A 45,227-nucleotide genomic window follows, 5' to 3' on the forward strand; every position below is an offset into this window, starting at 1 on the left:
CGGGCCACCTCGTCGCTGACCGTCGACAACCCGCCGGGCAGTCTGTGCGGCGACTTCGAGGTGGATGTGCGGGATTGCCCCAACATCGTGCCCACGCTCGCCGCCCTCGGGGCGTACGTGCAGGGCAGCCTGCGGGTGACCGGCGGACGCCTCACCCGCTTCCACAAGGCGTCACGCATCGAGGCCATGGCCGCCGAACTGACCCGCGCGGGCGTGGACATCGAGGTCCTGTACGACGACGGGATCTGCGACGGCTTCGAGGTCCGCGGCGCGCGGACGTACCCCGGCGGAGTGACGCTGTCCAGTTGGGGCGACCACCGCATCTTCATGTCGCTGTTCGTGGCAGGCCTGCGGATGCAGTCCGCCAACCGGTTCTCGGGCTTCGAAGACGTCCGGCTGTCCTTTCCCACTTTCCTGGAGGAGTTCGCCAGGGCAGGGGTACGGACCACGGCCGTTGAGGAGGAGAACGCGCCCGCTGTGGCCGTCGGCTGACCCTGCCTGCGACAACCCCGGCGGTCCGCTGTGCCGCAGTGGCGCGCGCCGCCGGACCCGAGAGGTGAGCGGGACACGCAGCTGACCACGGCAGAGGTGTCGGCGCGCGGGCTGGATCTCACGCCCGCGCGCCCCGTCGCGGCGCGTGGCCCCCGGATACCCCGGAGCCCCCGATGAACGACACCCCCCGCACGACCGTCCGCTTCCCCCGTTCAGGAAGTTCCCTCGATGCCCCCTGCACCTGCCCCCCGGCTGCGCGCCGATGTCTCCGGGTTGCCTCGCTACGTCCCCGGCCGGGCCGCGCCCAGCGACCTGGTGGACAAGTTGTCATCGAACGAGAATCCCTACCCCCCGCTGCCGTCGGTCGTCGCCTCGATGCGCGAGGAGCTGGGGCGCGTCAACCGCTATCCCGATTCCAAGAGCAGTGAACTGGTCACGGAGCTGTCCGCAGCCCTCGCGGTGCCCCCGGAGCACCTCGTGCCCGGCACCGGATCCCTCGGGGTCACCAAGGACCTGTTGTGCGCCGCGGCCGGCGAAGGGGACGAAGTGCTGTTCGCCTGGCGCTCGTTCGAGGCATACCCGCTACTCATCTGGGCCACCGGGGCAACTCCTGTGCAGATTCCGCTGCGTGACGAGCGGCACGATCTGGAGGCCATGGCCGATGCGGTGACAAACCGCACTCGCGTGATCATCGTGTGCAACCCCAACAACCCGACCGGCACGGCCGTGCACCGCGGTGAGCTTGAGCGCTTCCTCGACCGGGTGCCGGGCCATGTGCTGGTAGTGCTCGACGAGGCGTACCGCGAGTTCGTGGACGACACCGACGTACCCGACGGCATCGAGCTCTACCGCGACCGTCCCAACATCGCCGTTTTGCGCACGTTCTCCAAGGCGTACGGGCTGGCGCGACTGCGCGTCGGCTACGCGGTCGCGCATCCGCCGGTCGCGGCCGCGCTGCGGGCCTGCGCCGTGCCGTTCGGCGTCAGCGGACTCGCCCAGGCCGCCGCGCGGGCCTCGCTGAACGCGGGACCCGAACTGCTGGAGCGGGTACAGACCCTGGTGGCCGAGCGCGCCCGGGTCACCCGTGCTCTGCGGGCCGCGGGCTGGAGCGTTCCTGACAGCCAGGCCAACTTCGTCTGGCTGCGCCTCGGCTCGCATACACCGGCGTTCGCCGACGCGTGCGAGGCGGCGGGTGTCATGGTGCGCCCCTTCGGCGACGAGGGGGTGCGGATCACCATCGGTACTCCCGAGGAGAACGACCATCTGCTGAAGATCGCGGGCGACTGGCGGGTGTGAGGCCCCCCGCCGCGGACCCCGCGTCCCAGAAGTGGAGCGGTATGAGGCGGGTCAGACCGAGTCCATACGGTCGAGGCTGGATCGGGCAGAGGCCGCGACGCGCGGCGCGGTCAGGGCGAACTGCTCGTACAGCGTCCGGAAGGGGGCCGAGCCGCGACGCGCGGCGCGGTCAGGCCGAACTGCTCGTACAGCGTCCGGAAGGGGGCCGACGCACCGAAGTTCTCCAGGCTCACCGCCTCGCCGCAGCGGCCCACGAGGCGTACCAGCCGGGCGCACCGGGTTGAGATGGTGAAGCACGACTGCCGGCGGCAGGTTCGTGTCCTGTCGGCACAGCGTCTTGACCTTGGTCCTTGACGGTTCGGAGAGCCTTCTTGGAGGGGTAGTGGTAGACGTAGTGCTTCTGGGTCCCGCGTTTGCGGTGACGCTGGAGGCGCCACCCCAGGACACCAGCGGCCTCCCGGCATTGCGGCATCCTCCCTGCCGACTTGCCGGCCCCGCAGGGTAGGCCGCCGGCGAGGTGCTTGCCGGCCCCGCAGGGTAGGCCGCCGGCGAGGTGTCCGTTGACACGGACCCTTTTCCGGCAGCCCCCCACCGAACCGGGCATGCGACTTATCACCGCACCCGGCTCTCCAGCGTCGATTCCATCGAATCCTGCCGAACGGGGAATCCGCTGTGGATTCCGCCGCGGCAGTCACAGCAGACGATGAGGGTCTTGCGACGGCGTGATGCCCTGGACACTCGCCCGATCGCAACGTCGAACATCACCTCCTCCGATCCCTCAATCGCTGCGATCACTCACATCACGCGACCTCACGTCGCCCGACTGCCCTCAGCTTCTACCCGGCCGCTGCGACGGCCCGGCGGTAGAGGTCTCACACCTCCACTCGGTCACATGGCGCCTCATGGGGCACCCAGCCGTTGTTGCGCGGCAGGTCCGACAGCAGGCCCAGCACCAACCGCCCAGCCCGGCGTCGTGGTTCGACCCGGGCGAACCGTCCCGCGATACGGCCCATGGCCACCTCGAACGCCTCCCGCCAACGAGCAGGATCTATGCGGTGATTTACGGCCACCGTCTCATCGTTACTCCACACAAGTCACGGTGATCAACAGTGGCCGTACCCGTTCCCGGACCAGGTCCCACGAGCAAGATCACGATCTGGCTGGAGTATTGGCGCGCTTCAATAGTTGACCGATAACCACTGGTCAATTGATCACACAAGCATGTAGCTTAAACATACTTGATCAGTTCCAGCCTGCCCTCGAGCGAGCGTCAAGGGGGACGCCGTCGTCGGCCAGATACGTGCCGCTTTGCAGTCGCGCCACCGATTCTTCGCAGCGTTGCCATTTTCGTCTGCGAACGATTTGGCGTGTTTACACAGGGGAGATTGCATTGACGTCATACCCATATGCGCTTTCCATCGTTCCGCTGGGCTTCGACATTCATGGCGAGCCAGTAGTGACAGTCGATCCGTCCGGCGGAGTTACGGATTGGTCCATAACAGGGCATAGCTTGACTGGAGGAGGCCGGAAGCGAGGTCGCCGCCCTGCTGAGGTCCGGAGCCGCGCCCCGGGCTCCTGAAACTGCCCGAGAAGGCCACCGCCTCCCACGACGCCCTGGCCGATGCCCCCTGCGACGAATGGCGGGAGATCGTCGTGGACACCCCCCTCCAGGACCTCCGCCTCCTTGCCCGGTTCGAGGCCACCTCCGCCCCCCGCGCTGCGCGGTGACGCCGGCCCCCTGACCAGCGCCCTTGGCCTGGTCCCCTGGCGCCGCGTCACGTCCGGCCCCTTTTCCCCCCACACCTTCCCCGGCGGCCACACCGACGTCCTGCGCTCCCCGGCCTGAACGGCCTGGCTGGGCGAGACGCTGGGCCGCCTGCCGTGACCGCCGCCTGTCAGGTGACCTGCCGGCGCTCACCGCTCAGCGCCAGGCGGTGCCGCGTGAATGAAGTCCTTGGACGTTTTTTCTCATGCCGTTTCGGAGAAGCAAGAGAGAGGCAAGACGTGGAAGAAGCACCGGCCGCAAAGCTCACCTCCCGGGAGTTAGATGTACTCCGCCTGCTGGCCCGGGGGTTAAGTAACCGGCTCATCGCCCGAAGGCTCGACATATCCGAGAAGACTGTCAAGAACCATCTCAGCAGCATATATCTCAAGATCGGCGCCACCGACCGCACTCAGGCCGCCCTCTACGCCCGACACGTCGGCCTGACCGACCTCGAGGAAGCGGCTCCGTCCGCTCCGGCGTCCGCTCCGGCGTCCGCTCCCGTCCCCGAGAAAGATGCGCCGCCCGTCGGCCCCGCCCTCACCGCACGCGAGCGGGGCGTACTCCGCCTGCTGGCCGGGGGGTTAAGTAACCGGCTCATCGCCCGAAGGCTCGACATATCCGAGAAGACTGTCAAGAACCATCTCAGCAGCATATATCTCAAGATCGGCGCCGCCCACCGCACTCAGGCCGCCCTCTACGCCCGATACCTCGACCTCGCTTCCTGAGCGGGCCCGCAGCGGGACCTTTCTCCGAGGGCATCCCTCCCACATGGAGCCAGAGCGCTGCCGTATGGAGGGGGATCCCACTTCCGCTCGGCGCGCTCCGCCAGCGCCGAGACCCAGCTGTGCGGCGTGCCCGAGTGGACACCGGGCTCCTCAGCGACCTCCGGGATCGGCCTCTCGGCCTCGATCACGATGCGTACGGCACCCTCACGAAACTCAGGTGTACATGTGCGTTGCTTGGACCCCATGAACCCCAACTCTGCCTGCAATCACGGGCTCCACGCTACGAGGGGAGGGACAATCTCAGCGTTCCCTTCTCCGTGGAGAACCTCTGCAGCCAGATCGCCGAGTGCGGACAGCGCCGGATCCGGCTTGCCTCATGACGTTCCCCGCCAGGCTCCTCGTTCTCCACCGTCACCGTCACCGTCACCGTCGACTACGTCTTCTACGCGGCCCATATCAGACCACGGCCCAAGCCTCGACTAACGCGCCGATCGACGGGAGGGTACTGCCGCACCGTCATCCCTCCTCGACGAGGAACCTCCGCACCAGCTTCCCCGCCTCGTCCTGGCACTCCTCGAAGTAAGCGTGCCGGGCACCCGGGAAGAGGTGGGTACGGGCACCGGGGATACGGGAGGCGAGTAGCGGGAGGTTGTCCGGCGGGGTCAGCCGGTCCTGGTCGCCGTGGAGGATCAGGGTGGGTGCCGCAACGCGCGGCAGTTCGCTCCAGGCGTCGTGCTCGTTGCTGGCGATGAGGTGGCCGCGGCGCGCGTGGGCGGGCATCCGCGGGTCGCCGAGGGTGCGGTAAGGGCCGGGGTGCGCGGCCCGCCAGGCGGGCGAGTACATCAGGTCGGCCAGCACCCGGCGTACAGCCTCCGCGTCCGGCTGTGCGAGGGACCGTCGTACCGACGCGTCGCGTTCCACGGCGTGCGGACCGCCCGGGGAGGTGCAGCCCAGGACCAGCCGGCGGACCCGCTCCGGGTGGCGGATCGCGAGCGACTGCGCGACCCGGCCGCCCATCGAGGTGCCGTACACGTCGGCGCGCGCGATACCGAGCGCGTCCAGGACCGCGACGACGTCGTCCGCGAACTGCCGGATGGAGTACGGCCCCTCGGGCTTGTCGCTGTCGCCCGTGCCGCGCAGGTCCAGGGTGACGGTGGAGCGCACGGTGTGGAAGTCCTCGCGCACGCCGTCCCACCAGTGGTGGTCGTTCGCCTGCCCAGCGAGCAGCACCAGCGGCGGCCCCTCCCCATGGTGCTGGTATGCCAAGGCGGTGCCGTCTTGGGCGCGGGCGAAGGCCGGGGCCGGCCGGTCGTGTTCGGTCATCGACGTCCTTCGAACGGGCACGCGGGGCGCGCGGGCGGCGCCGGGTGTCATGAGTCCTCCTGACAGTAGCCTGAGGAGGAACACGCCATGAGCGGCCTCGACAGACCGAAGCTGCTCAGCGCAGTACGGCCGCCAGCAGGTCGCCCCCCAGTGCCGTCAGATCGGGAAGATTAAGGGCGTAATGGACATAACGACCCTGCCGCCGGGCCGTGAGCAGGCCCGCGCGGCGCAGGACGGCGAGGTGGCGGGAAACTTCCGGGGGTGAAAGTTCCCAGGCGTGGGCCAGCTCACCGGTGGTGTGCGGGCCGCGGGCCAGGGTGCGCAGCAGCCGCAGCCGTACCGGATGCGCGAGTGCCTCCAGCCGTAACGTGACCGTTTCCAGCGATACCGGCTCCGATGGACTCGCCTCGGCCACGGGGTACTGCACCACCGGCTGCCACCCGGGCGCGTGGACCACCACCAGGTGCGGGCGGCCGAAGACGCTGGGGAGGAAGGTGACCCCGGTACCGTGGGCGGCGGTCGCATTGTCCTGCAGCTGGTCCACGATGATGCAGTTGCTGTCCGGCTCCAGGGTGACGGCGCTGGAGACCGATGCGAGTGCCGCCCCGATGCCCTGGCGCTTCAGCAGGTCGTTCTTCAGGCGCAGGTCGGTGGCGAGTTGCACGGCGACGCCCGTCCAGGCGGCGTCGAAGAAGGCCTCGGCGCACTGTTCGAGGGTGTGACGCACCCGTGCCCGCACGACGGCCGGGTCCGCGAGCAGCCGTTCCGCGAAGGCCTCTTGGAGCGCGCCGCGGGCCTGGGCCAGGTCCAGGGCCCGCTCACGCGCCGTCGCGTCGGCGAGCGGCGACGGCGCGGCGAAGTGGCCCCGGTTGCTGCCGCACGTGGTGATGAGCGCGGCGGTCACATAGGTTTCATCGTCGATCCGGTCCACATCGTCCAGTTCCTCGGTGAGGGTCGGCCGGGGACGAGCGGGGACCAGGAAGTCGGCTCGTGAGGAACGCCAGAGGAACTCCGCCTCCCTGAGCCGCTCGGCCAGCTCCGGCCGCAGCCCAGCCCAGACGTCCCCGGCCCAGCCGGCGAGCTGCGGGTGATGCGCGGGTTCGGCCAGCACGTGCAGCATCGCGGTCAGCTCGGCCAGCGGGGAGGCAGCGAACCGGAGCCGCCCGGACGGCAGGCCGCCGATGTCGATCCTCAACGTCATCCCCTCATCATCGCTGGCCGGATGACCGACGACCACGTCGATTGACGATGTCCGTCAACCGGCATAGCCGGCCCGGCGGCCGAACGCACCATTGATGTCATGGCAACCACCACCAAGATCCAGCCGCGCGCCCTCGTCCGTGCCTCCGGAGGCCCCCGCTATGCCGTCGCTCTGGCCGTGGACGCGCTCGGCACCGGCTTGCTGCGGCCCTTTCTGCTGCTCTACGGGATAACGGTGCTCAGGCTGTCCGCGGCGGCCACCGGCATCGCCATGACGGCCGGCATCGTCGTGGGTCTGGTGTGCACGCCCGCGGTGGGTAGATGGCTGGACCGGGGCGCACGCAGCACGGTCGTGGCGGCGTCGATGTTGGTGCGGGTAGTGGGCGTGGTGCTGCTGCTGGTCGCCCCGGCGGGGCACGTCTGGCTGTTCGCGACGGCTGCGCTCTTCCTCGGCATCGGCAACCAGGCCTGGCCGGCCGCCCACGCGGCTCTCGTCGCCACGGTCGCCCACGGCCGGGAACGCGACGCCGCCCTCGCGGCAGGCCGCGCCCTGCGCAACGCCGGCCTTGGCGTCGGCGCGCTCATCGCCACCGCATGCCTGGCGGGCGGCACCACCGCGTTGCAGGCGCTGGCAGCCGTCACCGGGCTCGCCTATTTCGCTGCGGCAGTCTTGGCATGGTCGGTTCACGTGCACACGGATCCGGGCGCTGCTTCGGCCAAGGACAGGGCCGACGGGCCCGCACCTCGGATGCGCGTGCTGCTGGCCGCCAACGTGGTCTTCGTCTTCTGCCTCAACGTCCCCGAAATCGCGCTGCCTCTGGTCCTGGTGACACAGTTACACGCATCCCCCGTGTGGTCGGCAGCCATCTTTGTGGCGAACACTGTGCTGGTGGTCACCCTGCAGGTTCCGGTCACTGTCCTGATGTCCCGCTTCTCCCGGCGGACCGCGCTGGCTCTTGCCGGCGTGGTGCTCGCCGCGTCCTACCTCGGCTTCCTCGCGGCCACCTCACTGGGACACGGCTGGGGTGCCCCGGCCATCGCCGCGGTGTCCGTGGTCTGCACCATCGGCGAGATCATCTATACCGGCAGCGTAACCGCGCTCGTCACCGCCCTCGCCCCGGCCCATGTCCTGGGACGCGCCCTCGCCCGCTTCCAGCTCTCCTGGGGCTTCGGCCTCGCCGTCTCCCCGGCGGTCATCACCACTCTCGCCTCCCACGGCTCGGCTGCCCTATGGGGCAGCCTCGCCGCTGCGACGCTTCTGTCCGCCTTCGCCGTTGCCACCGAGAAGGATCAAGGAAAGCGGCTCAGCGGTTGCTGACGCCGGGCGCTTGACCGGGCAACGGCGCCGGCGAAGTCCAGATCCTCGATGTTGACTCCGAGGATTTCCTCCGCCCGACCGGCTGCCTCATACAGCATCCGCCACAGCGTCTTCTCCCGCAGGTGCGCCTCGCGCCGCGCGATCAGCCGGTCGATCGCCATCTTCGAGCGGGCCGGGGTCTCGGAGTCCGGCACAGCCAGCCGCTTCGCCCAGGCCGGGACCGTCGGCCCCGCGTAACCGCGCTCCCGGCACCAGCCGAGCCAGGACAGCACCCCCGCCCGGCGGGAGTTCCACGTGTTCACCGCCGCGGGCGGAGGTGCCGGTGCCGATCCCCGGACTGCGGGGATACCAGGGCGTCCCGGGGCAGCCCCCGGCCGGGACGGCAAGGACGGAAGCGCCGGTGCGCCGGGTACGGCCGGGGCGGACGGCCAATCCGGGGCGCCGGGCCGAAACGGCCAGCCGGGGGCGTCGGGCACACCGGGCCAGACGGGGCGCCGAGAGCAAAGGGGGAGAAGGGAGACCCCGGTGACCCGGGCCAGCAGGGCGAGCGGGGTGAGAAGGGCGACCCTGGCGAGCGTGGCCCGTCCGGTCCGCCCGGGGCGTCCTGCCCGGACGGGTATTGGTTGGAGGCGCCGAGCTGGGATCCGGATGCGCTGGTGTGCCGGCGAGATGGTGCGCCGGAGCCGGAGCCGTCGCCGTCCCCGCAGCCGCGGGCCACACTGGCGCCTGAGCGCCGCCGCCTCTGTGCGCCCCTTCCCTTTGGGTTGGAGGGGGCGGTCTTCGTCATGTCAAGGAAGCGCGACGGCCCCCACCGAAATGGGGGCCGATCACCCGTACCTGCGGAGCCGACCGCGGGTACCGTTCTGGTGTCTAGTCAGAACGGGAGCCCGTATGCCCGACAAGGACCGCGCGCACATCGGCGCGCGCATCGCCGAAGAACGCATCCGCGCCCACCTCACACAACGCGGCCTGGCCGACCGAGCCCACGTCTCCCTGAGCATCTTGTCGAAGGTCGAGAGCGGCAACCGGCCCGCCTCTCCTGCCCTCGTCGCCGCGTGCGCCCGCGCCTTGGGGATCGAGAGCAGCACGCTCATCGGCCAGCCCTATACCGAAGAACTACGCGTCGAGCGGTTCGAGGCACCCCTGGCCGCCATCCGCGCGAGCCTGGAGAACTGGGATATCGCCCTCGACGAGGCGGTGCCACCGCGATCTCTGGCTGAGATCAAGGCCGACGTCAATCACCTAGGCAGTCTGCGGCGCAGTGCCGCATATCTCGGTGTCGCGACGAAAGCCCCCGTCCTCATCGACGAGCTCGTGGAGGCATCGCATCGTTACGACGGGCCGGACCAGGAACGCGCGCACCGATACCTGGCCTACACCTACCGGTGTGTTCACGACGTGTCGCACAAGCTCGGCCACATAGACCTGGGGAACACCATCCTCGCTCGCATGTCCTACAGCGCCGAGCGCAGCGACGACCCGTACATGGTCATGCTTACCGCCTACCTCCGGGCACAGAGCTGCTTCAATACAGGGCGGCACGAGGTCGGTCTACGGCTGATGCGTCGGTCTTTGGACGAGGTTGAGGAGGCGGCATCCGCTGGCGAGGTGTCCGCGCTCTGTTTTCAGGGGAACCTTCGCCTGCGGTCCACCATGCTTGCGGCCCGCAGTCAGGACAGCGACCAGGCGGCCGCAGAGTGGGCAGAAGCGAAGGAGACCGCCGACCGGTTGGGGCGCGACACGCAGAACTACGTCCTGTCGTTTGGGCCCACCAACACCGCTATCCATCAGGTAGCCATGCATGTTGAACTCGGCAACTACGGGGCGGCTGTGCGGTCTGCCGGAGGCGTGCGCTTCTCACGGGAGTTCAACGAGACCTATCCCGATCGCGTCGGGCATCACTTCATTGACCTGAGCCGGGCTCAGTTCTGGACCGGTGACCGGTCCGGCGCTGAGGCGTCGCTGCACAAGGCGAGGAAGGCCGCCCCTCAGCAGGCACGATTCCATCCGCATGCTCGCGAGACGGTGCTGGCTCTGCGGCGTGCCGAGCGGCAGACGAGCGAGACGCTTTCCAACCTTGCGCACTGGATGGGGTTGTAGCGGCGCCAGTCAAGGAGGCGGGCTTTCACACTTTGTGAAACCGAGGTTCCGTCCTGATGGCCACTCTGTGACGGTCAACACACCGTCCGTACATGGAGCCGACCATGACGACCAGAGCCCTCCCGTGGACCCCACCGCCTGCCGTAGATGTCGAGGTGTTACCGGTGGGTAAATGGTGGGACGCCGTATCCGTGCCCCTCGTCATCGGGGACCGAGCCCTCGCCACGCTTGGTCGGGCATCCGGCGCCGTCATCCAGGACGAAACCCACAGCAAGATGTACTGGCTGATCGGCGTCGACGCCGCCCGCAGCTGGCACCTGCGCCAGGTCCGCGTCCTCACCGAGTTGGCCGACGAGACCACTCTCCTCGGGGTACCGCCCGCTCACTGGGGAGCCGAGCACCGGACCTACTGGCGGATCCCTCTCGGCCCCGACCGGTACCTGACCGACGCATGGCGACTGCACGACGCGCTGGATCAGGCGATCCTCGAACTCCTCGGCCCGGCACCGGACGGCCGTCAACTCTGCTACCGCTGCCAGCTGCCCACGGACGAGCCGATCCCGCTCGCGATGGAACACACCGGCAGCGTCGCGGGCGCGACCATCTACGTCTGCCCGAAGCACACCTCCGGCCACCCCCGCGCCCTCACCGCGGCGTCCCGGACCAAGCAGCAGGGGCGGACCTGATGGCGGGCCAGCAGACGACCCCCGCGGTCGACACCGAGGACGAGTGGCGCGCGGCCGTCGACCACGCCGCTGGCTGCCGCGACTGCAAGACGCCCGGCGCCGGGTGCGAGACCGGCGAGGCCCTGCTCGACACGTACAACACGGCCACGCGACGACAGCGACCAGGCAGCGCGACGTGAGCCGTCGACAGGCTCCCGCTGTGAGGGTCGCGCTGTAGGCCTTCCGCGCCACCCGCGCTGGACTTGTCCTCGCCGCGGTGGCCGCGCTGCTGGCGCTCACCTTCGTCTTGCGCATCGCGGGCGCCCCGACCCGATAGATCCCGGCACCGATCTATGAGGAGGATCGTGTCTCAGTCCAAGCCCAAGCCAAAGCCCGCGCCGCATTGCTCGTGCGGACGCCCCGGCTGCGGCATCTGCGCCAGGGGCTTCTAGACCGGGTGGGCCGCTGGGCTCCGGACCCCCGCCGGAGCGCCGACCCCAGCGGCCCGCCCTCCGCAGAAAAGCCTCGCCCCGGTCACGCGCTTGGACGGCCGACGACCGGGACGAGAACCGTGCACCACCCAACAGAGAGGCAGGCACATGACAGAACGTACGGCATTACTGGATGACACACAGCGACAAGGCGTCATCCAGACCGTCATAGACGCCAACCCTGACATGGCCGCCGAGATGGCGGGCCGCATCGTCGACGAGGCGGCCAAGTTCGTTCTCACCGCTGCGGAGTTCCCGCAGGCGGCACTGACACCGTCCAGGGTCGTCGATGAGGGATGGCACGCGCTCATCCTCCACACCCGCCTGTACAAGGCACTGTGCGCGCGGAGGGGCGGCTACGTCGAGCACACCCCGGGGTACGATCCGGAGAACTACGATCCGGCGATCCTCACGCGCACCCAGGCGATGATCCGCGAGGCGGGATTCACCCCCGACGAAGAGCTGTGGACGGCCCCGGATAAGCCCCTCGTCGCCGTGGCCGCGAAGTGCCAGCACTCGGACGATGGGGGCCCGATCGTCGTCCAGCCCAAACCCAAGCCCAAGGGCTGACGACCGGCGTAGGCTGCGGACCAGACGGAGGAGGGCACTGATGGAGTGGATCGACCCCAGGTACGCGGAGTTGGTGGCGGCCATGCGCCGGGCCCAGGCGGACGCCTCCGAGCAGGATCCGCCAGAGACCCGGCCGGTTCGGGGGTTCCTCGTTGCCGACGCTGACGCTGGCCCGCTGCCGCGCTGAGCAGCCTCGTCCGCGTGTCTCCATGGCGCGTGGGCGGGGCTCGGCACCAGGAGTTCCCTCGCTGTTCCGGTGCATGTAACACGTACCCGCTGGTAGACGCTGATCCCACTGGCATCTAGTTGGGCAGTGCACGGACCGGCAAGGCTCAAGGGTCACAGTCGTGGAACAGGCGGTACGACGGCACATCGAGGGCGCGTGCCAGACGGGCGATCTGGTCGATCGACGTCGGGTGCCGGCCGTTCTCGATCCGGCGGATGGTCTCGTTGTCGATCCCGGCCCGCGTGCCCAGCTGCATCTGTGTGAGTCCTCGCTCGCGGCGCAGGTCGCGCAGCCGGTGCCCAACAGCCCAGCGGTGTTGCTGATCCAAGGTGGAAGATCGTCGGGCACTCTCCTGCGCTCGGGTGCTCGTGCGTGGAAGTCCTTACCACCTGTGGCAAATCGCAGACCGAGCCCCGCGCACCCGCTCTCGGGGGCGCAGGGAGCTCACAGAAGCGGCGCGAGGGCGGCGTTCAGAAGGCCGCCCCCCTGCGCCGTTAGACGCAGCGGCCTTTGGCCAATGCGTCCCGCCCCGGGGTGAACGAGCCCCGGGGCGGTTACGTTTACGACGTACAGGCGCCCCCGCCGATAAACCTTGGGTTCTAGTGGTCGTCGCAACCGAATAAACGAGGGGCCCAGCGTAGATTAGGTTCTGATCCCCTGCATCAAAGGGTAACTCTGCGGTAAGTTGGGTAGATCAGTGTGCCACTCGGGGGCTGGCCGGTTGCACCCCCCGAGTGGGAACACCTCTCCCTAGGGCTACCCCGCTGAACCCGGAAGAGAAATCATGCGCTTTACGTATGCTCGGGTTGTGCCGGTCACTGTGTCTCTCGGGGCAGGTTTGTTACTCGGCCTAGTGGGCCCCGTTGCCGGGAAATGGGATAATCCCATTTGCGTCGCCGTGGGTATTGTTTTTTCTAGTGGTTGGCCGTGGGCCTGTTATGCATTCCTGGTGGGCTATTTTCGTCGATCGAAAATCGAGTCAGCGTTGCTGTCGTTTTTGGGGTTGGCTATCGGCGTAGTCACGTACTATCTCTTCAAGGACATGAACCCCACCGTTCCGGCCGGAACGGAGCTTACCGACTCTGTTCCTGCCGGACTGGAACCTGACACCTCCGGTGACGGGCAAATTCGAGTCTGGGGAATAGCGGCATTCGTTTTTGGTGCGCCTGTGGGACTCCTGGGGAACGTAGCGCGGACGCCCGGAATTGGTGGCCTGCTGTTCCGCCTGCTTGTTCCATTGATCGCCTTCTTCGAAGCCACTCAGCGATTGAGTACAGAGACGGACTCGCAGGGTCCAGTTTTCGCCATAACCTGGAACGTTGTTCGCGGCGCAGCATGCGTCATCGCCGTGGCTCTCATAGGACACACCGTGTGGAGCTGGCGCGTTCGGCGTAGTCGAGCCGACGAGCGAGCGGAAGTTGCCGCGCCTGTACGGCGTCTCTGACCCTCGTTCTGACGCTATTCACAGACGCTCGCGCCCTGTGCCCGGGCCGAAGACTGCCGTACAGGACCCCATCCGTCTCGACGACCTGCGGCACTTGCGGCTGGCCGCGGGGATTCGTCCCTCGACCGTCTCCGCCCCAACGCCCTCGTACGCGCGCACCCTGTACCGGCAGAGGGCTATTGTTCGTCGCGCACGAGAGGTAACCCACCCCAGCTCCCATCCCGTCTGCCGTCGACCCAGACATGCTCCCTCCAGGCGCTGGCAGTGCCGGATCTTCCTACAGCCCGGTGACGGGCTGGCCAGTGAGGGCTTGGGCGATCTGCCAGAGCTGGCCGCCGCGGGACGCCTTGACGAGCACAACGTCATCGGGGCGGAGGATGGATTCGAGGTAGGCGGCAGCGGTCTTGTTGTCGCGGACGAGGCCGATCTCGGGAACCCCCGCTGCGCCTGCTGCGAGGGCGAGCTGTTCGGCGAGGTCTCCGCCGACCGCCAAGACGAAGTCAACGCCGGCTTCTGCTGCGAAGCGCCCGATCTCGCGGTGGGCTTCAACGGCTTCGTCGCCCAGCTCCAGCATCTCTCCGAGTACGGCGATCCTTCGGCCGCCTGCGGCCTCGGTCGTCTCGCCGTCTGTCTCGGTCATCAAGAGTCTCCGTTGTGAATCAGGGGCGCGAAGGTGATCGCGCGGCCGGTGTAGGAAGGGGACAAGCGGCTGAGAGGGACGCGATCGTGCGTCTGGCCCCAGGAAGACGGATCCCGGAAGAGGATCGTCGGGTCGGGGCCGTCCTCGTAGCCGCGGAGGATGACGAGATGACCGCCTGAACGGCCGTCGTCGGGGAACTGCTCGGTCACCGACACGATGAGCGGGGCGTCATCGAGGCGGCCGAGCAGTTCTTCAACGGGCACGGGCTCTGCGAGAGCGGGCACTCCCAGGTCGGTCGCAAGGCTCGCGATCCCTGCGTGTAGTGCCCCACGCGGGGTCAGAACCTCATGCTTAACCGCGAGTTTCAGGAGTTCCGTCACCGTGGGCGCGACGTGCCCGTAGGCGAGCAGGATCATCCTCAGCGATGCCAGGCCGCACGCCCGGTTGGACCATTCGGTCCTGTCTCCCAGTGCCCAGCCCCCGTGGAGATCCCACTCGGTGGGGGCGATGAGCTGTCGGCACATGGGGACATCGTGGACGCGCGGCACAGCGGCAAGCTCCTACGGGGAGACGGCAGCCTCCCGCGTCGGTGTGGCGCTGGAGAACGCGGGAGCGGGCAGGGGCACATCGTATGGCGGGCGAGCCAGGGCCTCGTGCAGCATCGCCAAGACGACATCCGTGTGTGTGAGCCCGACCATCGCCGCCCCTACCGCGAAGTTGCTGTCACGGGACATGCCCGGCGTGCTGTTGACTTCCAGCACGTACGGCTCGCCGTCCTCGGTGAGGATCAAGTCGATACGAGCTGAACCGCGCAGACCGACCCCGTCCCACAGGGTCCGTACGTCCCTGGTGATCCTGTCCAGCACGTCGGGCGCCAGCTCGGCGGCGCGCACATTTACGGTGCCCCTGGAGTCCACGTCGATCTTCGTGTCGGCGTCGTAGAACTCGGCTTCGTTGGCTTCGGTGGCCAGTGGCGGGAAGACGATGACGGAGCCGCCCGGAAGCTCCAGCAACCCCACGGTCAGCGGCGTGCCGCTCACGTAGTCCTCTACGAGCACGGCCGCACCCTCGTCGACGGCAGCGTCTGCCAGAGCTGCGGGTAGCTCGGCCCGGCTGCGTACGAGGCTCATGCCCACGCTGGACCCACCGAAGGGCGGCTTGACCATCACGGGGCGGCCCTTCCAGGTGACCGGGCCACCGGTCCAGATATGCCAGCCAGGCGTGGGTACGCCGAGGGTCAGCATCACCCGCTTGCACAGGATCTTGTCGGCGGCCACCGCGGATGCCCCGACCCCGCTGCCGCAGTAGGGCACGCGAAGGTAGTCGAGCAGGCCCTGCAACCGGCCGTCCTCCCCATACGGCCCGTGGAGGTTGGAGAGGACCACGTCGTACCCGACCAGATCCATGATGAAGTCCGGTTCGCACGGGTCCAGCACCTTCCAGCGGGCGCCGATCTCCTCCAGCGCCCCGGCCAGGGCGGTGACGGATCGCTGTTCGACGGGGCACTTCGCGTGGTAGAGCCGGTCCTCGGCGGACACGGGCCCGTAGATCAGGGCGACACCGAGGCCCTGACGGCTCCGTCCCCACTCGCGAAGGTCCTCGGCGGCCTTCCGCACCGCGCGATCCGAGCTGGGGCTGAGGAAGAGAGTCATGCGAGTACCCCTTCGAAGGTGTTGGTGACCGGGCCGCCGACCCACTGCGTTCGGTCCGGCCGGGCGTTGTGCGGCCGGACCGTGAGCGGCTCCCCGGCGCGGTTGTGAACGGTGACGGCGCCTCGTGCGACGAGCCCGCGCATGGTCGCGACGACGACGGCCGCCACGGCCCCGCTTCCGCACGACAGGGTTTCCGCCTCGACGCCGCGTTCGTAGGTGCGGATCTTCAGCGCCTGCTGGCCGGCGGATTGAACGAAGTTGACATTCGTGCCCAGCGGGGCCAGATCGGGATGGTGACGGATGATGCGACCGACCACCACCGCGTCGATCGCGTCCACGTTGCCCACGATGGCTACGACGTGCTCTGTGCCGGTGTGGGCGCTGTCGAACCAGGTCGGTCTGCCTTTGATGACCGTTTGTAAGCGCCGGGGGAGGATTTCGCTCACCTCGACCGTGACCCACACGGAGTCGTCGGACACGACCGCCTCGTGCACTACTCCGGCCATGCGGAGACCCATCTGCTGGAAGCCGTGATCGCGGCGAGCGGCCCAGGCGGAGCATCGCAGGGCATTGCCACACATCGTTGCGATCGACCCGTCCGCGTTGAAGCAGGCGACGTCGAGGACGACGGGATCCTCGCTGACCAATCGGCTGAGGACCAGTCCGTCCGCGCCTACGCCGGTACGTCTGGCGCACAGGCGCTCGGCCTCCTTGGGCCAGTCCTTTTCGTCGTCCGGTTCGTGGCCGGAGAGCAGGACGAAGTCGTTTCCCGCTCCGTGGATCTTGCGAAAGCGCATGACAGTGCTCCTCGCGTGATGAGGTGAGAAGGAGTTGCGGTGCCCGAGCGGGCCGTGATCAGCGGTGTTGGAGGGGCCGGTAGGTGGTCAGGGCCTCTCGCATGATCAACGGGGCGCGTCCGGCGATGTGCAGAACGCGGTGGGTCGGAGTGCCGGCGGACCTCATGTCCAGGACCCGCTGGTACTGGCCGTTGAGGAGGATGAAGTCGCCTATGCGGACATCGGACGGCGGCCTCGTGGCCCCCACCGTGCCGACAGGCGGAGAGGGCGTGGAGGGCTGCTCCCGGGTTCTCACGGCGCATTCAGCCCGTTCCGCTCGGAGTAGATCCACAGCAGCCGTCGCGTCAGAAGGGCGATATCGCGGAGGTATACGAAAGTCCCGAATGTGGGCGTTTCGACGGCCGGTCGATTCGTGAGGTCGATCAGTCTGGTCCCCTCGCGGATCAGCTCGCGCACCTCGCCGTCGTCTTCGGCGCCCAAGTCCTCACCGAGCAGACGGTTCCAATCGTTTGCCATCTTCGGCAAGTGCCTGGCCATTGCCGCGCGAGTCGTGGTGCCCATCCGCAAACGGAGAACGATATCCGTTTGCCAGGAGATCGCCGCCACGTCGATGAGGGAGAAATCGACCTCAGTGTCCTTGGCCGCCCCCAACGCCTTGCACGTACTTGCCACAGCCATCACTGACCCTTCCCGAGCACGCTTTCAGCCGTGTCAATAAAGCTAGGAAGGGGCAGGGGTAGGGCTCCACGAGTGTGCCCGAACTTGCCAGACGTTCACCCTAGAGATTCGATGGCAGCCGTGATGAGTTCACGCGCGGCGGGACCGTAGACGGCAAGTTCGGCCAGCTCGCTGAACGTCCTGGCATACATGGCAAGCTCGTTCTTCTGGACGACGGTGAGATGAGCTGAGATCAGTTCGACGTTCACGAGCTCGTCGTCGTACAGGAAGAATCCCTCAACGGGCCACAGGCCGCAGCGGTCAGCGTCCTGGGGGATGATTCCGATGCTCACCGACGGGAGGGCCATGACGCTGAGGAGATAACCGAGCTGGCCCGCCATCACCTCCGTGCCGCCGATGCGGTACCGCAGGACGCTCTCTTCGAGGATGATGGCGAACTTACGCTTCCCGTAGACGACCTGTTGCTTCTCCACGCGCACCTTCACGGCCGCCGGTACGTCGTCGATGCCTCGGCGGTCACGAATAGATGTCAGAAGTGCGGTGATGTACGAGGCCGTCTGCACGGGGCCGGGTATGAGCCAGGGCGAGTAGATGCGAAAGCGTTCGGTGCGCTCCCAGAGAGGAACCACGGACTCCTGTGCCCACTTGAGTCCATGGCGTTCCATCTTGCGCCACTCGACATACATGCCTTCAATTCCGCGGGCTGTGGAGATGAGATCCTCGGTCTCATTCTCGGCGCCGCACGCGGAGCACCAATCGCGAAGGTCACGCTCCGAGGGGGCGCGAGTACCGCTCTCGAAGCGCGAAGCCTTCGACTCATGCCAACCCAGGCACTGGGCCAGCGCTCGCTTGGTGAGTCCGGCCGCCTGCCGGATCTCGGCCAGGCGTTGGCCGAGCGCCTTGCGGGCTTCCTGGACGCTTGAAGATGGCGATGTCATGTCAGTGTGATGCTGTTCGGACTGTCAGGCCAACTCGAATGCTGCGTGCGGCGTTGCCCGCTTCCATACAGCCTCGAAGGCCGACTCACACAGCTTCGCCGCCCCCGGATCCTCCGTGAGCTCGGCCTCCATGTTCTCGCCCTCGCCGTCGAAGTGGTTGACGAGTAGGAGGCTGGAGTCGAACAACCAGAAGTCGTTGCCCGGAAGTGCGATGTCGGTCGCGTTGCGCCGCGAGAGCCAGCGCACGCTTTCGCCGGCAGCGATGTTCAGCCCGTCAGTCACGTCGTACTCGAAGCGGATGTACTCGCTGGCCGGTATCGACACGACGCGGGCGCGCCGAACCTCGACACCTCGCGAGGTCGCCTCCGTGACGATGGCGTGCCAATCGGCCCAGCGCGCGGCCGGATCGAGGACCACGCCGGCTTTCCAGTCGATGAAGGCCGGGTCCGATTTCATGTAGGCGTCACGCATCTCCAGGTGGACCGCAGTCCTCTGGCAGTCGCGGAACAGCTCCTCAAACGTCGGCGTCCTCGTCACCCTTCTTCACCTCCTGGAAGAACTGCACCATGCGCCGGGGGATCTCTACCACCGTCTCATGTTCGGGGACGTCCATCTGCCCGAGCCGCTCGTCGTCCTCTACCTTCCACCCCTGCACGACGTAGGTGTCCTTCTCGTCGTCGAGGTAGACGGTGGGGGAGCTGCCGCTGGGGCTCTCCGGGTCCTTACCGAGCTTGATCAGGGCCATGATGACCTCCTCGGGTGCCGGTAACGATCTCTGTGCCAGAGCTTGCCCATGACTCGGCTGCTGAGCCAGGAACTTGCCAGAACTTGCCAGGATTTTCGGGCGGCGAACCTGATCGGAAACCTCGTCGATGGCGCGCAGACGCATGGACGCGGTCCACCTCGGGCGGACCGTACCCGGACAGCCTCTTGGGTCACCCCGGATGTTTGGGTGACCTGGCGTGATGCCGCAACGTACGCCGTCTGGTGCGGCAAGCTGCTACCGAACAGCGCGCGATGGGAGAAGGCCGCCCGTGGCCTGCTGGGGTATGAAGCGGGCTTGATCCTCGGCGTTGCCAACGCGCCCCTACTGTACGAGGCGTAGGACAGGGCGTTGTTCTTGGACGCCCAATAGGTCGCGCACGCGTTTGGTCGTCCAGGCCAGCTCATGTGCAAGTTTGGCTGCTGACAGGTCCGTTTCCTTGCAAGCCAGTTCGAAGGCTTGCCTCAGCAGGGATGGCTGCTCGCCTGAGAAGTTGGACACGGCCTCAGGGGTGAAGCCGGGCTGGCCGTCCAGGGCCCTGAGACGCTGGTAAGTGCGGCTCGCGGTGGCATCGGAGATCAGCCCTAGCTCACGGCATCGGTAGACCAGCGAATGGATGGATACACCCCATACCCGTCGGAGCTCGGCCAGCTTCGCTAGATCCATCCCGCCAATGTCACGCGGCGGTTCATCGAGCTGTATGAGGAGATCGGCCTCCCGGCTATCCGGCTCCACGACCTCGGTCACGGTGCCGCGACGCTGGCCCACGCGGCCGGAACCGACCCGAAGGACATCCAGGAGATGCTCGGCCACTCCTCGATCACCATCACGGCCGACACATATACACGAGCCTGCTCCCCGAAGCGGACCTGGCGATCGCCGAGGCCGCAGCCCGGCCCGTCCCGCGCGCCCGCGCCACCTCCGAAAACACCGCCCCGGAGCGGAGCCCGAGTCCGACGACGCGCAGCATCCCGGCCCGGAGTCCGTGCCGGATGAGGCTGATCCGTTGGGAGAAATTCCGGAGATCAACTCTCCGTCCGCTCACGCATCGCTCACGCATCGCTCACGCAAACGGCCCCGGACGAGGAGTCCGAGGCCGAGTAGGAGCCCTCCCTGGGGAAGAAACCCCAGGTCAGAGCGGTAACGCGTGGTGCCCCCGGCAGGATTCGAACCTGCGACACCCGCTTTAGGAGAGCGGTGCTCTATCCCCTGAGCTACGGAGGCGGGGGCTTGTGGGAAACCTCGTCGAAAATTCAGTGACTGATCTTCGTCTTGGCTGGGCAAACCCGCAGTTCAGACGGTCCGCGTGCTGATCACCAAGGGGTCCTGGCAACAGGGCGCGGCGGAGATCCCGACTGACCCCTCACAGGGTAGCGGATGCGCTCGCTGCGATTCGCCCCCGCTGTTGTGACTCCCTTGGGAAGCCGGTTGATGTGCAGTTTCGCGTGGGATGAGCATTGTTGGTGAGGTGCCGACGGTGATGGGTTCTGCTGTGCGCGGCGGCGATTTGTCCGTTCTGCGGGGATGGGGACTTGCTTGTTTCGCTGCCTGGGTCGGGAGTCTCGCGCTGCGAGCTCGACATCGTCAGTGTTTTTGGCAAGCCCCCGCAAGCCGACGGCAAGCAGTACGGGAGAGTGACGCCATGGCAGGGCTGGGCTGAGTCCGTCTGGCGGGCAGTGAGTCGCGCACGAACCGAGCACCAAGAACTTCACCCCGCCAGATGCGCCCAATACGAGAGCAGGGTCGGTCAGTGGGCGGGAGGCGGCCGGATCGGTCACGGCGTCCTTTTCCGTCACGAGGCCGGGGCGCGGGGCAGAACGCCACTATGTGCAGGGAGCCGGCGCAGGGATGCATCGTGGCCGAGTGACAGGCGCGGAAGGGGTTGACCGCCTCGCGCAGTCAGGATGTTTTCAGGTAGCCGATGGCACGGTCGGGCCTCATGACGTATGAACTGTCTGAGACTCCCCAAGCCGCACCGGGCGGCACCACGCCCGCCCGGCACGGACATCGTCTGCGCTGGAACAAGGTGCCCGAGGTCACCGCCTACTTCTGGATCATCAAGGTGCTCTGCACCACGGTCGGCGAGACCGCTGCCGACCTGCTCAACGAGAAGGCAGGGCTGGGCCTGACCGGCGTGTCGGTGCTGATGAGCGTGCTGCTGGCGGCCGTGCTGGTCGTCCAGTTCCGTACGACCTCCTACCGCGCGGGCGTGTACTGGCTGGCCGTCGCCCTGATCAGCGTGGTCGGCACCCTGATCAGCGACAACCTCACCGACAACATGGGGGTCCCGCTGGAGACGAGCACCACGGTGTTCGCGCTCGTCCTCGCGGTGGTCTTCGTGGTCTGGTACCGGCGCGAGCGCACCCTGTCCATCCACTGCATCGACACCACCAGCCGCGAGTCGTTCTACTGGCTGGCGGTGCTGTTCACCTTCGCCCTCGGTACGGCGGCCGGCGACCTGGTCTCCGAGCGCATGAACCTCGGCTACTGGCTCTCCGCGGTCCTGTTCGCCCTTGCCATCGCGGCGGTGGCGGTAGCGCACTTCGCGCTGGGCCTGGACGCGGTATGGAGCTTCTGGATCGCCTACATTCTCACCCGCCCCCTCGGCGCCTCGATCGGCGACTACCTCTCCCAGCCGAACGCAGGTGGCGGTCTTGGCCTCGGCACCGTCGTCACCAGCGCGCTCTTCCTGGCGGTCATTCTCGGGCTGGTGGTGTACCTGATTGTCACCCGCAGGGACGTCGCCGAGCCGGAGAGCCCGGCACGTCAAGCGGCCTGACCAGCGCAAAAGGCGTTCAGGATGCGTTCAGGCGGCATCTGGCAGAGTCGCATGCCTCGCCCGCCGCCTGCGGTCGGCAGAGGCAGCAGGGCGCCCACCCCACTGGGGGCGAGCGCCCTGTCGTCGTACCCCCCACTCGACAAGGAGTGTCCGACGTTGGAGAACCCCGAACTCCTCACCGACCTCGAGGTCGCGAGCACGCACCAGTCCGCGGCGAGCAGAACCAAGACGGTGATGAAGAAGCTGCCGGAGGTCACCCTGGCCTTCTGGGTCATGAAGATCGCCGCGACAACGCTGGGTGAGACGGCCGGTGACCTTTTCGCGCAGACGCTGAAGCTGGGTTACTTCCTCACCACGATCGCCCTGTTCTTGATCTTCGTGGTGACTCTGGTCGTCCAGCTTCGATCGCGGCACTACAACCCGTTCTTCTACTGGACCGTGATCTTGTCGACCAGCATGGCCGGCACCACGATGTCCGACTTCATGAACCGTGACGCCAGCGCCAAGTTCTTGTCGAACGGCGCCACCTCGCTCGGCTGGGGCCCGCAGGGCCTGGGCCTGGGCTACCCGACCGGCGCGGCGATCCTGATCTCGATCCTGCTGGTCATCTTCGCGGTCTGGAAGGTATCCGGAATGACCTTCCAGATCCGCGACATCGTCACGTTCCGCGGCGAGGCCCTGTTCTGGTCGGCGATCCTGGTCTCCAACACCCTCGGCACCTCCATGGGCGACTTCCTGTCCGACAGCTCCGGCCTCGGCTACCTGGGCGGCGCTCTCCTCGTCTCTGGGGCACTCGCCGTCCTCCTCGCGCTGATGAAGGTGCCGATGGTGCCGAACGTGCTGCTGTTCTGGATCGCCTTCGTCCTCACCCGCCCGCTCGGCGCCACCGCCGGTGACTTCCTCACCAAGCCGGTCGCCAAGGGTGGCCTGAACCTCGGCACCGCCGGCTCCTCGGCCGTCCTGCTGGCCGTCCTGTTGGGCCTGATGGCCTACGCCCACGTGCAGGAGAAGAAGAACGCGGTGACGCTCTCCGAGCAGGAGCAGCCCCTCACCCGGCAGGCAGGGTGACCGTGAACCGGGCCCCTGGCGTGTGCCCAGGATCGTAGGACACCTCGCCGCCGACGGCGCGGGCCAGGCGCCGCGCGAGCGGCAGCCCCAGTCCCGCGCCGTCGTGCCCGTCCGTGGCGTCGGCGCGTCGACCTGGCTGGAACAGCTCGCCGGCGAACGCCTCCGGTACACCGGGCCCGTCGTCGACGACGTCGATCAGAACAGAGCCGGGCCTGCGGTGCGCGGACACGGTCACGCGCGAGTGGGCGTATCGGACGGCGTTGGTGAGCAGCGGGTTGACGATGCGTTCGAGCAGAGCCGGCGTGACGCCTGCCTCCAGCTGTGGACAGACCGCCTCCACCGTGGCCTTCACCGGATGCGGTGCGTCGAGCTGCTGGGCAAGACGGCGCAGAACGGGGACGACACCGGTCGTACCTGGGACCGTTGAAGGGGACAGGGGATTTTCGCGGGCGTCGTTCAGCAACGTGTCGCAGATCGTGAGCATGGATTGGGTGGCCTCGGCTATCACCTGGTGACTGGCGCGGGTCTCCTCGGCGGAGCGGGGGCGTCCCTGCCACCAGTCGAGTTCCATGATGATCCGGGTGAGCGGGGTGCGCAGTTCGTGGGACAACTCGCCGGTCAGCTGCTGCTCGTGACGCAGCACCGCGCGTATGCGGTCCAGCAGTGCGTCAAGGGAGCGGCCCAAGGCCGCGAGTTCGGCCGGGCGCTTCTCGACGCCGAAGCGGTCCACGGCGGCCACCGCGCTCCGCTGGGTGGCCTGCTCGGTCATGGCCCGCACGGGGTGCAGCGCCCGGCCCACCGAGAGGCGGGTCAGTGTATAAGTGCAGATCAGCATCACGCCGTCCAGGACGAGCGATCCCAGCAGCAGGGTGTCGGCCGAGTTCCGGTACGGAACGAGGTCCAAGGCCGTGACCACCGTGGCGGCGTGACGGCCGGATACGGGCCGGGAGCACAGGCGGACGGAGCGGGGACGGTCCGCGTGGACGGTCGCGCAGGCACGGCTGCCCTGTGCGGCGAGCCGGGCGGCGGCCCGGGTCAGCGGGCTGTCGGCCGCGGCGGGGGTCGGCTGTTCGAGCAGGTGGGTGCCGGCGTAGATCCAGACATTGGTGTCGAGGAGCTGGTCGTTGGCGGTCTCCAGCACGCGCACCCGCGGACCGTTGGTGTCGACGGTCGTGGCCACGGCGTCCGCACGGGTCCGCAGCTCGTCGTCCGCCTGGTGCTGCAGGTTTCGGTCGACCGTGGTGTTGAACACCACGGTCAGGACCGTCATCAGCAGTGCGGCGGTGGTCAGTGCGATGAGCGAGAGCCGGCCCCGCAGCGTGCGTGGAGCCAGGTGGCCCGGGAAAGAGCTCATGACAGCCGGTGGCCGATCCCGCGTGCCGTGCCGATGGTCAGAGTGCTGCCGACTTCGCGCAGCTTGCGGCGCAGGCGGGTCAGGTACTGGTCGAGGGTGTTGTCGCTGACCTGCGCGCCCTCGGGCCAGCCGGCCCGGGTCAGGTCGCGGCGGCGCACGAGGTCTCCGCTTGCGGCGACGAGCGCGGCCAGCAGTCGGAACTCTGTCGGGGACAGGGCGACGGGGGTGTCACGAACGATCACTCTGTGCCGGACCGCGTCCAGCGTCAGGTCTCCGACTGCGGCCGGGGAACGTGGAGAGGACCGCTTGAGTGCGGCTCGCAGTCTGGCGGCGAGTTCGGCGAGGTGGAACGGCTTCGGCAAGTAGTCGTCGCCCCCCGCCGAGAACCCGGACAGCCGGTCGGTGAGGTGGTGTCGCGCGGTCAGGAAGATCACTGGGGCGAGGAACCCGTTCGCGCGGAGGGCCTGGCACACATCCCGTCCGTCCGCGTCGGGCAGACCGATGTCCAGGACGGCTGCCGCGATGTCCGCCGTGGCCAGCCGCAGGGCGGTGGCGCCGTCGGCGGCGAGGACGGGGTCGAAGTCCTCGTCGTACAGGCCGCGGCGCAAGACGTCACGCAGGGCGTGATCGTCCTCGACGACCAGGATGCTGGGGCGCATGGTCCTCCTCCTCCGGCCGTGCGGCCGGGTGGGTCGTGTCGCTGAGGAAGGATGCGGGCAGCCAGTGGGCCGCGGCGCACAGGCACACTCCGAGCCAGCCGACGGCGAACAGCCAGCCGCCGACGACATCGGTGAACCAGTGCACCCCGAGGTAGACGCGGGTGAGTCCGACCAGCAGGCCCCAGCAGCCGACGGCGGCGCCAAGCGCCGTCCCGCCGCGCGGGGCCCGCAGGATCAGCGCCACGATCAGCAGCCCGGCGGTCAGTGCGGCCGTGGTGGTGTGCCCCGACGGGAAGGCCCAGCCGCTCGCGTGCGTGGCCCAGTCATCCCGCGGCGGGCGGGCCCGGTGGATGAGCTCCATCACGCCGTACCGAAGCGCCTGTCCCGCACCGAGGCAGGCAGTGCAGAGCGCGCAGGCGAGCAGCCTGCGCCGCACCGTCCGCACCATCACGACGCCCGCCAGCACGGCGAGGACGTACGGGATGACACCGGTTCCGGTGGCCGTCAGCCCGCGTGCCAGGGCCAGCGCAGCATCGGGGCGGTGGCCGACGGACCACGAGAGAAGGCCGTTGTCCAGCCACAGCGGAGCACCACCGCCGCCCACGACCACCATGGTCAGCACTCCCAGCGCCGTCCAGGCGCCGAGGCTCGCGCTGCACGCCAGCCCTGCGGCGTCCCTGCGGTTCACGGGGCAGCCAGGAGCGGACGCAGCACGGTGGCGGTCAGGTGACGGGCAAGTGTCTGCGCCCCCCGCCGCAACAGGATCATCGCAGCGAAGGCCACGAGCCCGCCCACGAGCACGCCGACCGCGATGTCGTGCGGGTAGTGCACGCCGACCCAGGCCCGGGAGGCCGCCATGGCGAGCGCGGCCACGGCCGCGACCGCTCCCAGGCGACGTGAGACGAACACCAACGCCACGGCGGTCGCCGCCGCGATCGCCGAGTGATTGCTGGGAAAGGACCAGTCACCCGGCGCCGGACACGCCTCCAGCGTCCTCATGTGCAGGCTCCGGCACGGCCTGTCCTCACGCACCACCAGCTTCAGGACGGCATCCACGCCGTACGCCAGGACCACGACCACCGGCGCGGCCAACGCCGTCACCGCTGTCACTGCTCCTGTCCGCCGGGCCTGCCACCAGCCCAGGACCATCAGCAGGGCGAACACCGCCAGCCCGTACGCCGACCACGTCGTCACCGCGGTGTCCAGCCAGCCGGGCGAGTGCCCCGCCAGGTCCACCACATCCGTGTACGCGGAGCCGTCGATCGAGGCTCCGCCGAACGCGGAGGTCATCCGCGCGCCTCCTTCGCCCTGGCCTGCCTGCGGTTGCGGTACAGCTCGGCGGCGAGCGGAACCAGCGAAACCACCACGATCAGCGCCACCAGCGGCAGCAGATAGCGGTCCACGCCGGGGATCGAGGAGCCCAGCGCGTATCCCGCCAGGGACAGGCCGACGCTCCACACCAGGCCACCGACGACCTGCCAGACGGTGAACACCCGGACGGGCACGTCCAGCGCCCCTGCCAGCGGGTTGAGGACGGTCCGCACCACCGGCACGAATCGCGCCAGGACGATGGCCTTCGCATGCCCGTACCGCGCCAGCAGCTCCTCGGCCCGCTTCGCCCCCTCGTGCAGCCGGGCGGACCGGCTGCGCGCGAGCAGGGCACCGCCCGCCCGGCGCCCGATCAGATAACCGCACTGCGCACCGGCCAGCGCGCCGAACGCCGCGGCGGCCAGCAGAGGGCCCAGGGACAGCCGTACACCGTGCTCCCCCGTGCCCGTGCACAGCAGGCCCGCCGTGAACAACAGGGAGTCGCCCGGCAGGAAGAAGCCGATCAGCAGTCCCGTCTCAGCGAACATCACCGCGCCGACACCCAGTACGCCGAAGGTGGCCAGCAGTGAGTGCGCGTCGAGCGGGTTCACGGCGAGCTGCGACGATAGAACCACGGGTGTGGTCATCGGCATGAGTCCTTTCCCTGCGGACAACCGGATGCATACCCTGACCGACTACAATTCTGTAGACGGTCTGCGTCACTGTAGACGATGGTGGGGTGAGAATCGTTCCCATGACCGACGCGAAGGACGAGCGCCGACCCGCGGGTGAGCTGGAGGCGGCCGTGATGGCCGCCCTGTGGGCTTCGGACATGCCGCTCACCCCGGCCCAGGTCCAGGCCAAGCTCTCCTCCGGCCTGGCGCGGACGACCGTGACGACGATCCTTTCCCGCCTGTATGAGAAGAGGACCCTGGAGCGGGAGCGGCAGGGCCGCGGCTACGCCTACCGCCCCATACAGGACCCGCACGGCCTGACCGCTCTGCGCATGCACGGCGAACTCGCCCGCGACAGCGACCGGGAGAGCGCTCTGGCCCGCTTCGTCGCCCAGCTCGGCCCGGACGACGAACAGGTCCTGCGGCGGCTGCTGGAGGAGGGCCTATGACGACCACGCTCCTGCTGATCCCGCTCCTTCTGCCCTGTGCGTCGCCTTTCCTGGCCCGCCGGATCCTCGACCACTGCTCGCCGGTGGGCGCCCTGTGGACCCTCACCGTCTCCGCGCTCCTCCTCGCAGCCGGTACCGTCGCGGCACTCGGCACCTTCGCGGTGACCGGCCTGCTCAAAATCCCGGCCTTTGCCGCGCTGGGCGAGCTGGTCCACCCTCTGCGGACGCCCTCCGAACGGCTGGTCCTGCCCGTGGCCGCCCTGGCCGCCGGTCTCCTCACGCTCGGCACCTTTGCGCTCGGGCGCTCGGCCGTGCGCCAGGCCGCGGGTCTGCGCACCGCCCGTTCCCAGGCCGAACGCCGGCCCGTCGCGGGTGACCTGTGCGTCGTCGACTCCCCGCACCCGGATGCCTACGCTCTGCCCGGCCGCCCGCACCGCATCGTCGTCACCACCGGCATGCTGCGTGCCCTGCGGCCGGACGAGCGGGAGGCCCTTTTCGCGCACGAGCGCGCCCACAACACCGGCGGCCACCGCTACTTCCTGGCTGCGGCGGAACTCGCCGCCCACTGCCACCCCGCCTTGCGACCGGTCCGTGAAGCGGTCCGGCTGGTCGCGGAACGCGCCGCCGACGAGGCGGCCGCCACCGCTGTCGGCGACCGGCGCCTGACCGCCCGCGCCATCGCCCGAGCCGCCCTGGCCGCGCACGCGGCGGACTCGGATCGCCCGGCGTTCACACCGGCGGCGACCACAGGCCCTGTGCCGCGGCGTGTAGCCGCCCTCCTGTCCCCGGCCGGACGAACACCGCGCATCGTGCCGTGGATCGCCGTTCTCCTGGCCGCCTGCGCGGTGATCTCCTGCGCCACTGCGGCGACCGGCGCACTCAGCGTCCACCAGGACATCGAAGTCGCCCAGGGCGAGGCAAGCCGCTGAAACGGGGGTCGTCCGCCGGGCGGTCGCGGCAGGGATGCCGGAATCGGTGTCACCACCGCTCACCACGTCAGGCGGTGAGCACCCCGGTGCCGAGCAGGCCGAACAGCAGCAGGCCGATGGCGACGCGGTAGATGACGAAGTGCCGGCTGGCGGTCAGCCGATCGCCGGGCCCGGGGGTTCGACATGTGCCAGTTCCGGGGTGTCGGTGCTGCAGTAGACGAGGCCGTCGTGGTCCACGTCGCATGGCGTGACCGTTCCGTCGTCGTACACGAGCCAGGCGAGCACCGGACGGCGTTCGATGCCATCGGCGCCAGGGGCGCCATCGGGCGGTGCGTCGATGCGGTAGCAGACCGTCCACCCCATCCCGGGTAGGGCGCCGACCACCTGCGGCCGTCGTTCGTACGTCAGGAAACCCGGGTGGCGGTCAGCACGGACGACGCGGCCCTTGTCCCCTTGGGCCGCGCCGCCCGTGCCGCATATGTAGCCGACGAGTTCCTCGTCCTCGCGTCGCCACTCCACGATGTCGCATGTCTCGACGCATCCGTTTCCGCGATCGACGAGTGCGACCCATCGCTGGCCTGAGGGGGGACACGAGGCTTCCACGGGAACCCCTTTCGACGGCTGGGCGGTCGGTCAGTCGGTGGTGGTCAGTCCGTCAGCCGGTCAGGTCCGCGCCATGTCCCCACCCACGCGGGACGGCGGTTGCGGTCGGCTCGCGGCCAACCGGCGGATGATCAGCGGGGTCACCAGGACGACCACCAGCAAGCGCAGACTCTGGACGGTGGAGACCAGGGCCACGTCCGCATGGGAGGAGACGGCTGTCGCGAGGACCGCGTTGATCCCTCCGGGTGTCGTGGCGAGATAGGCGTCGGTGAACGGTGTGCCGGTCAGGCCGGCGAAGACCCACGCCAGTCCGGCGCAGCCGAGGCAGACGACCGTCATGCAGATCAGGATCGGCGGCAGCAGGCGCCGCATGCTGCGGAGCGTCTGGCGGGTGAAACGTACGCCGACGTCCAGGCCGACGAGGACGAAGACGAAGTTCTGCAGCACGCCCACGGGCGCGAAGCCGGGCACGGCGCCGCTGAGAGTGGCGACGAGGGCGACCAGCATGGGGCCGATCAGCATGGGTGTGGGCAGTCGCAGCCGTCGGCCGGCCCAGGAGCCGGCGACGCAGACGGCCGCGAGGGCGAGCAGGCCGCTGAGCTGGTCCGCCCCCGCCACGAGGTGCGTGAGGCCGGTTCCGGTGATCCCGCCCCCGCCTGGGTGGCCCGATGCGGCCGATGGCCGGCCGGAGGTCATCCAGTGGGCGGCCAGCGGGGCGGTGATGGCGACGAGGCCGACGCGCAGGTACTGGGTGAACGCGACGAGCCGTACGTCGGCGTTGAGCTCGTCGGCACAGGTGACGATCGCGGCGGAACCGCCGGGCACCATACCGAGGACGGCGCTGGGCCGACTGATGCGGCCACGGCGGGCCAGAAGCCAGGCGATCCCGATGCTCAGCGCGATGGTGGCCGCGGTGACCACGGTCATAGGCAGGGCGACGGGGGCGGCGGAGACGAGGGCGGCCGGGGTGAGGTAGCTGCCCATGAGAGCGCCGACCAGCGCCTGTGAGGCGCGGCCCGCCGGCGCCGGCAGCCGGTTGCGGACCACCCCGCACAGCGCCAGGGCGGCGCCGGCCAGCAGCGAGGCCAGGAGGTAGGGGGCGGGAACGCCGAAGGCGGAGGCCGTGAGACCCGCCGCGTAACCCCCGGCGATGATCAGGGCCCAGCGTCCGACGGGAGCCGGGCGGGAGACGCGGAGCTCGGAGACTTGCGGGGCGGGCTTCGGCGCGGTGCTGGGCGAGCGCTCATGCGTTCGCTGCGGCGCGGAAGTCGGAGCCACGTTGACGCCTTTCGTCGGTTGACGGCATGTCCGTTGAACTCGACGCCTGCGGTGTAAGCAGGCACTTCCCACTGTGCCGCGTACGGACTGTGCGAACACTGAGAACGCTGAGTGAGCGCTGAGGAGACCCTGAGAGCCCGCTGAGAGCGCGCGGCCGACCAGCGCGTCGGCCCCTAGACTCGCAAGCGAGGATCAGCCTTCCGGCGGATCCGACCGATCGGCCACGAGGTGATGCGCGTGCGGGTGCTGGTGGTCGAGGACGAGCAGAACATCGCCGCCGCGGTGGATCGAGGGCTGCGCGCCGAGGGGTTCGGCGTCGACATCGCCGAGGACGGTGAGAAGGCCCTCCGTCTGGTCAGGCACCACGACTACGCCGTGATCGTGCTCGACCTGATGCTTCCGGGTCGTAACGGCTACGACGTCTGCCGCACGCTGCGCGCCGCGGAGATCGCTACTCCGGTTCTGATCCTGACGGCCAAGGACGGGGAGTACGACGAGGCGGACGCGCTCGATCTGGGTGCCGACGACTATCTGACCAAGCCCTTCTCCTTCGTGGTGCTGCTGGCCCGGATCCGCGCGCTGCTGCGCCGCAGCGCCCCGCAGCGGCCGCCGATTCTCCGTGCGGGTGATCTCTGGCTGGATCCGGCCGCCCACCGGTGCGGTCGTGGTGAGGAGACCCTCGACCTGACGCCGCGCGAGTTCGGACTGCTGGAGTTCCTGTTGCGCCACCCCGACACGGTGGTGAGCAAGACCGACCTGCTCGCTCAGGTCTGGGACGCGTGGTTCGAAGGCGACCCGAACATCGTCGAGGTCTACGTCGGCTACCTCCGGCGCAAGATCGACGCCCCGTACGGCCGGTCCGCCATCGAGACCGTGCGGGGCGTCGGCTACCGGCTGGACGGGAAGGGCGGCTGAGTGTCCCGGCGCCTTCTCGCCGACCGCCTGGCCTTCGCCCGGGTGCGACGGCTGACGAGAAAGCTGAGCCTGCGTACGCGGGTGACCATGTGGGCCACGACGGTCGTCGCCATCGCGATGGTCGCGGCCGGTCTCGGGCTGCTGCTCGGCCTCAAGTATTCGATGTGGCGCGATCTGGACACCACAGGGCGCCAGCGGCTGTCCGACGTCTCGGCTCTCATCAGGCACGACCAGTTGCGTTCCCTCATCCCGTCCAACGGAGGGGACGCCGACGTGGTCGAGGTGCTCGACGCCTCGGGGAAGGTACGGGCCAGTTCCGATTACGACACGGGCCCGGGCAGCCCCAGCGGGTTCCCGAACCCCCTTCCCCCGCAGGTCGTCGCGGGCCATGCCACGACCCTCCACGACCTCAAGATCGGCGACGGAGGGGACTTCCGCGTACTGGCCCGGCCAACCCGTATCGGGGACCGGCCCGCCACCATCGTCGTGGCGGTGTCCCTGGCCCAGGCCGAGCACACACTGTCCAGCCTGACCACCGGCCTCGTGATCGGTGTCCCCGCGCTGACGGCGCTGGTGGCGTGGACGATCTCGCTCACGGCCGGCCGCACTCTGCGCCCGGTGGAAACACTGCGCGGCCAGGCCGCGGACATCACCGCGACCGATCTGCACCGCCGCCTGGACCTGCCTGATTGTCAGGACGAGGTCCAGGCATTGGGCGTCACCCTCAACGACATGCTCGCCCGCCTCGACGAAGCCTCCGTCGCGCAACGCCGCTTCATCGCCGACGCCGCGCATGAACTGCGGAGCCCGCTGACCGCGCTGCGCGCCCAGCTGGAGGTCATGTCCAGTTACCCCGACCCGGACCGTGACCCACAGGTGGCCGCCGCCCTGCTGGAAGACATGGAGCGGCTGCACGACCTCGTCGAGGGCCTCCTCGCGCTGGCCCGCAGCGAGGATCCCACCCGGCCGCGATCACAGGCCGCGCGTGTCATCGACCTGGATGAGGTGGTGCTGGCCGAGATCCGTCGGCAGCGCTCCCTGGCCCGGGCGGAGATCGACGCCCGGCGGGTCTCGGGCGGCCGCGTACGGGGCGACGCCGAGGCGCTGCGCTGTGTCGTGCGCAATCTCCTGGACAACGCCCGCCGCCATGCCGAACGGCACGTCCGCGTGACCCTGGGCGAGAACGGCAGCACCGTGGAACTCACCGTCAGCGATGACGGATCGGGTATCCCGGCCGCGGACCGGACCCGGGTCTTCCAGCGTTTCACCCGTCTCGATGAGGCGCGCTCCCGGGAGGCCGGCGGCTCGGGCCTCGGCCTCGCCATCGTCGGCAAGGTCGTCACCGCCCATGGCGGCGTCGCCTACGCCGACCAGGACCCCGCCCCGGACGACGGCGGCCTCGGCGGAGCCCGCCTGGTGGTTCACCTGCCCGCCGCGCCTTCGCCGGATTTGTCCGTCGATCCGCCGCCCGCCCCGGACGGCCCCAAACCGGTCTGACCACATACGCCTCCGACAGTGTCCGGCGGCGGCGGTCGTGTTCCTTCCGCATGGGCGAACCGCTGATGTTCTCCACGCTGGAGAGGGGGGCCGTCAACGCTCGCTGCGGCGAAGTCAGGCCACGGCAGAACATGACGCAAACCACCCCAACCTTACGAAAGGGGCAGGTGCAGTGTCAGCCAGGCTCCCGGACCGCCGTCCTCCACACATGCCCGGCCGCCGTGATGAGTGGCCACCTCCCGCACGATCGCCAGTCCCAGTCCGGAGCCGCCGGCGTCCCGGCTGCGGGCGTCATCCAGCCGGGTGAACCGGTCGAAGACCCGGTCACGGTCGGCGGGCGGGATGCCGGCGCCGTCATCGCGGACGCACAGGACCGCCTCGTTTTCCGTGACGTCGAGGCTGACCTCCACGTGGTGGCGGGCGTACCGGACGGCGTTGTCGAGCAGGTTGCGTATGGCTCGGGACAGCGCGTCCGGGTCCCCGCGCACGCGTGCGGGGCGAACGCGGGCGCAGGCGACGGCCACACCGGGGCGGGAATGGAGCCGCCGGACCTCTGTCCGTACCAGGTCGTCCAAGTCGATCTCCGTCTCGCGCGGCACGCCTGCGGCGGCGTCCAGACGGGCCAGCCGCACGAGGTCGTCGACGAGCCGGCCGAGCCGTACCGTCTCCTCGAGCAACTCGGGCAGCCGGGCCGAGAAGCCGGCGCGGGGGTGCCGGGTGGCGGTCTCGATTTCCGCCCGCACGGCAGCCACCGGGCTGCGCAGTTCATGCGCGGCGTCCGCCACGAACTGCCGCTGCCGAGTGGTCGCTTCGTCGAGCCTGGCGAGCAGATCGTTGAGGGTGGCGCCGAGGCGCTGTATCTCATCCGTACGCGGCGGCAGGTCGAGTCGCCGGTGCAGGTCGGTGGCGGTGATCTCGGCTGCTTGGCCGCGCAGCCGCTCCACCGGCCCCAGGGCACGACCGGTGATGTGCCATCCGGCGGCGGCGATCAGGGCCGTAAGGACCGGGAGGCCGAAGGCCAGTTCGACGGTGAGCCGGGCGACGTTGTGTTCGACCGGGGCCGTGGCAAGGCCGACGTACACGGTTTCAGGGGCATGCGCCGGCCCCGCCGACACGGCGGCGACGCGGTACGTTCCCTGGCTGCCCAGGGGAATGCCACGAACGGTGTGGACCGATGGCTCGCTTCCCGGGGCGGCCGCGCTCGCGTGGAACAGCGCCGGTTCTCCGGCTACGTTGGCCGACGCCGCGATCACACGGCCACGGCTGTCGATCACTTGGGCCGCGTCGTCGCCCGCGCCGGAGGCGGGGAGCGGTTGGACGGCCCGGCCTTTGTCCAGAGCGGCGGCGATGATCAGCGCGCGCTGGCGGGCGTTGTCATCCAGGCTGTGGGTGAGCGAGGCGCGTTGGCTGACCACGAGCAGGACAGCCGCCAGGGACAGGCCGAGCGCGGCGACGACGGTGGCGGCGATCGTCAGCCGTATCCGCAGGCTGAACCCGTGCCCGCGGAAGAGCCGGTATCGCGGGACTGGTGCCGCCTCGGCTTTGCGGGATGCCGCGGACGCGGCGGGGTCCCGCACGGTTTCACCCGCCGTCACCGGCGAGGCGGTATCCCGCCCCGCGGACCGTCTCGATGGATCGCGCCCCGAAGGGCTGGTCGATCTTGCGGCGCAGATAGCCGATGTAGACCTCGACGACGTTGGGGTCCAGATCGTAGGGCTCCGCCCACACGTGGGCCAGGAGGTCCTGCTTGCTCACTACCTGTCCTTGATGGCGGACCAGGTATTCGAGTAGCGAGAACTCCCGCGTGGTCAGGTCGATGGAGACCCCGTCGCGCCGGCATGTGCGGGCCCCGGGGTCCAGGAGGAGATCGCCGGCCCGCAGTACGGCGGGGCGGGGGCGCCGCCCTCGCCGCATCAGAGCGTGGAGGTGGGCGGTCAGCACGATGTAGGAGAACGGCTTGGTGAGGTAGTCGTCCGCTCCGATGTCCAGGGCGTCCGCCTCGTCGTACTCACCGTCCTTGGCAGTGAGCATCAGGATGGGGGTCCAGTTCTTCGCGGCCCGGAGTCGTCGGCATACGTCGTAGCCGTTGACCCGGGGCAGCATGATGTCCAGCACGATGGCGTCGTAGCCGGTGTCGCCGGCCATGAAGAGTCCTTCTTCTCCGTCGGCGGCGAGGTCCACGGCGAACCCCTCGGCCGAGAGCCCGTGGGTCAGGGCGCGCCCGAGGGTGGGGTGGTCTTCGATGACGAGGACACGCATGCCGCCCGCTCCTTCCTCCCCTTTGTTCATGAATGTCCATATTCAGAGTAGGTGGCCGTGGCTGAAAGGAAGCTGAGAGGCTGCTGAGAATCCCGGGAGGGGTTCCGTGGCCCCCGTCACCTCCCCTCAGCTTCATCTCAGCCGCGGCGGCGCAGGATGCACATGTTCCGGATGGACGGTCCATGCGGAACCGGAAGTGAAGGTGATCATGAATACGCGCAGGAAGGCGGCACTTCTCGCCGCGTCCACGGCCGCCGTCGTCGCGACCGTTCTCGGAGGGGGCGCCGCCATGGCGTCCTCGGAGCCGGCTCATGCCGCGTCCTCGGTGTCCACCACGGTGCAGAAGCCCACTCCGCCGGGCCCCGGTGCGCACCAGTCCGGTGCGTCGAAGAGCGACGACGAACACGGGGAGCACGAGGAGAACGGAGAGCACGAGAACCAGTCGGACGGCCCCGGAGGCCACGCCGACCCCTCCGCCAAGACGAACCACGAGTTCCAGGGCAAGGAGTAGAAAGGGGCGTCGCCTGAGGCGGGCGGTCACGCCACCGCCCGCCTCAGGCGGGTGACGGCGGTGGCTCCATGGCCGGCAGCAACAGGGTGAAGGTGGTGGGTGCCGCCCGGGCGAGCGTGAGGCGGCCCCCCGCCGCCTCGGCCATCTCCCGTGCCAGCGTCAGGCCGATACCGCTGCCGGACCGGGAAGTCGTCGTGCCCCGCTCGAAGACGGCCCGCCGGTCGAGCGTCAGCGAGCCCTCATCGGACACATCCACGGCGGCCGCGCCGCCCATCTCGCGTACCGTGACCTCGACCGTGCCGCGGCCATGGCGCAGGGCGTTGTCCAGCAGGACGTCCAGAATCTGCTCTGCGGTGCGGTCGGGGATCCGCAGACCCTCCCCGCCGGGCTCGACACCGAAGTCCAGACGGCGGCCCTCAGCGGCGAACGTGCCGTACCAGCGGCGCTCCACCCCCTCGACCACCTCGGCGGCGGGCCGGGCGGTCGGGGGAACGCCGGGGCGTGGCGTCGCCCTGGCCAGCCGGAGCACCTCGTCCACAGTCCGCTGAAGATGCCGGACCTGCTCCAGGGCCTCCGTCACGGCCGCTCGCAGATCCGTGCCGGGGCCGGCGGCGGCCGCCTCCAGACCAAGTTGCAGGCCGGCGAGCGGGGTGCGGAGCTGATGGGAGGCGTTGGAGGTGAAGTGGCGCTCGTGCTCAAGCCATCGGGCCAGTTGCTCGACCATGGTGTTCTGGGTACGCGCCACCTGGTCGATCTCGGCGATCGCGCTGCTTTCGGCGCGCGCGGTCAGGTCCCCTTCCGCCACCGCTCCGGCCTTCGCCGAGAGCGCCTCCAACGGCGCGGTGAGCCTGCGCGCCTGCCGACGTGCCACCACGACGGCCGTGATGAGCGCCACCAGGGCGACACCGGCCAGGCCGAGCCAGGCCAGGGCGACGCGATGCCAGATCTGCGGTGTCCCGGACGAGGCGCGGACCACGCCGATCACCTGCTCCCCGGAGGGGATGGGCACGGCCACCACGATCTGGTGATCGCCGCGCCCCCGCGTCACCGCCCCGCCCCGGGCCAGGCGGGTGATCGCGTCCGCCTTCCTGGGACCGCTGCCGTCGCGCAGCCGCCCGGAGAGGTCGTACACCCCGACGTCGGTTCCCCGCTCATGGGCGGGCAGTTCCACATGGTCGCCCGCCACGAACTGCGGGGGCACATGGACCGCGGCCGCCAGGGCCACGCGCTCCAGCTCATCGCGCTCGTCCGCGAAGAAGGACGTCTGGATCCCGAACGCCAGCGGCGCGGCGAGGAGGACGAGCGCCACCAGCACCGCCATCACGGCCACTCGCATCACGCGCTGTCTCATACGCCCATCATGAGCGTGGGCGCCCTCGGTGAGGCCGAGACAGGGACGCCACCGGCCGGTTTTGCCGTCGTCTAACCCTCGTCGTGGCGAGCGTTTACCGCCTCCTCCCTAGCGTCGGAGACACCAACGGTTCGCCTATGTGGAGGACAACATGAGCAAGCGAGCCATCCTCGCCGTTCCCGCCGCCGTCGCCCTGACCACCGCGGTGGTCGCGGGCTGCGCCGGTTCCGGCGGGGGCTCTCACAGCGGTTCCAAGGCCTCTTCGGGGTCGTCGTCCACCCAGCGGACCGGCCCGGCTCCCACCGAGTCCAACCCGCCCGGCGATATTCCCGACAACCAGGTGTACGTCGCCTACCGGCCGCCCGCCGGCGGGCTCACGGTCAAGGTGCCCGAGGGCTGGGCCCGCTCCTCCACCCACGCGACCACCACGTTCAGCGACAAGCTCAACAAGGTCGAGATCGCCCAGACTTCCGCCGGGACCGCGCCCACCGTCCAGTCGGTGAGGGCACACATGGTTCCGGCCCTCCGCAAGCAGGCGCCGCACTTCGCACTCGGCGGTGTCACCACCGTCCACCGGAAGGCCGGGCCGGCCGTCCGGATCACCTACCGGACGGACTCGCCCCCCAACCAGGTGACGGGCAAGCGCGTGCGGGACTCGGTGGAGCGGTACGTGTTCTTCCACAACGGCCGACAGCTCGTCCTGACCCTGACCGGCCCGGTAGGCGCCGACAACGTCGACCCCTGGCGCATCGTCAGCGATTCGCTCCGGTGGCAGTGATGACCACCGCCTCCACGGCAGCCGCACGGGCCGACAGGGCGACCGCCCTCGACGCCAGGGAGCTCTATCGGTTCTTCCGCACCGGAGAGGAGGAGACCCTCGCGCTGCGCGGGGTGTCCCTCCACGTCCAGCGCGGCGAGACCGTCGCCGTCGTCGGCCCCTCCGGTTCGGGCAAGTCCACCCTGCTGGCATGCCTGGCCGGGCTGGACGAACCGGCCGGAGGCTACGTCCACGTCGGCGGGGAGCGGATCAGCCATCGCCCCGAGGCCCAGCGGGCCCGGCTGCGCGCCCGCCGCATCGGTGTCCTGCTGCAGTCCGGCAACCTCATCGCCCATCTGGACGTACGCGAGAACATCCGGATCGCCCAGGCCGCCGCCGGCCGCCGCGACGTGTCCGACATCGCCGCCCTGCTCGACGGGGTGGGCCTGAGCGGCCGGGCACACGCCCTGCCGCATGAACTGGCCGGCGGTGAACTGGCCCGCGCAGGGCTGGCCGTCGCCCTGGCCAACGACCCCGATGTGCTTCTCGCCGACGAACCCACCGGCGAGCTGGACGGACGGACCGAGCAGCGCGTGCTCGACCTGCTCAGGAGCCGGTCCGACGCCGGCCGCGGAGTGCTGGTCGTCACCCACAACACCCAGGTCGTCGGCTTCGCCGACCGGGTGCTCGTCCTACGCGACGGAAGGATCCAGCCGTGAAGGCCCCCGGCACCGGCCCCCTCGTCGACACCCTCGTCGACTGCCGCGACGCCGCCCGCACCTACGGCCAGGGCGAGAACGCCGTCGTGGCGGTGCACGGCGCGACCTGCCAGGTACGGACCGGCGACCGCATCGCCATCATGGGCCCCTCCGGATCCGGCAAGTCCACGCTGCTGCACCTGATGGCCGGACTGGAGCGGCCCACCAGCGGGAAGATCGGCTGGCCCGCCCTCGGCCGCCCTGCCACGGCTCAGGACATCGGCGTCGTCTTCCAGTCCCCGAGCCTGATCCCGGCCCTCGACGTGGTGGAGAACGCGACACTGCCGCTGGTCCTGTCGGGCACGGCGGAGCCCGAGGCCCGCCGGCAGGCGCTTTCCGCCCTCGATGCGGTGGGTGTCGCAGACCTTGCGGACAAGCTGCCCGAGGAACTCTCGGGCGGCCAGGCGCAGCGGGTGGCGGTGGCCAGGGTGCTCGCGCTGCGCCCGAGGGTGGTCCTCGCCGACGAACCCACCGGACAGCTCGACCGCGCGACCGGCCGCCATGTGATGGACGTCCTGCTGGACACCGCGGCCGAACTGGGCGCCGCGCTCGTGGTGACCACTCACGATCCCACCGTCGGCGAACGCCTCACCGAGCGCTGGCCCATGCATGAGGGGCGGCTGGCCACCACGGTCCCCGCCCCGGCCGTGTCCGCACCGCGGGCCGCGCCGCGGGCGCGGCCGAACGCGGCACAAGGAGAGACGTCGTGATCATTACCTGGCTGTCCGGGCTCATCCGGCACCGCAGTGGTCGGCTCCTCGCCGCCGCACTCGGTATCTCGCTGGCCGTCGCGCTGGTCGCCGCACTCGGCTCCTTTCTGACGGCCTCCAAGTCGACCATGACCGACCGTGCCGTGCGCTCGGTCGCGGTGGGCTGGCAGGTCGAAGTCCAGCCCGGCGCCAAGCCCGCCACGGTGCTGCACACCGTACGGTCCGCGCCCGGGACGCGCACCGCGCTCCCCGTCGGATTCGCGCACAGCACCGGCTTCCACGCCAGGACCGGCGGATCCACTCAGAGCACCGGCCCGGGGGTCGTGCTCGGCCTGCCACCCGGCTACCGCTCCGCCTTCCCCGGCGAGATACGGCAGCTCACGGGCAGCGCCTCCGGGGTGCTCATCGCCCAGCAGACCGCGGCCAATCTGCATGTCGCCCCCGGGGACACCATCACCATCGGCCGCCCGGGAGGCGGTCCGGCACATGTGAAGGTGGGCGGGGTGGTCGACCTGCCCCAGGCCGATTCCCTCTTCCAGAAGGTCGGCGCCCCACCCCAGACCCAGCCCACCGCGCCACCCGACAATGTCATCCTGCTGCCCGCCGCACAGTTCACCAGGACCACGGCGCCCATCAAGGCCGCCGATCCAGCGGCGGTCACCACACAGATCCATGTCGCCCGGGACGCCCGGCTGCCCGCCGACCCCGCCGCCGCGTACACCGCGGTGACCGGTGCCGCGCACAACACCGAGGCGCGCACCGCCGGTGGCGGGCTGGTCGGCGACAACCTCGGCGCCGCGCTCGACAGCGCACGCCAGGACGCCCTCTACGCCCAGATCCTCTTCCTCTTCCTCGGCGTGCCCGGTGCGGTGCTGGCCGCCCTGCTGACCGCGACGGTGGCCGGAGCCGGAGCCGACCGGCGACGGCGCGAGCAGGCCCTGCTGCGCACCCGGGGGCTCGGCTCCCGCAAGGTCGTCGGTCTCGCGGTGACCGAGGCGGCCGCCGTCGGCGTGGTCGGGGGCCTACTGGGCATCGGTATCGCCGCGGGCGTGGGCCGAGCCGCTTTCGGTACGGCGTCCTTCGGCTCCACCGCGGCATCGGCGGCCGGCTGGTTCGCGCTCGCCCTGCTGCTGGGGCTGGTCATCGCCGCGGCGGCCGTCCTGGTGCCCGCGGTGCGCGATCTGCGGCAGGGCACCGTCACCGAGGCCCGCCGGGTGGTGGGCCGGGCGGGCACACCGCGCTGGATGAAGTTCTACCCGGACCTCATCCTGCTGGCCGTGTCCTACTTCGTCTTCCGCGCATCCAGCTCCAACAACTACTCCCTGGTCCTGGCGCCGGAAGGCGTCCCCACCATCTCCGTGTCGTACTGGGCCTTCCTGGGGCCGGCCCTGCTCTGGCTCGGCTCCGCCCTTCTGCTGTGGCGGCTGGTGACGCTCGCCCTGGCCCACGGGCGGCGTCCGCTCGCCCGGCTGGTCCGGCCACTGACCGGTGCCATGGCCGGAACCACCGCGGCGAGTCTGTCCCGGCAGCGTCGCCCACTGGCCCGGGCCATTGTGCTGCTCGCGCTGGCCCTGTCCTTCGCCGTGTCCACCGCGGCGTTCAACTCCACCTACCGGCAGCAGGCCGAGGTCGACGCCCGGCTCACCAACGGCGCCGATGTGACGGTGACCCAGTCACCGGGCTCCCGCACCGGACCCAGCGCGGCCAACCCTCTGGCGGCGATCCCCGGGGTGCGCCACGTGGAACCGCTTCAGCACCGGTTCGCCTACGTCGGAGCTGATCTGCAGGACTTGTACGGGGTCCGGCCCTCCACCGTCACCTCCGCCACCTCCCTGCAAAACGCCTACTTCGCCGGCGGCACCGCCAAGAGCCTGATGTCCAAACTGGCCGCCCGGCCGGACTCCCTCCTGGTCAGCGAAGAGACCGTCAAGGACTTCCAACTGGCCCCCGGCGACACACTCAAGCTGCGGCTGCAAGACGCCCACACCAAGACGTTCCGCACTGTGCCGTTCCACTACGCCGGCGTCGTCAAGGAATTCCCCACCGCACCGCGCGACAGCTTCTTCGTCGCCAACGCCGGCTACATCGCCAAGACCACCGGCAGCGACGCGGTCGGCACCTTCCTGGTCGACACCGGAGGCGGCAACCAGAAGGCCGTCGCCGCGCGGCTGCGCCACCAGCTCGGCACCTCCGCGAAGGTCACCGACATCACCCAGACCCGGTCCCAGGTCGGGTCCAGCCTCACCTCCGTGGACCTGTCCGGGCTCACCCGGATCGAACTCGCCTTCGCGGTCCTGCTGGCAGCCGGCGCGGGTGGCATCGTCCTGGCCCTCGGCCTCGCCGAACGGCGCCGCACCTTCGCCATCGCCACCGTCCTCGGCGCCACGCGGCGGCAGCTCAGGGGACTGGTCCTCAGCGAGGCCGCCACGCTCACCGCTGCGGGCCTGGCCGGAGGCGCGCTCATCGGCTGGGCCCTGACACAGATGCTCGTCAAGGTGCTCACCGGCGTCTTCGATCCGCCACCGGAAGCCGTGGCCGTGCCCTGGTCGTATCTGGCCCTGACTCTGGCGGCGGCCCTCGCGGCCATCGTCGGCGCGGCGCTGAGCGGAGTCCGCAGATCCGCCCGGCCGGCCGTGGAAGAGCTGCGTGAACTCTGAGACGGCCCGTCCGCGCGTCCCGGGCGGCGAACGGACCTACGATGCGGAGCATGCGGACGACAGATGCCAAGAACGCGGTATCCGTACTGGTCATCGAGGACGACGACGTCATCGGACGGCACGTGGAGGCAGGGCTGCGGTCCAACGGCTACGCCGTGACCCGGACCCGCACGGGCGGCTCCGGACTGGTCGAGGCTCGTCGGCTCCCCACAGACGTCGTCCTCCTCGACCTCGGCCTCCCCGACATGGACGGCATCGACGTCGCCCGGCAACTGCGCGAGGCGCTCCCCGACGTCCTCATCCTCATCCTGACCGCGCGGAGCGAGGAGATCGACGTGATCGTGGGCCTGGACGCGGGCGCGGACGACTACCTGGTCAAACCCTTCTCCCTGACCGTGCTGCTCGCCCGGCTCCGGGCCCACCTGCGCCGCCGCCCGGCCGGCCCGCCCGGACCGAGTGAACCGGTCCGCATCGGCGACCTGACCGTGGACATCACAGCACGCCGCTGCCGGCTCGGTGACCGCGAGGTCGAACTGCGCCCGAAAGAGTTCGAACTCCTGGCCGTCCTCGTCAAACACCCGGGGCAGGCGGTTTCCCGGGAGACGCTCATGGCGCGGGTGTGGGACGAAAACTGGTTCGGCCCAACGAAAACCCTGGACGTCACCATGTCCTCCCTGCGTCGCCGACTGCACGCGGCCGCGGCCTCCTCGGCCGCCCCTCTCGCACTGCCCGAGTTCACGACACTGCGCGGACACGGGTACCGACTCGAACCGCCGGCGACTCAGGGAGAGGAGACTGGTGACATATCCCGGTGATCCTGGACACTCTTCTTCCAGACTGTGAGCCCAAGGTCCTGCGGCGTGTTGGCCCACGATGCGTGCACGCGTTCCGCCGGCGTCTCCCGGGTACAGGGCGCCGGGAAGGCTGTTGCGCCGTCCCGCCTGCCACCGCAGGCAATCTCCCGCCTCAGGGCGGGGACGCCTGCGGATGCCGACCGGGATGCGCCTGCTGCACCCCAGGACAGGAAACGGTCCGGCGCTTTGCTGCTCGTCCCGGCCCTGCTCGACGGGGGTCGCGGCCCCGCTCGGCACGCCGACCGGCCTGCCGGAGCTGGGGCCGGACTCACTTGGCGGGTGTGACCAGGCAACGATGTCGAAGCCAGACGTTCCTGCATGGCTGATCATGTCGCCTTACCGGACATGGCGATTCCGGCCCGATCGTCCTGCGCGGTGGTGTGCCGTTCGCTGTGGACGCGTCGGCTTGTGGCGTTCTGAGCGAGCGCGAAGCCGAGGACGAAGACTCTTTGGCGTTCGAGGCCGTAGGAGATCATGCGCTGGTTCCACAAGCTTCGGTCGAATTGGCTGTGGACGGATTCAGAGTCGCTTCGGTAGGGGTAGACCAGCTAGTGGGCGAGCGTCTGTTCAGGGATCTGCTGAAGGTATTCGGCACGATGGAAGTCACGCTCGACATCGCTGAGCCGCCGTTTGCCGGTCGAGCGATCCCAGGCTGATCGGTCGTCGGGTGTGGTGGTGATGCCGACTTGGACTCGGTGAGTGTGCTCACCGTGGCGGCAAGGGATACGTAGCAGGTGATACCAGCGGCTCTTGGCCTGGCCTTTGCGGTGTTCGATACGCGAAACGGGAGCCGGGACAAGGGCACTCGTTCCGTCGTCCAGCAGGATGCGCTCAGCGATGCGGCCTTGGTCACACCACAGATCGTGGCGGCAGCGTCCGTAGCGTAGGAGTTCGTAGGCGCGAGGCTTGACCGACCCGTGCTGCTTGTTGATCACGAGAAGGCCGAGGCGGGCGAAGCTGCCGCGGTGGACTCCCCGAAAGGCGCCGTCGTAGACGGTGCCCATGCAGCCGGGCAACTGTGGTCGGAGTGCGGGGGTCTGTCAAACGAGCGGTGTAACTGGGGTAGTTGGGGCTATTGACGGGCTGCGGAGAGGCGTCCGTCGAAGATGATGTCGAAGGCGTTGAGTGCGGTCTTCCAGCGCATGGTCCAGCGGGCTTGGCCCTTGCCGGTGGGGTCGAGGGACAGGATCGCCATGTAGATACACTTCAGGGCGGCTTGCTCGTTGGGGAAGTGGCCGCGGGCCTTGACCGCCCGGCGAATGCGCGCGTTGACGGACTCGATCGCGTTGGTGGTGCAGACGATGCGGCGGATCTCGGTGTCGAACCGCAGGAAGGGGGGGAACTCCTCCCAGGCGTTCTCCCACAGTTTCACGATCGCCGGATACTTCCGGCCCCAGGCGTCGGCGAACTCGGCGAACCGGTCCAGGGCGGCCTCCTCGGTGGGGGCGGTGTAGACGGGCTTGAGGAGGCGGGTGATCTTGTCCCAGTCCTGCCGGGCGGCATAGCGGAAGGAGTTCCGCAGCAGGTGAAGCCGTCAAAAATCAACATGGTGGTTATCCGCGCTTGTCTCTGTGATCTTCCGTATGCGGCTCGTGGACCGAGTTGAGGAGGTCGGCTGCTGTGGTGTGCCGGTGTTCGGAGGGGGTGATGGTGAGGCAGTAGGCGTCGAGGATCGGCAGGACGTCGTTGATCGCGTTCCACAGAGTGCTGCGGCAGACGCCGAAGAGCTCGGCGAGGGAGTTGAGGCCGCAGATGCGGCGCCGGTAGAGGATCGTGGCGAGAATCCGGTCACCGTCGGTGAGCTTCTGGCGGAAGACGCCTGCGCGGGTGCCCAGGCGCCGGTCGCCGCCGCGCTGGCGGTGACGGCGCTGTTCGATCGCGGCGGCGTAGGGCACGATCAGCTCTTCGAGCAGGGCGTTCAGTGCTTCGCGGCTCATGCCGGTCAATGTCGGGTCCGTCATCGCCTGGCGGGTCTGGGTCTTTGGGGCGTGCTCGGCCGGGTCGGCGCCGGTGGCCCAGGTGCGGAGGTCGTCGGCGCGGGTGAAGTAGCGCACGACGGTCGGCGTGATGCTGATCTTGTGTTCGTCCAGTAGCTGCCGGGTTGCCTTGATGGCCTGGCCGATGGTGACCGGGTTGATCCCGAGCAGGTCGCACAGCACCTTCTGCGGGCAGACCTGCCGGAGGTAGATGACGGTGATCAGGACCTCGTCCGCGTCCGACAGCAGCGATCGGCTGCGGCCGGTGGTCGCGACGCGCCGCCCGCCGCGCAGTACGTAGCGGTGCTGTTCAGCCCGTGCTTGCTGGTCCGGGGCCAACCGGGCTCCCAGTGCGCCGAGTTCGTTGGCGGTCATGCCGGTCAGGCGGGGGTCGGCGAGCATGTGCAGGGTTTGTGTGCGCGCTGCGGCCCGTTCGTCGGAGCGCGGTGCGGGGGCGGCGTCGCCGGTCGGGGCGATGCTGTAGTTCCACTGGCCGTGGTCGGCGTGTGCGGTGATCGGCAGGGCCTGCACCTGGTCGCGGCTGACCGCGATGCCGGTCGGGTAGGAGTCCTGGTCCAGGGCGGCTTCGACCCGCAGCCCGGTCCGAGTGGTGGTCGCGGCGATCGTGTTGAGGACGACCTCGTGGCTGGTCAGTGGCCTGCCACGCCAGTTCATGGTGATGTGCGAGAACAGCCGGTGCTCAATCTTGTTCCAGTGTGTCCTGAATGCAGAGGGGAACTCGATGTAGGACGAGTTTCTTGAAGTAGTGCTGCGTGACCGATGAAGGATTGGCCCTTC

Annotated in this window: 49 protein-coding genes, 1 tRNA gene and 6 pseudogenes (1 of these 56 only partly in view); 25 read left to right on the forward strand and 31 right to left on the reverse strand. The window is 69.4% G+C overall.

Annotated features, from left to right (window positions below; genetic code table 11):
• A protein-coding gene (gene aroA / locus ABZU99_RS15355; RefSeq protein ID WP_356043285.1) for a 3-phosphoshikimate 1-carboxyvinyltransferase crosses the window boundary here: on the forward strand, positions 1–492 show its 3' portion. The gene continues 858 nt to the left of window position 1, outside the view; the window shows 492 of its 1,350 coding nt (coding positions 859–1,350); its start codon lies off the left edge, out of view; the stop codon is at positions 490–492.
• 228 nt (positions 493–720) lie between these two features.
• Entirely contained in the window at positions 721–1,788 is a 1,068-nt protein-coding gene (gene hisC, locus ABZU99_RS15360; protein ID WP_355944933.1) for a histidinol-phosphate transaminase, read from the forward strand.
• 872 nt (positions 1,789–2,660) lie between these two features.
• Here hisC and ABZU99_RS15365 read toward each other — a convergent pair.
• The gene (locus tag ABZU99_RS15365) at positions 2,661–2,858 is read right to left on the reverse strand and encodes a hypothetical protein (RefSeq protein WP_356043388.1); all 198 of its coding nucleotides are present in this window, start codon (positions 2,856–2,858) and stop codon (positions 2,661–2,663) included.
• Between the two features lie 934 nt (positions 2,859–3,792).
• On the opposite strand from ABZU99_RS15365, the pseudogene ABZU99_RS15370 reads away from it, so the two are divergent.
• Positions 3,793–3,969: pseudogene (locus ABZU99_RS15370) on the forward strand (LuxR C-terminal-related transcriptional regulator); the annotation flags it as partial.
• 111 nt (positions 3,970–4,080) lie between these two features.
• Positions 4,081–4,278: pseudogene (locus ABZU99_RS15375) on the forward strand (LuxR C-terminal-related transcriptional regulator); the annotation flags it as partial.
• Here the strand turns inward: ABZU99_RS15375 and ABZU99_RS15380 are convergent.
• The 3 genes from ABZU99_RS15380 to ABZU99_RS15390 all read right to left on the reverse strand — a co-directional run bounded on the left by ABZU99_RS15380 (position 4,248) and on the right by ABZU99_RS15390 (position 6,802).
• Positions 4,248–4,523: a transposase gene (locus ABZU99_RS15380; RefSeq protein ID WP_355944997.1), complete on the reverse strand. Its 276-nt coding sequence runs from the start codon at positions 4,521–4,523 to the stop codon at positions 4,248–4,250. The pseudogene ABZU99_RS15375 and the gene ABZU99_RS15380 sit on opposite strands and share 31 nt — an antisense overlap.
• Positions 4,524–4,794: 271 nt before the next feature.
• Positions 4,795–5,601: an alpha/beta fold hydrolase gene (locus tag ABZU99_RS15385; protein ID WP_356043288.1), complete on the reverse strand. Its 807-nt coding sequence runs from the start codon at positions 5,599–5,601 to the stop codon at positions 4,795–4,797.
• A gap of 115 nt (positions 5,602–5,716) precedes the next feature.
• Complete coding sequence (locus ABZU99_RS15390; protein WP_356043291.1) at positions 5,717–6,802, reverse strand: DUF5937 family protein; 1,086 nt, start codon at positions 6,800–6,802, stop codon at positions 5,717–5,719.
• Positions 6,803–6,901: 99 nt separating this feature from the next.
• Between ABZU99_RS15390 and ABZU99_RS15395 the strand changes: the two genes are divergently transcribed.
• Complete coding sequence (locus ABZU99_RS15395) at positions 6,902–8,119, forward strand: MFS transporter (protein ID WP_356043293.1); 1,218 nt, start codon at positions 6,902–6,904, stop codon at positions 8,117–8,119.
• Between the two features lie 35 nt (positions 8,120–8,154).
• Here the strand turns inward: ABZU99_RS15395 and ABZU99_RS15400 are convergent.
• Positions 8,155–8,427, reverse strand: a pseudogene (locus ABZU99_RS15400) (site-specific integrase); the annotation flags it as partial.
• 583 nt (positions 8,428–9,010) lie between these two features.
• Here ABZU99_RS15400 and ABZU99_RS15405 point away from each other — a divergent pair.
• From ABZU99_RS15405 to ABZU99_RS15425, 5 genes are all read left to right on the forward strand, one after another.
• Positions 9,011–10,219, forward strand: coding sequence for a helix-turn-helix transcriptional regulator (locus tag ABZU99_RS15405; protein WP_356043296.1), 1,209 nt, complete (start codon positions 9,011–9,013; stop codon positions 10,217–10,219).
• A 164-nt stretch (positions 10,220–10,383) separates the two neighbouring features.
• Positions 10,384–10,905 carry a hypothetical protein gene (locus tag ABZU99_RS15410; protein ID WP_356043299.1) on the forward strand — a complete coding sequence of 174 codons (522 nt, stop codon included), beginning with the start codon at positions 10,384–10,386 and terminating at the stop codon, positions 10,903–10,905.
• Entirely contained in the window at positions 10,905–11,084 is a 180-nt protein-coding gene (locus ABZU99_RS15415) for a hypothetical protein (RefSeq protein WP_356043302.1), read from the forward strand. The genes ABZU99_RS15410 and ABZU99_RS15415 overlap by 1 nt, the downstream gene beginning before the upstream one ends.
• A 399-nt stretch (positions 11,085–11,483) precedes the next feature.
• Positions 11,484–11,945: a hypothetical protein gene (locus ABZU99_RS15420; protein WP_356043304.1), complete on the forward strand. Its 462-nt coding sequence runs from the start codon at positions 11,484–11,486 to the stop codon at positions 11,943–11,945.
• Positions 11,946–11,985: 40 nt separating this feature from the next.
• Positions 11,986–12,132, forward strand: a complete 147-nt coding sequence (locus tag ABZU99_RS15425) for a hypothetical protein (RefSeq protein WP_356043307.1) — start codon at positions 11,986–11,988, stop codon at positions 12,130–12,132.
• Between the two features lie 145 nt (positions 12,133–12,277).
• Here ABZU99_RS15425 and ABZU99_RS15430 read toward each other — a convergent pair whose 3' ends face one another.
• On the reverse strand, positions 12,278–12,499 hold the full coding sequence (locus ABZU99_RS15430) for a helix-turn-helix transcriptional regulator (protein WP_356043310.1): 222 nt from the start codon (positions 12,497–12,499) through the stop codon (positions 12,278–12,280).
• Between the two features lie 480 nt (positions 12,500–12,979).
• On the opposite strand from ABZU99_RS15430, the gene ABZU99_RS15435 reads away from it, so the two are divergent.
• Entirely contained in the window at positions 12,980–13,615 is a 636-nt protein-coding gene (locus ABZU99_RS15435; protein ID WP_356043313.1) for a hypothetical protein, read from the forward strand.
• A 277-nt stretch (positions 13,616–13,892) separates the two neighbouring features.
• Here the strand turns inward: ABZU99_RS15435 and ABZU99_RS15440 are convergent, their stop codons facing one another.
• The 9 genes from ABZU99_RS15440 to ABZU99_RS15480 all read right to left on the reverse strand — a co-directional run bounded on the left by ABZU99_RS15440 (position 13,893) and on the right by ABZU99_RS15480 (position 19,065).
• Positions 13,893–14,255: a UDP-N-acetylmuramoylalanyl-D-glutamate--2,6-diaminopimelate ligase gene (locus tag ABZU99_RS15440; protein WP_356043315.1), complete on the reverse strand. Its 363-nt coding sequence runs from the start codon at positions 14,253–14,255 to the stop codon at positions 13,893–13,895.
• The gene (locus ABZU99_RS15445) at positions 14,255–14,779 is read right to left on the reverse strand and encodes a C39 family peptidase (protein WP_356043318.1); all 525 of its coding nucleotides are present in this window, start codon (positions 14,777–14,779) and stop codon (positions 14,255–14,257) included. The genes ABZU99_RS15440 and ABZU99_RS15445 overlap by 1 nt, the downstream gene beginning before the upstream one ends.
• Before the next feature lie 36 nt (positions 14,780–14,815).
• Positions 14,816–15,907 carry an ATP-grasp domain-containing protein gene (locus ABZU99_RS15450; RefSeq protein ID WP_356043321.1) on the reverse strand — a complete coding sequence of 364 codons (1,092 nt, stop codon included), beginning with the start codon at positions 15,905–15,907 and terminating at the stop codon, positions 14,816–14,818.
• Positions 15,904–16,704, reverse strand: coding sequence for a diaminopimelate epimerase (gene dapF, locus ABZU99_RS15455; protein ID WP_356043323.1), 801 nt, complete (start codon positions 16,702–16,704; stop codon positions 15,904–15,906). The genes ABZU99_RS15450 and dapF overlap by 4 nt, the downstream gene beginning before the upstream one ends.
• A gap of 58 nt (positions 16,705–16,762) precedes the next feature.
• A complete protein-coding gene (locus tag ABZU99_RS15460; protein ID WP_356043326.1) occupies positions 16,763–16,951 on the reverse strand; it encodes a hypothetical protein in 189 nt (62 codons plus the stop codon).
• Between the two features lie 44 nt (positions 16,952–16,995).
• Positions 16,996–17,382 carry a hypothetical protein gene (locus ABZU99_RS15465; RefSeq protein WP_356043328.1) on the reverse strand — a complete coding sequence of 129 codons (387 nt, stop codon included), beginning with the start codon at positions 17,380–17,382 and terminating at the stop codon, positions 16,996–16,998.
• A gap of 95 nt (positions 17,383–17,477) precedes the next feature.
• The gene (locus ABZU99_RS15470) at positions 17,478–18,320 is read right to left on the reverse strand and encodes a helix-turn-helix transcriptional regulator (protein WP_356043331.1); all 843 of its coding nucleotides are present in this window, start codon (positions 18,318–18,320) and stop codon (positions 17,478–17,480) included.
• Between the two features lie 24 nt (positions 18,321–18,344).
• Complete coding sequence (locus ABZU99_RS15475) at positions 18,345–18,857, reverse strand: DUF6879 family protein (RefSeq protein WP_356043334.1); 513 nt, start codon at positions 18,855–18,857, stop codon at positions 18,345–18,347.
• Positions 18,835–19,065, reverse strand: a complete 231-nt coding sequence (locus ABZU99_RS15480; protein ID WP_355944909.1) for a hypothetical protein — start codon at positions 19,063–19,065, stop codon at positions 18,835–18,837. Before ABZU99_RS15480 ends, ABZU99_RS15475 begins: the two co-directional genes overlap by 23 nt.
• A gap of 195 nt (positions 19,066–19,260) precedes the next feature.
• On the opposite strand from ABZU99_RS15480, the pseudogene ABZU99_RS15485 reads away from it, so the two are divergent.
• Positions 19,261–19,359: pseudogene (locus ABZU99_RS15485) on the forward strand (SUMF1/EgtB/PvdO family nonheme iron enzyme); the annotation flags it as partial.
• A gap of 48 nt (positions 19,360–19,407) precedes the next feature.
• Here the strand turns inward: ABZU99_RS15485 and ABZU99_RS15490 are convergent.
• Positions 19,408–19,896 carry a hypothetical protein gene (locus ABZU99_RS15490; RefSeq protein WP_356043337.1) on the reverse strand — a complete coding sequence of 163 codons (489 nt, stop codon included), beginning with the start codon at positions 19,894–19,896 and terminating at the stop codon, positions 19,408–19,410.
• Between ABZU99_RS15490 and ABZU99_RS15495 the strand changes: the two genes are divergently transcribed.
• Positions 19,807–20,079, forward strand: coding sequence for a tyrosine-type recombinase/integrase (locus ABZU99_RS15495; protein ID WP_356043384.1), 273 nt, complete (start codon positions 19,807–19,809; stop codon positions 20,077–20,079). The genes ABZU99_RS15490 and ABZU99_RS15495 overlap by 90 nt on opposite strands.
• A 152-nt stretch (positions 20,080–20,231) precedes the next feature.
• Here ABZU99_RS15495 and ABZU99_RS15500 read toward each other — a convergent pair.
• Positions 20,232–20,307 (reverse strand) — tRNA-Arg (locus ABZU99_RS15500).
• 715 nt (positions 20,308–21,022) lie between these two features.
• Between ABZU99_RS15500 and ABZU99_RS15505 the strand changes: the two genes are divergently transcribed.
• The gene (locus ABZU99_RS15505; protein ID WP_355944901.1) at positions 21,023–21,862 is read left to right on the forward strand and encodes a hypothetical protein; all 840 of its coding nucleotides are present in this window, start codon (positions 21,023–21,025) and stop codon (positions 21,860–21,862) included.
• Between the two features lie 156 nt (positions 21,863–22,018).
• Positions 22,019–22,930 carry a hypothetical protein gene (locus ABZU99_RS15510; protein ID WP_355944899.1) on the forward strand — a complete coding sequence of 304 codons (912 nt, stop codon included), beginning with the start codon at positions 22,019–22,021 and terminating at the stop codon, positions 22,928–22,930.
• On the opposite strand, the gene ABZU99_RS15515 is transcribed toward ABZU99_RS15510, so the two are convergent.
• Genes ABZU99_RS15515 through ABZU99_RS15535 form a run of 5 tightly spaced genes read right to left on the reverse strand, consistent with a single transcriptional unit; the run spans position 22,911 to position 26,898 of the window.
• Positions 22,911–24,284, reverse strand: a complete 1,374-nt coding sequence (locus ABZU99_RS15515) for a HAMP domain-containing sensor histidine kinase (RefSeq protein ID WP_355944897.1) — start codon at positions 24,282–24,284, stop codon at positions 22,911–22,913. The two genes, ABZU99_RS15510 and ABZU99_RS15515, sit on opposite strands and share 20 nt — an antisense overlap.
• Complete coding sequence (locus tag ABZU99_RS15520; protein WP_355944895.1) at positions 24,281–24,943, reverse strand: response regulator transcription factor; 663 nt, start codon at positions 24,941–24,943, stop codon at positions 24,281–24,283. Before ABZU99_RS15520 ends, ABZU99_RS15515 begins: the two co-directional genes overlap by 4 nt.
• On the reverse strand, positions 24,897–25,631 hold the full coding sequence (locus ABZU99_RS15525; protein ID WP_355944893.1) for a phosphatase PAP2 family protein: 735 nt from the start codon (positions 25,629–25,631) through the stop codon (positions 24,897–24,899). Before ABZU99_RS15525 ends, ABZU99_RS15520 begins: the two co-directional genes overlap by 47 nt.
• On the reverse strand, positions 25,628–26,233 hold the full coding sequence (locus ABZU99_RS15530) for a phosphatase PAP2 family protein (RefSeq protein WP_355944891.1): 606 nt from the start codon (positions 26,231–26,233) through the stop codon (positions 25,628–25,630). The genes ABZU99_RS15525 and ABZU99_RS15530 overlap by 4 nt, the downstream gene beginning before the upstream one ends.
• A complete protein-coding gene (locus ABZU99_RS15535; protein ID WP_355944889.1) occupies positions 26,230–26,898 on the reverse strand; it encodes a DedA family protein in 669 nt (222 codons plus the stop codon). The genes ABZU99_RS15530 and ABZU99_RS15535 overlap by 4 nt, the downstream gene beginning before the upstream one ends.
• 107 nt (positions 26,899–27,005) lie before the next feature.
• On the opposite strand from ABZU99_RS15535, the gene ABZU99_RS15540 reads away from it, so the two are divergent.
• Positions 27,006–27,374 (forward strand): BlaI/MecI/CopY family transcriptional regulator, encoded by a 369-nt coding sequence (locus tag ABZU99_RS15540; protein ID WP_355944887.1) that lies wholly within the window; start codon positions 27,006–27,008, stop codon positions 27,372–27,374.
• The gene (locus ABZU99_RS15545) at positions 27,371–28,303 is read left to right on the forward strand and encodes a M48 family metalloprotease (RefSeq protein ID WP_355944885.1); all 933 of its coding nucleotides are present in this window, start codon (positions 27,371–27,373) and stop codon (positions 28,301–28,303) included. Before ABZU99_RS15540 ends, ABZU99_RS15545 begins: the two co-directional genes overlap by 4 nt.
• A gap of 153 nt (positions 28,304–28,456) precedes the next feature.
• Here the strand turns inward: ABZU99_RS15545 and ABZU99_RS15550 are convergent, their stop codons facing one another.
• Both ABZU99_RS15550 and ABZU99_RS15555 read right to left on the reverse strand, forming a co-directional pair.
• The gene (locus tag ABZU99_RS15550; protein ID WP_355944883.1) at positions 28,457–28,822 is read right to left on the reverse strand and encodes a hypothetical protein; all 366 of its coding nucleotides are present in this window, start codon (positions 28,820–28,822) and stop codon (positions 28,457–28,459) included.
• Positions 28,823–28,966: 144 nt separating this feature from the next.
• Positions 28,967–30,184: an AbrB family transcriptional regulator gene (locus ABZU99_RS15555; RefSeq protein ID WP_355944881.1), complete on the reverse strand. Its 1,218-nt coding sequence runs from the start codon at positions 30,182–30,184 to the stop codon at positions 28,967–28,969.
• A 237-nt stretch (positions 30,185–30,421) separates the two neighbouring features.
• On the opposite strand from ABZU99_RS15555, the gene ABZU99_RS15560 reads away from it, so the two are divergent.
• Both ABZU99_RS15560 and ABZU99_RS15565 read left to right on the forward strand, forming a co-directional pair.
• The gene (locus tag ABZU99_RS15560) at positions 30,422–31,099 is read left to right on the forward strand and encodes a response regulator transcription factor (protein ID WP_355944879.1); all 678 of its coding nucleotides are present in this window, start codon (positions 30,422–30,424) and stop codon (positions 31,097–31,099) included.
• The gene (locus ABZU99_RS15565) at positions 31,100–32,596 is read left to right on the forward strand and encodes an ATP-binding protein (protein WP_355944877.1); all 1,497 of its coding nucleotides are present in this window, start codon (positions 31,100–31,102) and stop codon (positions 32,594–32,596) included.
• A gap of 152 nt (positions 32,597–32,748) precedes the next feature.
• Here ABZU99_RS15565 and ABZU99_RS15570 read toward each other — a convergent pair whose 3' ends face one another.
• Together ABZU99_RS15570 and ABZU99_RS15575 are read right to left on the reverse strand one after the other, a co-directional pair.
• The gene (locus ABZU99_RS15570) at positions 32,749–34,191 is read right to left on the reverse strand and encodes an ATP-binding protein (RefSeq protein WP_355944875.1); all 1,443 of its coding nucleotides are present in this window, start codon (positions 34,189–34,191) and stop codon (positions 32,749–32,751) included.
• Positions 34,178–34,855 (reverse strand): response regulator transcription factor, encoded by a 678-nt coding sequence (locus ABZU99_RS15575; RefSeq protein WP_355944873.1) that lies wholly within the window; start codon positions 34,853–34,855, stop codon positions 34,178–34,180. The genes ABZU99_RS15570 and ABZU99_RS15575 overlap by 14 nt, the downstream gene beginning before the upstream one ends.
• 208 nt (positions 34,856–35,063) lie before the next feature.
• On the opposite strand from ABZU99_RS15575, the gene ABZU99_RS15580 reads away from it, so the two are divergent.
• The gene (locus ABZU99_RS15580; RefSeq protein ID WP_355944871.1) at positions 35,064–35,366 is read left to right on the forward strand and encodes a hypothetical protein; all 303 of its coding nucleotides are present in this window, start codon (positions 35,064–35,066) and stop codon (positions 35,364–35,366) included.
• A gap of 43 nt (positions 35,367–35,409) precedes the next feature.
• Here the strand turns inward: ABZU99_RS15580 and ABZU99_RS15585 are convergent, their stop codons facing one another.
• Positions 35,410–36,717 carry a HAMP domain-containing sensor histidine kinase gene (locus ABZU99_RS15585; protein WP_355944869.1) on the reverse strand — a complete coding sequence of 436 codons (1,308 nt, stop codon included), beginning with the start codon at positions 36,715–36,717 and terminating at the stop codon, positions 35,410–35,412.
• 151 nt (positions 36,718–36,868) lie between these two features.
• Here ABZU99_RS15585 and ABZU99_RS15590 point away from each other — a divergent pair, with 151 nt between their 5' ends.
• Genes ABZU99_RS15590 through ABZU99_RS15610 form a run of 5 tightly spaced genes read left to right on the forward strand, consistent with a single transcriptional unit; the run spans position 36,869 to position 42,414 of the window.
• On the forward strand, positions 36,869–37,495 hold the full coding sequence (locus tag ABZU99_RS15590; protein ID WP_355944867.1) for a hypothetical protein: 627 nt from the start codon (positions 36,869–36,871) through the stop codon (positions 37,493–37,495).
• On the forward strand, positions 37,495–38,193 hold the full coding sequence (locus ABZU99_RS15595) for an ATP-binding cassette domain-containing protein (RefSeq protein ID WP_355944865.1): 699 nt from the start codon (positions 37,495–37,497) through the stop codon (positions 38,191–38,193). Before ABZU99_RS15590 ends, ABZU99_RS15595 begins: the two co-directional genes overlap by 1 nt.
• Complete coding sequence (locus ABZU99_RS15600; RefSeq protein WP_355944863.1) at positions 38,190–38,942, forward strand: ABC transporter ATP-binding protein; 753 nt, start codon at positions 38,190–38,192, stop codon at positions 38,940–38,942. The genes ABZU99_RS15595 and ABZU99_RS15600 overlap by 4 nt, the downstream gene beginning before the upstream one ends.
• Complete coding sequence (locus tag ABZU99_RS15605; RefSeq protein ID WP_356043351.1) at positions 38,939–41,599, forward strand: FtsX-like permease family protein; 2,661 nt, start codon at positions 38,939–38,941, stop codon at positions 41,597–41,599. Before ABZU99_RS15600 ends, ABZU99_RS15605 begins: the two co-directional genes overlap by 4 nt.
• A 50-nt stretch (positions 41,600–41,649) precedes the next feature.
• Positions 41,650–42,414 (forward strand): response regulator transcription factor, encoded by a 765-nt coding sequence (locus ABZU99_RS15610; RefSeq protein ID WP_355944859.1) that lies wholly within the window; start codon positions 41,650–41,652, stop codon positions 42,412–42,414.
• A gap of 365 nt (positions 42,415–42,779) precedes the next feature.
• Here ABZU99_RS15610 and ABZU99_RS15615 read toward each other — a convergent pair whose 3' ends face one another.
• The 4 genes and pseudogenes from ABZU99_RS15615 to ABZU99_RS15630 form a co-directional block, all read right to left on the reverse strand.
• Complete coding sequence (locus tag ABZU99_RS15615) at positions 42,780–42,929, reverse strand: hypothetical protein (RefSeq protein ID WP_355944857.1); 150 nt, start codon at positions 42,927–42,929, stop codon at positions 42,780–42,782.
• Between the two features lie 72 nt (positions 42,930–43,001).
• The gene (locus ABZU99_RS15620) at positions 43,002–43,457 is read right to left on the reverse strand and encodes a hypothetical protein (RefSeq protein WP_355944855.1); all 456 of its coding nucleotides are present in this window, start codon (positions 43,455–43,457) and stop codon (positions 43,002–43,004) included.
• A 68-nt stretch (positions 43,458–43,525) separates the two neighbouring features.
• Positions 43,526–43,984: pseudogene (locus tag ABZU99_RS15625) on the reverse strand (transposase); the annotation flags it as partial.
• 913 nt (positions 43,985–44,897) lie between these two features.
• A pseudogene (locus ABZU99_RS15630) lies at positions 44,898–45,149 on the reverse strand (ISAzo13 family transposase); the annotation flags it as partial.
• Positions 45,150–45,227 lie beyond the last annotated feature (78 nt).

The sequence above is a fragment of the Streptomyces sp. NPDC005266 genome (genome assembly GCF_040607655.1).
Lineage (GTDB): Bacteria > Actinomycetota > Actinomycetes > Streptomycetales > Streptomycetaceae > Streptomyces.

What these genes read in the sequence shown, in the direction of transcription:
- ABZU99_RS15620 (WP_355944855.1), bottom strand. Translation starts at nt 43,457, where the DNA reads ATGGGCACCGTCTACGACGGCGCCTTTCGGGGAGTCCACCGCGGCAGC.
- ABZU99_RS15480 (WP_355944909.1), bottom strand. Translation starts at nt 19,065, where the DNA reads ATGGCCCTGATCAAGCTCGGTAAGGACCCGGAGAGCCCCAGCGGCAGC.
- ABZU99_RS15595 (WP_355944865.1), top strand. Translation starts at nt 37,495, where the DNA reads ATGACCACCGCCTCCACGGCAGCCGCACGGGCCGACAGGGCGACCGCC.
- hisC (WP_355944933.1), top strand. Translation starts at nt 721, where the DNA reads ATGCCCCCTGCACCTGCCCCCCGGCTGCGCGCCGATGTCTCCGGGTTG.
- ABZU99_RS15535 (WP_355944889.1), bottom strand. Translation starts at nt 26,898, where the DNA reads ATGACCACACCCGTGGTTCTATCGTCGCAGCTCGCCGTGAACCCGCTC.
- ABZU99_RS15520 (WP_355944895.1), bottom strand. Translation starts at nt 24,943, where the DNA reads ATGCGCCCCAGCATCCTGGTCGTCGAGGACGATCACGCCCTGCGTGAC.
- ABZU99_RS15450 (WP_356043321.1), bottom strand. Translation starts at nt 15,907, where the DNA reads ATGACTCTCTTCCTCAGCCCCAGCTCGGATCGCGCGGTGCGGAAGGCC.
- ABZU99_RS15380 (WP_355944997.1), bottom strand. Translation starts at nt 4,523, where the DNA reads ATGGGGTCCAAGCAACGCACATGTACACCTGAGTTTCGTGAGGGTGCC.
- ABZU99_RS15530 (WP_355944891.1), bottom strand. Translation starts at nt 26,233, where the DNA reads ATGACCTCCGCGTTCGGCGGAGCCTCGATCGACGGCTCCGCGTACACG.
- ABZU99_RS15390 (WP_356043291.1), bottom strand. Translation starts at nt 6,802, where the DNA reads ATGACGTTGAGGATCGACATCGGCGGCCTGCCGTCCGGGCGGCTCCGG.
- ABZU99_RS15465 (WP_356043328.1), bottom strand. Translation starts at nt 17,382, where the DNA reads ATGGCTGTGGCAAGTACGTGCAAGGCGTTGGGGGCGGCCAAGGACACT.
- ABZU99_RS15385 (WP_356043288.1), bottom strand. Translation starts at nt 5,601, where the DNA reads ATGACCGAACACGACCGGCCGGCCCCGGCCTTCGCCCGCGCCCAAGAC.
- ABZU99_RS15545 (WP_355944885.1), top strand. Translation starts at nt 27,371, where the DNA reads ATGACGACCACGCTCCTGCTGATCCCGCTCCTTCTGCCCTGTGCGTCG.
- ABZU99_RS15420 (WP_356043304.1), top strand. Translation starts at nt 11,484, where the DNA reads ATGACAGAACGTACGGCATTACTGGATGACACACAGCGACAAGGCGTC.
- ABZU99_RS15610 (WP_355944859.1), top strand. Translation starts at nt 41,650, where the DNA reads ATGCGGACGACAGATGCCAAGAACGCGGTATCCGTACTGGTCATCGAG.
- ABZU99_RS15585 (WP_355944869.1), bottom strand. Translation starts at nt 36,717, where the DNA reads ATGAGACAGCGCGTGATGCGAGTGGCCGTGATGGCGGTGCTGGTGGCG.
- ABZU99_RS15615 (WP_355944857.1), bottom strand. Translation starts at nt 42,929, where the DNA reads ATGATCTCCTACGGCCTCGAACGCCAAAGAGTCTTCGTCCTCGGCTTC.
- ABZU99_RS15405 (WP_356043296.1), top strand. Translation starts at nt 9,011, where the DNA reads ATGCCCGACAAGGACCGCGCGCACATCGGCGCGCGCATCGCCGAAGAA.
- ABZU99_RS15590 (WP_355944867.1), top strand. Translation starts at nt 36,869, where the DNA reads ATGAGCAAGCGAGCCATCCTCGCCGTTCCCGCCGCCGTCGCCCTGACC.
- ABZU99_RS15395 (WP_356043293.1), top strand. Translation starts at nt 6,902, where the DNA reads ATGGCAACCACCACCAAGATCCAGCCGCGCGCCCTCGTCCGTGCCTCC.
- ABZU99_RS15445 (WP_356043318.1), bottom strand. Translation starts at nt 14,779, where the DNA reads ATGTGCCGACAGCTCATCGCCCCCACCGAGTGGGATCTCCACGGGGGC.
- ABZU99_RS15580 (WP_355944871.1), top strand. Translation starts at nt 35,064, where the DNA reads ATGAATACGCGCAGGAAGGCGGCACTTCTCGCCGCGTCCACGGCCGCC.
- ABZU99_RS15470 (WP_356043331.1), bottom strand. Translation starts at nt 18,320, where the DNA reads ATGACATCGCCATCTTCAAGCGTCCAGGAAGCCCGCAAGGCGCTCGGC.
- ABZU99_RS15425 (WP_356043307.1), top strand. Translation starts at nt 11,986, where the DNA reads ATGGAGTGGATCGACCCCAGGTACGCGGAGTTGGTGGCGGCCATGCGC.
- ABZU99_RS15540 (WP_355944887.1), top strand. Translation starts at nt 27,006, where the DNA reads ATGACCGACGCGAAGGACGAGCGCCGACCCGCGGGTGAGCTGGAGGCG.
- ABZU99_RS15575 (WP_355944873.1), bottom strand. Translation starts at nt 34,855, where the DNA reads ATGCGTGTCCTCGTCATCGAAGACCACCCCACCCTCGGGCGCGCCCTG.
- ABZU99_RS15440 (WP_356043315.1), bottom strand. Translation starts at nt 14,255, where the DNA reads ATGACCGAGACAGACGGCGAGACGACCGAGGCCGCAGGCGGCCGAAGG.
- ABZU99_RS15515 (WP_355944897.1), bottom strand. Translation starts at nt 24,284, where the DNA reads ATGAGCTCTTTCCCGGGCCACCTGGCTCCACGCACGCTGCGGGGCCGG.
- ABZU99_RS15505 (WP_355944901.1), top strand. Translation starts at nt 21,023, where the DNA reads ATGACGTATGAACTGTCTGAGACTCCCCAAGCCGCACCGGGCGGCACC.
- dapF (WP_356043323.1), bottom strand. Translation starts at nt 16,704, where the DNA reads ATGCGCTTTCGCAAGATCCACGGAGCGGGAAACGACTTCGTCCTGCTC.
- ABZU99_RS15415 (WP_356043302.1), top strand. Translation starts at nt 10,905, where the DNA reads ATGGCGGGCCAGCAGACGACCCCCGCGGTCGACACCGAGGACGAGTGG.